This is a genomic window from Dyadobacter arcticus, from assembly GCF_011762185.1.
Lineage (GTDB): Bacteria > Bacteroidota > Bacteroidia > Cytophagales > Spirosomataceae > Dyadobacter > Dyadobacter arcticus.
Genome location: NZ_JAASQJ010000007.1, coordinates 115,344 through 173,014, shown reverse-complemented (window position 1 = coordinate 173,014; position 57,671 = coordinate 115,344). Strand labels below are relative to the sequence as shown.

Below are 57,671 nucleotides of genomic sequence, written 5' to 3'. Positions count from 1 at the left end.
ATGCTTTTTATCCGCAGAATTGATCATCGCCCCAATGCCATTGTATTTTCCGGTCGTCATTGTCATAAAATCCTCAATGTCGTCCTCGGCATAGTAAACCGTGTAAGGATCGAGCGACCGCAACATATTATCAATGCTGGTTTTAATTAGTTGGTTGGGATTGATCTCATCCACATAATATGCATTGAGCTCCTTGAACAACGTGGCGTAGATATCCAGGTTGCGCGCTATTTCAAACAGACGGTCATCCTGCCTGAACGAAAAGAAAACAAGACCGCCAACGACAGGAACAGCCAGCAAGATGGAGCGAAGATACTTTTTCATCTATAAAAAGGAATTAGATTGATTTTCTAGAATTCGCGGCAGGCAGTTTCTCGAGTCTTTTGAGCGATTGCTTTATAGCTGGTTCAATAACGTCATATGAAGTTATTTCTTTTGCAAGATATAAAAAAGCAATGTAGGATGGTCTTGAAGATGAGGGCAAAGAAAGCAGGGAGGCTTTATTGAGACGGTAGGCCTCTTTACTGCGCCGGCGGATCAAATTGCGGTCGACAGCTTTTTTAAACTGCTTCTTGGAAATAGAAAAAAGAACTTGGGGAAATGGGGCAGGAGACTGTAATTCATAAATATAAAGCAGCCTAAAAGGAAAAAGGTAGAACGTTTGGACCTCCGGGCTACCTCTCTTGAAAAGCCGGCCGATTATTCGGGGGCTGCACAAGCGTTCATCTTTGCCAAAAGTTTGTTTCAAGTTTTTGTAGAAAAAAATGTCTGATAAGTTTGAGTTTCCCGAAACTTATCAGACTATGAAAAGACTAGGCGTCCTCTACTCAAACTTTTCAAACAAGGATTATTGCTTATGACGTTTTTCGTCTGAAACAGTAAGTTTCCAACGACCTTTTTTGCGGCGGCCAGCAACTACCTTGCGACCGTTTGCCGTTGACATTCTCTCACGGAATCCGTGCTTATTTCTCCTCTTGCGATTCGATGGTTGAAAGGTACGTTTCATCTCAGTATCAAATTATTACAATATAAATATCTTTTAGCCTCAATTTTGGCTTGCAAAGGTAGGTAAAAAACAAAATATTCCAAATAAAAAGCCACTAACTTTCGATAGTGGCTTCTCCTAATGTAGCGGGAGCTGGACTCGAACCAGCGACCTTTGGGTTATGAGCCCAACGAGCTACCAACTGCTCCATCCCGCGGTGTTGTTGAAATGGAGTGCAAACATACTGAGCTTAATTTTAAAAAACAACCGTGAGACAGAAAATTTCTTGCCTATTTGGGAGTGAGATAGCTATTCATCTCATTATCAAATGCAATATCATGGCAGGAAAACCGTACTTTTGCAAAATTATGGAAGAACAACCGGAATCAAATCCACCATTTCGCAATCATCGTGCCGGTTTTGTCAGTATAATCGGTAAGCCCAATGTTGGCAAATCAACATTGATGAATGTGCTTGTAGGGGAAAGAATGTCAATCATTACCTCAAAAGCGCAGACCACCAGACATCGGATCCTGGGCATCCTGAACGGAAAGCACGAAGATATCCCGTTTCAACTCGTATATTCTGATACTCCGGGCGTGATCAAGCCGGCATATAAGCTGCATGATTCGATGATGACTTTTGTAAAGGGATCATTGGAGGATGCGGACGTTGTTTTGTTCGTGACAGAAGTAGGTGAAAAAGCAGCCGAACACGAAGTGCTGCCATTATTAAAGCGTACCGATTCACCCATTATATTGGTGCTTAATAAAATTGACCTTTCTAGTGATGAGGAAGTGACTGCGAAGATGGCAGAATGGGAAAATGAAATCCACCCGGCTGCTATAATTCCGATTTCAGCATTGGAACAGGCGAACATTGCTACGCTTTTTGACGGGGTAATCACAAGACTTCCATTTCATCCACCCTACTTTGATGAAGATGAACTTACCGACAAACCCGAGCGTTTCTTTGCTTCCGAAATAATCCGTGAGAAGATTTTCCTGAATTACCGCCAGGAAATTCCATACAGCTCCGAGGTAATGATCACGGAATTCAAAGAGCGTGACGACATGATTGTGATCCGGGCAGAAATCTTGGTCGAACGAAAAAGTCAGAAAGGGATCATTATAGGTGAAAAGGGAGAAATGTTAAAGAAAGTAGGTACGCAGGCCAGGTTGGATTTGGAAGAATTCTTTGGTAAGAAGGTTTTTCTTGAACAGCATGTTAAGGTAGAGCCGGACTGGAGAAGTAAGGAAAACAAATTGCGCCAGCTTGGGTACCAGGAATAGAGTAAATGATCAAGATTGAAAAACGGCTGTAAATCAGTCGTTTGGACCACAATTAATAAAATTAAAATGGCAAATATAGTATCAATAGTCGGTCGGCCTAATGTGGGCAAATCCACATTATTTAACAGACTGACTGAAAGCCGCAAGGCTATTATGGATAACCAGAGTGGAGTTACAAGAGACAGACATTATGGTTATGGAGAATGGACAGACCAGTATTTCACAATTATAGATACAGGCGGTTATGTAGTGGGCTCTGACGATATTTTTGAAGGAGCAATTCGTGAGCAGGTTGAGTTGGCGATTGAGGAGTCGACGGTTGTTTTATTTATGGTTGATACGATGACAGGTCTTACAGATCTGGATAAGGATTTTGCGAATGTGCTCAGGCGGTTTGACAAGCCCGTTTATCTGGTGGCTAATAAAGCTGAAACCACCGAACGATATCAATCCGCAGCAGAATTTTATGAGTTGGGGTTAGGTGATGAAATCTTCGCAATCTCTTCACAAACGGGTTTTGGCACAGGGGAATTACTAGATAAGGTGATTACGCATTTTGAAACGTCGGGTATAGAAAACCCGGAGGAAGGCATTCCCCGTATTGCCATCATGGGTAGGCCAAATGTGGGAAAATCATCATTTCTGAATGTATTAACAGGAACAGACCGAAGCATTGTGACCGATATTGCGGGCACCACCCGGGATGCAATACATACCCATTATAATGCTTTCGGAATGGAGTTTATTCTTACCGACACTGCGGGTATCAGGAGAAAATCACGTGTAAAAGAAGATATTGAGTTTTATTCGACATTGCGTTCGGTGAAAGCAATGGAAGAATCGGACGTTTGTATCATCCTGCTGGACGCAACATTGGGCCTTGAAGGACAGGATATGAACATCATTGGGCAGGCAGATAAAGCAAAAAAAGGTATTGTGATCATGGTTAACAAATGGGACCTTGTTGAAAAGGATTCCAAAACCGCAGATACTTATAAGAAAGCACTTTTAGAAAAGCTTGCGCCAATGAACTACATGCCGATCATTTTTGCATCGGTGGTAGAAAAGCAACGCATTCTTCAGGTAATGGAGAAGGCAATGGAAGTTTATCAAAACAAAACCAAGAAAATCACGACTTCGAAGTTCAATGAAGTGATGCAGGCTGAAATTGAGAAATATCCGCCGCCGGCGCACAGAGGGAAGTATATAAACATTAAGTATATGATCCAGCTGCCAACGCCTTCACCTACATTTGTGTTTTTTAGCAGTAATCCAAAACATGTCAAAGAACCTTATTTAAGGTATCTAGAAAACAGGATCAGGGAAAACTTCGATTTCTCGGGAGCACCAATTACTATTTTCTTCAGGGAAAAATAATTGAAAGGATAATCATTACTGAAATGCCGGGGATGTCAATCTCCGGCATTTTTCATTTTATCCGTCGGCAGCTACGTTTCAGCCGTGAAAAGCGTCGGTTCATCTCTTTTGATTCCGGAGGTGCAACCTTTTATATTAACTTTACATCTGTTAACCAATACATATTTGCCGCCTAAAACAGGTCTGTGAAAAAATTTCACAAATTTTGTTAAAAACAAGGTACTATGTATTGCAAACTACCTAGTAAAATATTTATATTTGCAGAGTCAATTAGTTAAAGCGATTTCAACCCCGGTTTCCGAACGACTGAAAAACATAAGCCATGAAAAAGATAAAATTTCTCCTATTAATACTAACGCTTTTCAGCCTTGAGGCTGGGGCAACAGGATATGCCCACAATATGTTTGTAGCTCACAGAAAGCTTCAAGCTGGCAAAGAGTGTGTTGTTGAAAAGATTGCGAGCAAAAAATCAAAACCTTCTGCTAAGCCAACAAAACAGGTTGTACAGGTAAAGGCCTCTTTTATTAACACACATTTGACCAATCAAATGTCAAATGCGGTAACATTGAATCAAAGAGTTTTAGAAGAAGGTCCGGCTTCCTTTTTTGGTAGTGAAAAAAACGAAGATAACGACGAATCGGTAGTAGCAAAACTGGTAACTATCGTACGCTGTGTCGTTTATGCTTTCATCGGATCACCTCAATTGCATAATTCGTAAACGATACTTTATCCATATTTGAAAAGCTGCAAGATCAACTCTTGCAGCTTTTTTTGTTTAACCCACTGTGTTCGTCAACGTACCTATGGGTTCGATGGTAATGTGGACGATATCATCTTTCCGGAGCGTAAAATCCGATGGAGGGATTATGCCGGTGCCCGTCATCAGATAACATCCCTGCGGAAACGACATTTCTCTGAAAAGATAGTGCAGCAATTCTTCAGGTTTTCGTTTCATTTGCGACAATGTTACCTGACCATTAAAGATCTCTTCGGCGCCACGGATAATCGTCAAATCGATAGCGGTTTCATCAACAAGCGGATATTCGGGAACATACAGACAAGGACCCAATGCGGCGCTGCCGGTGTAAGATTTTGCCTGCGGCAAGTAGAGCGGATTTTCTCCCTCAATACTGCGTGAGCTCATATCATTACCAATTGTGTAACCAACCAAAATTCCCGAAGAAGATGCGAAAAGTGTTAGTTCCGGCTCGGGAACATCCCAGGTCGAATCCCTGCGAATGCGTACTGTACCGTGGTTGCCAACCACCCGCCATGCTGTTGATTTGAAGAAAAGTTCGGGACGTTCGGCTTCATAAACCCTATCATAAAAATTTCCTCCACCGGCTTTTTCAGATTCTTCCATTCGGGCGGTGCGGCTTCTAAAATAAGTTACCCCCGAAGCCCACACCTCCTGCGACCCGATCGGCGCCAGAATTTCAGGCATTGGAATATCCTCGGTAAATGTAAGTGGAATTAAGCTTTCGATTTGTATTTCAAGCCACTCAAAAAGGTTATCGCGGTTTACGGCAAGATCCCAATCATTTTCATGCAAACGATAGAAAATGTCATCATTTTCAAGAATAATGCCATTTTCAGTTTTGTATAACTTCATTGGATTTGGATATTGGTTTAAGCTTCAATAAGTCTATTGTCGATTTTCTTTACTCAGCACAAATACTGCGTCCAAATGGATTTGGGCTATTTGACCCGCCATAATCTTGGATCAATAGGAATTCTTTCCTGCGCTCTGAGTGCTATTTCAGGAAAAAGCGGGTGACGCGGGTGAAGGATAATGTTTTGAGAAAAAGGCACAATTACAGAAGGAATTGCGACAGCAAGTTTGTCGGGTTTTGAAAGCCAGTCTTTAAGCCATTGCTGGGTTCGTTCGTAGGTCTTATCCTGCCAGTAATCAGGCATTTCCTCTCTGGAAAAGTAGCGGATATCGTCCGGAATTTGGATGGAGGCGAGCCAATAGGTTGGCAAATCCTCATAACGTATCCCGGGCGCGTGCGCCAGTGTTTCTACAAGGCCCAATTCCGGAGTAGAGGTAGTATACAGAACGCCGGTTCCTTTGGGGTTCCACCGGGCGCCATACAATCGGCTGCCTTCTGTAGAAAATGGTTGAATATGAAATTTTTCACTAATAATCCTGTAAACCATTGGCATAATGAATCGGCTAGGCAGGAAGACCATAATCCAGACGTCCCAAAACGTCATCTACCAGCCCGAAGCCAGTTATGGTATCCATTAATTGCAAAGGAGATTGATCATTCAGCTCACGCATTGGCGTTCTCAGCCAGTGGCGCACTGTATTGCCTCTTCCTTCAAAGGTATCCAATGCGTGAATCAGGATATTCCGAAGCAGTAATAATCTCTCAGAAGCCTCTGTACCTAGTTTCTTTTCGGGTAGTATCCGGTGAAGATTTCTGGGCGTCATGCCCAGGACGTAAGCAATCTCATTGTCAGTAAGTCCCACAAGTTTCGAAACGTCATCGGCAACGGAGCGCAAAACACCTTCTCTGGATGTTTGAATTACATTAAAGCCTAATGAAGGTTTTGAGCCATATTGAACAAAATCCTCCTGAAACATTTTCAAAGCCATAACCAAAGCTATAAGTGAACTATGTCACAAATATAAGTGACTTTTTTCGAAATCAAATCTTATCCTTCAAAAAGTCCGCAGTATAATTGCCTTCAATCTTCACCATGTCCTCAGGAATTCCGGCAAATGTAAGATAGCCTCCTTTTTCGCCGCCCTCGGGGCCAAGATCGATAATCCAGTCCGCACTTTTGATAACTTCCATATTATGCTCAATAATGATCACACTATCCCCTTGCTCTACCAATGCATTGATGGCTTTCAATAGCTTTTTGATATCATGAAAGTGTAATCCGGTAGTTGGTTCATCAAAGATGAAGAGCATTTTCCCTTTGTTGGAAGAACCTTTTCCGAGGAATGATGCAAGTTTCACACGCTGCGCTTCCCCGCCGGAAAGCGTGTTCGATGATTGCCCAAGCCCCACATATCCAAGCCCAACCTCCTGCAATGGAATTAACTTATCTGCCAATTTTGGCTCGTTTTCCCTGAAAAACTCAATCGCTTCATCCACAGTCAAATCCAATATTTCCGCAACATCCTTTTCCTGATACCTGACTTCCTGAATCTCCTGCTTAAATCGTTTTCCATTGCAGCCTTCACATTTAAGGTAAATGTCGGCCATGAACTGCATTTCAATTTTAACCTGACCTTCGCCCTGACAAATTTCACAGCGACCCCCATCAACATTGAATGAAAAGTGGGAAGGTTTATAGCCTCTCGCCTTTGAAAGTGGCAGATCTGCCATCATTTGCCGGATATAATCGTATGCTTTAATGTAAGTAACCGGATTAGAACGCGAAGATTTACCTATTGGATTTTGGTCGATCATTTCAACTGCTTCAATTCTGTCGACGCTTCCAGTTAACTCGTCAAACCTTCCAACTTCTTCACTGAATTCGCCTTTCAGACGCATTAGGGCGGGATAAAGTATTTTTCGGATCAATGTTGATTTCCCCGAGCCGCTTACTCCTGTCACCACGGTCAGGTTATTGAGAGGGATTTTAACATCCAGCTCTTTGAGGTTATTCTCTCTCGCCCCTTTGATTTCAAGATGATGGAGCGACTTCCTTCTTACTTTGGGCACCTCAATCGAATCATTACCTAATAGAAAATCTAATGTGTGCGATTTGGCTTCAAGCTCATCATTCCGATCTGCACCATTGTCTTTCAAATTAGCAATGTCCTCCTGGTTACCCTGAAAAACTACATGACCGCCGCCCGTACCAGCCTCGGGGCCGATATCAATGATCTGGTCGGCTGCGTGCATGACTTCTTCCTCATGTTCCACAACGATAACCGTATTTCCAAGATCACGAAGCGACTCCAAAACGCCTACCAGGCGCTGGGTATCTCTTGGGTGAAGACCAATGCTGGGCTCATCGAGTATGTACATCGAACCTACCAAAGCACTTCCCAATGAAGTGGCGAGTTTAATACGCTGGAATTCTCCGCCGGATAATGTGCTGGTTAATCTGTTTAAAGTAAGGTAACCAAGACCAACCCTGTTCATATAGTCCAGCCGTGTTTCTATTTCAGTATGTACCCGTCTGGCGATCTGGCGGTCGTGTTCACCTAATTCCAGATTTTTGAAAAATACAGACACATCTTCAATCGGCTTTAAAACAAGATCAGTAATAGAGGCACCGCCAATTTTGACAAAAGAAGCATCTTTCCTCAAACGCGAACCACGGCAATCCGGACAGGTGGTACGACCTCGAAAACGGGATAGCATAACCCGGTATTGGATTTTATAAGTTTGCGTTTCAAGCTCGGCAATAAAAGCATTGATTCCTTGAAAATATTGATTCCCAGTCCAGAGTAATTCTTTTTGCTCTGTTGTAAGGTCTTTATATGGTCTGTGAATTGGAAAGTCGAACTTAACGCCATTCCGAACGAGCGGGACAAGCCAGTCATTCATTTTCTCGGTACGCCAGGGAGCAATTGCACCTTCATACACGGAAAGACTTTTATCCGGAATAACCAGATCGGGATCAATCCCCAGAATTTTACCAAAACCTTCACAGCGTTTGCAAGCTCCGTAAGGATTATTGAAACTGAAAAGATTGACGCTAGGCTCCTCAAATATGATCCCGTCCAATTCGAATTTGTCGGAGAAAATCCTTTTTTCAATATCAACAACCTGAACAATGCAGATTCCTTCTCCTTCAAAGAAAGCAGTTTGTACAGAATCGGATAAACGGTACTGCGTATCCTCGTCATCATGCTTGATTCCGGCGCGATCTATTAGTATAAAAATCTGATTACCTGACTGTGAAAAGTCGTCCGGCCGTTCCAAAATGTCTTCTATCGAAACAACTTCCTCATTCAGCATGATCCGGTTGTAGCCTTTCGAGAGCAAAATGGTAAGCTCTTCCTGCTGAGAGCGTCCCTCTCGAACCAATAACGGAGCCAGTATCATTACCCGCGTTCCTTCGTCAAACGCGAGCATATAATTTACAACATCCGTTACCGAATCTTTTTTAACCAGATCCCCTGAAACAGGTGAAAAAGTATGTCCAATGCGTGCAAAAAGTAATTTGAGGTAATCATAAATTTCCGTGGAAGTACCTACTGTTGAGCGCGGATTACGCGTATTAACTTTCTGTTCAATCGCAATGGCAGGAGAAATGCCTTTAATGTACTCAACTTCCGGCTTCTCCATCCTGCCGAGGAATTGCCTGGCATAACTGCTCAAACTTTCCACATACATGCGTTGCCCTTCGGCAAACAGTGTATCGAAAGCCAATGATGACTTACCTGAACCCGAAAGTCCGGTAATCACAACCAGTTTATTGCGGGGAATTGCTACATCAATATTTTTAAGATTATTAACCCGGGCACCTTTGATCAGAATGTATTTTCTTGGATCCAGATCATCGAATTGGGAAGCCTCAATCCGAGGTACAGCTAAATGCATCATAGAAGAAATTCAAGTGGATATTCGGCAGAAGTTGGCAATGTACCGATCTTTATAGAAACCAAAAGTTAAGTTATTTAGTTTGGCGCTTCAAGGGGTAAAATAGCGCGCCAATTCTTGCATTTAACTATCGATTTGCTGCGGAAGATCAAGCTGGCGGGCGTACACTTTAGAACACAATGTGTAAACCGACACCAGCATCCGGTTCGTATCCTTGATGTAATCTACCCGATAATCTTCATCCAGTTTTTCAAGACCATTCAGTATCACGTGAGCTTTCTTGGCAATGTACAGCGCGCAGGTATCGGCGCGTGACGAATAGGTTTTCAGGATATTGGGATACTTATCCATAAAAGTATTGAGTAGGAAAAGGTTAAGTTCTAATCCCCCGATTTTGTCTTTGGTTACTTTGACATGATAGGCAATATCGCCGCTGAGATTGCGCATGTCCATCAAAATCCAGCCAGGTGTATTTTGGTTAAATGTCGAAGTCCGGACAATGTTCGCCATGAGATCTTCCCTGCGTTCCGGTATGGTAGAGCTCTCCTCAATCAGCTCGAATTGAAGCCTGTCTGCAAGCGTTTTGTCCCTGGTAATTAGCCTGAGGAGTAATTTATCCTTTTCTTTAACAGGCATCTGGACAATCGCCTTCTTAAGTAGATCTGGTAAGGCCATTCAAATGCATTTGGTAACTTTATTCTGAATTTCGGGAATCTGCAATGTAGCCTGATAGGTCATAAAAGGCAACGATTCTCTCCGAAAATCACCCGCACGTTTGCGAAACCGGTGGGGTTGGTGTTAAATTGCGATTTTGTAAAATTTAAATCCACATTATGGTTTCAGTAGCCATGTGCACTTACAACGGGGCCAAATACTTGCCCGAACAGTTGAAGAGCATTGCTGATCAGACAGTTTCAGTGGATGAGTTGGTGGTTTGCGACGATAAGTCAAAGGATAATACCATTGCAATCATCGAATCTTTTGCAGCTACAAGCAATTTTCCGGTCCGTATTTATATCAACGAGCAAAATCTGGGTTCGACCAAAAATTTTGAGAAATGTATGTCGCTATGCCAGGGAGATATCATTTTACTAACCGATCAGGACGACAGATGGCGTGAAGACAGGGTTCAAAAACAAGTTGACTATCTCCGATCCCATACCGATACAGACGCGATTTTTACGGATGCGTTGATGATGGATGACTTTTCTGAACCTACCGGACGCACGATCTGGCAGGAAATCAACTTTGACAAGCGCGAACAGGCCAAATGGAAAAACGGAAAGCCGTATGAGATTCTTTTCACTGGTTTTGTAGTTACCGGTGCCACCATGGCCCTCAGAAAATCTTGTCTGGAAAGGCTGTACCCATTCCCCACACATGTGCAAGATTTAATTCATGATGCATGGATTGCGATGGTTCTAAGCCTTCAAAACAAGATAGACTTCATTCCTGAAACGCTAATTTATTACCGGATGCATTCAACTCAGCAGGTAGGTTTTGGGAATAAAATTGATAAAGTCCAGCTAAAAGATCGGTTTGTGCGCGACCGTGAGATGAAGTTGGTGCCGCTAAAAGAAAAGGCCAATAAGTTGAATGAGATGTATCTGCTATTAAGATCCATTCCCTTCGTGCCCAGGGAAAAGCTGATCAAGCTGTATTTATCTCAAAAGCACTTCTACCACAGAGCATCGCTTCCTGTAAACCGGCTTCGACGATTAAATCCGGTTATAAGTAATTTGGTAAGAGGCTATTACCGGTTCAGCAGCAAAGATTGGTGGCTGCCAGCAATTGGGGATCTTCTTGAATAATTAATCAGCTCAATGTGAAAGATATAGGAGGAAATTCGTCAGTGGCTGTGGTGATACCCATATACCAATCCCACCTGACCAAAAATGAAGAAATTTCGCTGAGGCAATGCATGCGCGTGTTAGGGGCATACCCAGTGATAGTGGTAAAGCCAAAAAGCCTTAAGTTAGATTTCATTACCGGTAAATATCCTTCTATTGCATTGCTTTCAATGGATGATGCTCACTTCAAAAGCATTGACACCTATAATAAACTCCTAATTTCCATTGATTTTTACAGAACGTTTTCAACTTATCAATACATTCTGCTTTACCAATTGGATGCATACGTTTTCAGGGATGAACTGCTACATTGGTGTCAAAAAGGATATGACTATGTAGGGGCGCCTTCCTTTCACCAAACAGCGTTTGATGCGTTGCCTGCCGAATCAAAAGAGGTTTTTGCAAATGCATTGTCCAATCGTCGATATGTCCTCAATGGAGGCCTATCTCTGCGGAACGTGCCTGCATTTATACGTTACCTGAAAATTTTCAATGCTTTTTACCCAGCTTGGAAAGGGAATGAAGATATGTTGTTTTCGCAAGAAGCAACGCGGTTGATTCCCATGAAAATGTTTCTAAAACTTCCAGGCTGGCAGGAGGCATTGCAATTTTCTTTTGAGAAAAGCCCGGCAGCTATCTATGAGCTCACTAATCACCAGCTACCATTCGCATGCCATGCCTGGGAACGCTATGACCCGGGTTTCTGGTCCGAGTTTATCTCTGTAAATCAGTAGGTTACCTTCTTTAACAATTTTTAACAAACTATCAGGAATGTTCACGCGTTTTTGCAGTTATTTATAAAAAATTAACAGTTTAAGGTCATGACTTTTAAATTGCTTACGGCATTTTGCGGTGCCATTTTACTTTCCTTCAATGTTAGTTTTGGGCAAATTACTGAAAACCCGAAGGTAGACGAACAGTCGCAACCTTACGTGAAGATCAAGCGCGTCGAATTGAATGATCGTTATACGATCATTCATTTGCAGTTTATAGAAACACGGGCAAGTCAGAATCTTCCAAAGCAATTTCCCTTCCCCTTTCCTCAGGGCCCGGATCAAAAACAACAAAAATCAACAGGCAATCAGATCTGGCTTGATCCTGAAACCAGATTATATAAGCCGGGAGAAGTTGAAAAGAAGTTTAAGCTGATCAAAGCAGAGAATATTCCGACAGCCACTAAAAAGGAAGTGAATGCTGGAGAAACCGTCGATTTTGTAGCTTATTTTGAAAGGCTAACCCCTGGTATTGAAGAATTTGATTTTTACGAAGGCCGTAGTTCTCAAGGGTCTCAATCATGGAATTTTTATGGCATTCACATTAAAAACCCGCCTAAAAAGCAACCAGTAAAAACACCCAAAACAACTGCAAAAGCAGAAGAGCCTGTGCAAAAAGAAGTGCAGGAGTCAGTTGCAGAAATACCTCAATCCAACGCTAAACAGGACGGAACGATGGCTGTGATCAAAGGAACGGTTTATAATGCCAAGACTAAGAGTCCAGTTCCTGCCCAGATCTCCTATCTCGAAAAAGGCGATTCTTTACAAATTAAATCTTCCTCGGGCAAGTATAAAATAGGCCTCGATCTGTCTGAAAAGTACAATTTCAGTGTTATTGCAAAAGGTTATTACGGGGCTACATTGAGCGTTACCCCAGCTGATTCGTCCGAAAAAGGATCTTTTGATCAGGATTTTTACCTTACCCCGCTCGCAGTGGGCGAAACCATTACGCTCCCAAATATCTATTTCGAAACATCACAATTCACACTTTTGCCGGAATCGTACGACGAACTGAATCGCTTAGTCAAGATGATGCTTGAAAGTCCTGGGATTGGAATCAGGGTGGAAGGCCATACCGATAATGTTGGGGATTTTGATAAAAACCTTGAATTGTCTAAAAAGCGCGCTGAAGCAGTTAAAAATTATCTGGTTGAAAAAGGCATTAATTCCAATCGGATCGAAGCCAAAGGATATGGCGCAACCCGGCCAATTGCAAAAGGGGACGACCGCAAGAAAAATCGTAGGGTTGAATTTGTCGTCACGCAGGTGTAGGAATGGTCAGGGAATGCACAAAGGTCATTGATGGTCAGAGATGGTCATTAATTGTTGAGAATAGTCAGGGATTGTCATTCGTTGTGAACTATTGGATTGATACCATAATCATGACAACATATGACTACCCATGACCATCAATGACAATGCATTATCTCGCCTTAATAATATTTGTAAACTCCCTGGATTTCAAGGAAGCTCCACCTACCAGACCGCCGTCGATATCCGGTGAAGCGAATAATTCGGCAGCACTTGCAGCAGTAACACTTCCACCGTATAAAATAGAAATCTCATCCGCAACGTCGGCGCCGTATTTGGACGCAAAATGCTGGCGTAATGCAGCGTGCATTTCCTGAGCTTGTTCGGCGCTTGCAGTAAGGCCCGTTCCAATTGCCCAAATGGGCTCATATGCAATCACTACCGATAACAATTGATCCTTAGATAAATGGAATAAACTTTCGGTAATCTGATTTTTGACAAAGCCAATATAGTCTTCATTCTGCCGCTGGTCCAGCGATTCTCCGCAGCAAAAAATAGGGGATACGCCATTTGCCAGGGCCGTATTAACTTTCTCTGCAAGCAGTGCATTCGTTTCATTAAAATACTGCCGACGCTCGCTGTGGCCGATCAGTACATATTCTACACCGACAGCTTGCAACATTTGCGCAGAAATTTCACCAGTAAAAGCGCCTGAAACTTTATCAGAGCAATTTTGGGCAGCCAACGAAAAATTAGGGCTGTTTTCTATGTAATTTTTGATGGTGGTAAGGTAAATGGAAGGGGGGCAAAGTATAACTTTTGTATCGTTTTGAACCTCATCTTTGGCCATATTTACCAGTTCAGAAGTAAGCGCAACTGCCTCATCCAGAAGTTTGTTCATCTTCCAGTTACCGGCAACAATTTTTTTTCGCATGAGAAAATTTTTATTGTGAAAAAATGTCTTTTTACGCAACAAAATTAACTTAATTTCATCATTTGCATGATTTTACATAAATGATAACTTTAATATCAGAAAGTTTGTACTTATAAAGATTTATTTGTGTTTTATTGAGGTAAAATGCATTAATTTTACTTTATTAACCGATTGGGCGGAATTTGATACTTAGGTGTACACAAAAGATATAAAGACAGAGTTAAGCCATTTATAGCCAGTGTGTTTTAGTGTTGTTAACATATTAATTTGACATTTAGAATTTAAAGAAAGGAGGCCACGATGAAAACGTCTAAGTGGTTATTTTTAGCGATCATACTTTTTATAAGTAACACTTCATTAGCTAAAACAGAAGACATTCCACCCGTTTCTGAAGAGAGATACGGTTACTTTTTGGATAAAAACCATAAAACCGCACGCATCCCTTTTGAACTGCATTCAAATCTGATTTTACTCTACGCGAAAATCAATGATACTGATTCACTTCGCTTTATCCTCGACACAGGAGTAAGTTCAATTATTATAACAGATCCCAATATTTTAAAACCGGACAAGCTTCGTCTGACCAGAAAAGTCAGTCTGACGGGTGCTGGTGAAGGGAAATCTATTTCAGCACATGTAGCCATTGATAATCGCTTTTCGATGGGCCGACTGAAAGCTAATCACCAGAATATCGTGGTGCTTGAAGAGGATTTTCTTCGCCTTTCTGAGTATGTGGGCGTGCCCGTACACGGAATTTTTGGTTATGAGATCTTCAACAATTTTGTTGTTACCATCGATTTTTCTAAAAAAGAACTCATTTTGATGCGTAATGAAAGGTACCGTTACAAAACCAGCAAAGGTGACAAACATCCATTGATCATTGAAGACACCAAACCGTTTACGGATGCAGTTACGCTTTTTGCCGACGGCAGAGAACACCCCATCCGGGTTTTGATTGATACGGGTGCGGGTCATGCATTGCTTTTAAATAATACCCCGAAAGAATCTTTCCGTTTACCTGAAAAAGTGATCAGGGCGCAATTGGGCCGTGGGTTAAATGGCGTTATTAATGGAAATCTAGGCCGTATTGACAGACTCAGACTGGGCAGATTTGAGATGGATAATATTGTGGCATCTTTTCCGGATAGCCTGTCATTTGGCTCCAAGCTGCGGGCTGGCACCGAGCGGCAGGGAAACATTGGATGCGAATTGCTGCGCAGGTTTAAGGTTACCATGAATTATCAGGAAAGTTATATGGTCCTGAAACCCATCAAAAGCCGTATGCGTGAAAAATTCGAACACGATATGAGCGGGATGGAAATCAGGGCGGAAGGCAGGGACCTGCATACTTATTTTGTAAATCATATTTCCGACGACTCACCGGCTTCGCGTGCAGGCCTGATGGAAGGTGACCAGTTATTATTTATAGACGACCACTCGGCTTCGGAATTGAATGTAAGTGAAATCTATAAGCTGCTGCAACGCGGCGACGGCAAGAACATTGACTTACTTGTCAAACGCAAAGGGGATATTTTCTTTACCCAGGTTACACTGCGAAGAATGATTTAATTACATTTAAGCCAAACTAAAATCTGGTTTATTTGGAACGCCTTATCGTAACTGAAGACGGCTCGCATTCTTTGTTCAGTTCACAATTCAATCAACAATACCATTCGCTTCACGGTGCTCTCAACGAGGCAGAGCACATTTATATCAATCTAGGTTTACGACCAATCCTTGAAAATGCAAATGTTACAATCCAGGTTTTTGAAATGGGTTTTGGAACAGGCCTTAATGCCTTTTTAGCCTGGAAATTGGCTGACAAGTTGGAAAAACCAGTTTATTACACCTCTGTTGAAGCATTCCCGGTGAGTCTGGAAGATGCATTAAAATTAAATTACCAGTCATTGCTGAATGAGACCGGTTTCATGAAACTTCACGAAATCCCTTGGTCAACACAGAATCAAATTTCACCTTACTTTTCCTTTCGAAAGGAAGATACCCAGCTTCAAAACTTCACATCGGAAACATTATTCGATGTGATTTTTTATGATGCGTTTGATCCGCGCGCGCAGCCAGAATTATGGACAGCAGAAATATTTGGGAAAATTGCAGCCCAAACGTGCACCGGTGGCGTATTGGTAACATACTCTTCCAAGGGGATTGTAAAAAGAGCGCTAAGAGCAGCAGGCTTTGTAGTTCAAAGACACAGAGGCCCTGGCAAGAAAACACATGTACTTAAAGCGATCAAGGCCTGATTAACAACATTTATGTATATTGGTCAAACGGCCGCGAAATTTAGTATTAGATTAAAAAAATAACCAATATGAGTTACCAGGACATTATCAGTCAGGAGTTGAAGGAAGCACAAAGCGTTCTGGACCATTTTCTGAATGACCCTACACAAATTGAAAAAATAGAAAAGGCAGCCCGGCTTATGTCAGATGCGATCCTGCAGAATGGAAAAATACTTTCCTGCGGAAACGGCGGATCACATTGCGATGCCATGCATTTTGCAGAGGAATTGACAGGCAGGTACCGGGATAACCGACGTGCATTACCTGCGATAGCAATTTCAGATGTCAGCCATTTAAGCTGCGTAAGCAATGATTTTGGCTACGAATTTGTGTTTTCAAGATATCTGGAAGCACTTGGTCAACCGGGAGACGTTTTATTAGGATTAAGCACCAGTGGAAACTCTGCTAACATTATCAATGCGGTCGAGGCTGCAAAATCCAAAGGCATGAAGGTTGTGATTATGTCGGGCAAGGATGGTGGAAAGCTTGCTGGACTAGCAGATGTTGAAATTTGTGTCCCACATTTCGGCTACGCGGACAGAATTCAGGAAATTCATATCAAAGTCATCCACATTTTCATGCTGCTCATCGAAAAGACGGTTTTGCAGGAATAAGGCTGAGTAAAAAATCCACTAACCTGACTCGTGTAACATGAATGTTCGCCCTTCGGCCCTGATCATAAAACGTGATCGGATTTTAACCTTGCGATATAATTATGGGGACAAAGATGTTTATGCACTTCCGGGTGGAAATCCAGATGCAGGAGAGTGTCTACATGAGGCGCTCAAACGTGAACTTGATGAAGAATTGGGTGTAATAACTGATGTTAATGAAATGATAATCTGTGGTGAGGTGATATGGAAAGAGATTCAAAAAGAAACTTTTCATGTTGTTTTTGAAACTAAAATTTTTGGCACACCCGCCTTAAATCCGGCTCACACGACCGCTTTGGAAATAGTATGGCTTCCGATAGATGCATTGAATGGAAAAGTACTCTATCCAAACATTGGAAGACAGATAGAAGATTTTTGTGAACAGTTGTTCACTTTTGTCCACATCGGTGTCATTGAACAGCCCTACATCCGATAAGATTTTTTTGAGTGACCATATCTTCCTCGTGCGTTTCTATAAAAGAGAAACATACCGTACTTTTGCATTTTAAACGGCAGCGTGGTAAATGGAAAACGAAAAGAAGGAGAAATTATCCAACTTCTTAATAAGGCGGGCAGATAAGGACGTATTGTCAAGAGGGCGTTCCATTTATAGCAGTGGCGGCTTAAAAGTTTCCAAATTGGAATATAATGGTCCCGGTAATGCCGAATTTAAGGTCAAGAGCGACTACTCAATTCAGTTTTATCAGATTTACATCCGGGATTTCCTTACCCCGCAAATCATTACAGAATGTTCATGTCCCGATAAGAACGGCCTTTGTAAGCACCGTGTCGCGGCAATTTTGTACATTCTGGATAAAATGCCGACCATCAAGCAGGTTGTTTATGACATGAACAGCACTGTTGTCGATCTCCCCGAACTTAAGGAATTTCAACTGAGAAGCCTTGTCTTGGATGATACCTGGAAAAACAGGACGTCCATAGAAAAGGTGGAAATTGTATCAGCCAAAGAAGGAGAGGCGGCATGCGTTGTAACCGATGGCGGGAAAGGCTATCAGGTGGCATTCAAAAGAGTTAAGAATACAAGACAAATTCATACTTCCTGCGATTGTGACCAAAAGCTGTGGGTCCCTTTGTGTGAACATAAGCTGGCGGCATTTCTAAAACTTCGCGAGGAGCTTGGAGAAAAAGCATTCGAGGTAATGCGGGACCTGACCGCAGAAAAAAATAATCTGCTTGCAGAATACGGTTATTCTCTTCTGGATCAGTTTAAAGATAAATTTGATTTTCGGTTAGATGAAGAAGGTGGATTGCTGTTGCTCAAACTGGATCCAACCCTTCAAAAAATTGGCGCTTACCAGGATTGGCGAGCGTTGAGAAACAGAATTTTACCTGCTCAAAACGTTACCTTCAACATTTCTCCTGCTGAAAATGGGCAGGACGATGAGGATCGGATATCGATATTTGTTTTCTGGCCAAAAGGTAAGAACCACTTACTTGACATGGGCTTTGGCGTGTTTTCTGTAAAATACAGCGCCAAATCGGACAAATTGACCAATATCCGGAATATAGCCGGAGGGTCAAGTCACTATTATTCACCGGATGAAATCCCTGTCTTAAGTGAGTCGGACGCCAGGCTGGTCCGGTTGGCAAAGCATTGGGAAGAAGGGCTTCAAAAATTCATACGCAAACAGGGATGGGCTTACAATGCTTATCTGCATTTCGACGATGTGGGCGCCGAGCAGCGTTATGAGGCTAGAAATTACGTTGGAAAACAGCTTAATCGGGTCTTTAATGATCTTGATGCCGATAGATTGTATCTGGCGGAAGGAGATTATGTGACGAGTAATAATCAGCTTATCCAGCTGGAACTGCATCGAGAACCGGTTAAATTGTTTTTCGTACTTACTGAGGACAAAGAATTTATTACCCTGAATCCCTATGTGGAGCTGAAAGCCGGCACACCGCTGGAACTGCAAAAAGTTGTTTCTTTTGACAGCTTCTGGCTGGGTATCTACAATGAAAAATTGCTATTCCGCTGGGCTGGGATAAGCGAAGCTGAAATGGTCGCCTATTTAAGCCAGAACGGATATAAGGTAAGGGTTAAGAAGGAATTCGCTGAAAGCTTTCTGGCCGATTGGATTATTCCAGTTACAGAGCAATTTGATGTGCTGTTCCAAACCAGGCACCAGATAAGTTCAGGACAGCTAACTTTTAAAAAGCCTAAAATTTATCTGAAAGAGGATGATGCCAATCTGCTAATTGTCCCCGCTTATATCTACCAATCGCAGGACAGCGAAACAGGCGAAGTGGAATTTCTGCATGACAAGCGGCGTTCGAAAACCAGTTTTGAAAACAACCAGATCACGTTGCTGGAAAGGGATTTATCTGCTGAAAGTGAGGTTTGGGATTGGATTAAGTCGTTGCATCCTAGTTTCATTCAGCAATCCGGTCAGCCGTTTTTCTATATCCCATTTGATCACGTGATGAAAGAAGGCTGGCTTTTCAATTTTGTGGAAGCGGCCCGCAAAAAACATTATGATCTGCTTGGGTTTAAGGACCTGAAAAAAATGCGCTTCAATCCCAATCGAGGTACTGTAAAAGTGACCGCCTCTTCTGGTATCGATTGGTTTGACATGAAAGTAGAAATCACCTTTGGAGACCAGGTTGTTTCGCTTGCTGATGCCAAGAAGGCATTACTTAAAAAGCAAAATTATGTTCAGCTTTCTGATGGTTCATTAGGCGTGCTGCCGGATGAGTGGATCAGTAAATTGGAACCACTGTTGCAGTTTGGTCGGGTAAATGCTGATAAAATCATGCTATCCAAAATTCACTTCTCGTTAATTGATGAACTGGTTTCGGAAATTGACAACGAAGAGGTGTTTCGGGAGTTGTCGGAAAAGAAACAGAAACTGCTCAATTTCAAGCAAATACCTGATGTTCCACTTCCCGGCAATGTCAATGCTACTTTGAGGCAGTACCAGGAGGAGGGATATAAATGGATTCACTTCCTGGATGAGTTCGGCTGGGGAGGATGTCTGGCGGATGATATGGGGTTAGGGAAAACGCTGCAAATGCTTACTTTTTTGCAGCAGCAGAAAAATATGGATCCCGCAAACACCAATTTGGTTGTGGTACCTACCACATTGATTTTCAACTGGCAGGCTGAGGCAGCTAAATTTACGCCTGATCTTAAGTTATTTGTGCATCGGGGAATGGCAAGGAGAAAGGATATCGATTTTTTTAAAGAATATGACATTATCCTCACCACTTACGGGACGATGCGCAGCGATGTGGAGCTGTTGCGACTCTTTAATTTCAATTACATTGTCCTGGATGAAGCGCAGGCCATCAAAAATCCGGATTCTTTGACGTCAAAAGCTTCACGATTGCTGCATGCGAAAAATCGTCTGACGATGACTGGTACGCCCGTGGAGAACAATACATTCGATCTGTACTCTCAATTTGAATTTTTGAACCCTGGCATGTTAGGCCACGCGGATTTTTTCCGCACGGAATATGCGACACCCATTGATAAATACCAGGATAAGGAGAAGGCAGCCGAATTGAGAAAGCTGGTCTATCCTTTTATGCTGAAACGTACCAAAGAAGAAGTGGCATCAGACCTTCCTGATAAGACAGAAACCATTTTGTTCTGTGAAATGGGCAATAAGCAACGCAAGGTGTATGACACTTTTAGGGAAAGATATCGTCAGGAAATTGCAGAAAAGCTTGCTACCGACGGACTGAATAAAAGCAGCTTTCTGATCCTGGAAGCACTATTAAAACTCAGACAGATATGCGACTCTCCGGCAATACTGTCGGGCGATGAAGATTTTGGGAATGAATCGGCGAAGCTGGAAGAGATCACCCGTGAAATAGAGGAAAATGCGTCGAATCATAAGATCCTCATTTTCAGTCAGTTTTTGGGGATGCTTGACCTTATTCGCCAACATTTGGAAAAAATCAACATTCCGTACGAATACCTCGACGGACAAACTGTCGATCGTGCCGGACGGGTAAATCGCTTCCAAAGTGACAAGACATGCCGCGTATTTTTGATGAGCCTAAAAGCAGGTGGGGTAGGTTTAAATCTTACGGAGGCGGATTACGTATATCTTATTGATCCCTGGTGGAATCCGGCGGTGGAGCGTCAGGCGATTGACAGAACACACCGTATTGGGCAAACTCGGAAGGTATTTGCCTATAAAATGATTTGTAAGGATACGATTGAAGAAAAGATACTATTGCTGCAACAGCGTAAACAGGACTTGGCGGAAGATTTGGTAGGCGGGGAATCCGGATTTATTAAGAAGCTCAGTCAGGAAGATATTATGGGACTTTTCAGCTAATGCTATTAATAGTTAAGCATTTTGCTCCCGGAAGCGATATTCAATAAATTCTGTTTCACCAGTTTCATCTGACCAGTGTTGGAAATAGAATCAAGCGAAGTAAGTTCAAAGAGCGGCGCCGGATTGTACAAAGATTTAACGTCTTTTTCTCTGCCAAAATCCATTTGACTGGCTAATTGGTCATTGCCAAAATTTTTGTTTGGGAAATTGAACATATTCTCCACGTTCACATTCTTGACTGCCTTATCGCTTGCTTGCCTTTCAAGCACGCACAATATCAGTAAAAAAGAAGCTACTACCAGGGTAAGATGATTTTTCATAAAAAAGCGTGTTGTTTGCCCTCTCTTTGAGACAACTACTTCACAAAGAGCAATTTTCAAGCCAGACCGTTGTAAGGCTGTAAAAATAATTTAATTCAAAAATGGCCCTGACAACGCGGAACGAGCGTTTTTTCACTATTCCACTACAACGCTGAACTATTGCTGTAAATACCGGCTTCCACCACCTGTTAAGGAGTAACCGGCTTACTGATTTCGTAAATTTTGAAGACAAAGTTGTACTTTACTCCTTTCAAATTTCCAAACCCGTTCAGGACAAATTCTACAATATTTCCGATACGAGCCGCCCTACTTTACCCCAGTTTTTATCCCTATTTGGGGTCTGAGCTTATATTATGCCCTCGTATTTTTACATTACAAATATAATTATACAAATATAGCGTTTAATGTGACCTTTCTCGATTTTCCTCAAAAATAGCAAGTGCAAGGCGAATCTGCCCGTAATCGAACTGCTCGTTCAGTAATTCAAACAAAGGTTTCAAAGGATCGTTTTTCGTGATTTGCATTTCTTGTGCCGCCAACGTAATCGTTTTATAAGACTTATCGTCGATCAGGGTTTTGAGATCAATATCATTGCCTTCTTCTTTGAGTTTGATGAGGTGCGAAATAATGGTAACCACATTGAGATTTCGCTTTTCGGCAATGACCTTAACAGAATGTCCTTCTTTGTAAAGGTCGAGCGTTTCTACGAAAGTCATTCCCTTGATTACCCTGGTTCCGGGTTTGGTGTTTTCGCGGGCAAAATCCAGAATTTCTTTAATAAATGTTTCTCCATATTTCCGAAACCGCTCATCGGCAATACCTGAAATTGCTTTCATCTGAACCTCATTAATCGGTTTTTTCTGCGCCATTTCCGAAAGTGTCGCGTCGGTGAAGATGATATATGGCGGAATCCCGATTGCATCAGCCATTTGTTTTCTCAGTAATCGCAGGCGGTCAAACAAAGCGTCGCGGATAATTTCCTGTTTGGCTTTTTCCTTGGGCACCAGCTCTTCTTCTTTTGCTTTTCGCTCATTCAGCGGAATAAATTTGACAAGTTCCACTTTCCGTTCACCTTTCAGGATCTGGCGGCTAACTGGATTGAGCTTAAAGGTATGTGCCTCATCATAAGCAATATCCATGACGCCAGAGTTGAGCAATTGGCTTATATAGTCGCCCCATTCTTCGCCCCTAAGCTCTATTCCCGCCCCAAACGTTGGAAGCCGGTCGTAGCCAAATTGAAGCACATTGCGGTTGCGGCTACCTCGAAGAATATCGATCAGCATTCCCATCGCTACTTTTTGGTCGGTGCGGGCGATGCCTGACAGCGCTTTTTGTGCAATGATGGTTGCATCGAACCGGGTTCGTGGGTTTTGGCAAACATCACAGTTACCACAATCTTTTTCTACAGCCTCATTGAAATAACTTAGCAAAATCCTTCTCCTGCAAATATCCGCCTCTGCGTATTGCTTCATGCGGTTGAGTTTGGCATGAAGCAGCTCTTTTTGCTCAGCCGACTGATCTGAATTATTGATCATATCCTGCCGGGTAATGATATCCATGTAACTGTAAAACAAAACCGTATCCGAAGGAGTACCGTCGCGCCCGGCCCGCCCGATTTCCTGATAAAAACTTTCGACATTGGAAGGTAAATTGTAATGGATAATCCACCTTACATTGGACTTGTCGATGCCCATACCAAATGCAATCGTCGCTACAATGATCTGAATATCATCCTTCAAAAATTTCTCCTGGACCTTTGAACGCTTTTCCGATGCCAGGCCTGCATGGTAAAATTCGGCTTTGTAACCCGCATTTTGGAGGCTGGCGGCTACTGCTTCTGTTCCCTTCCTGCTTAGACAATAGATAATTCCCGCCTGGTTTTCGTGTTTGGCAATGAAGCTTTGGATTTGCTGAAGCCTTTTCCGGCCAGGCAAAACGTTCAGACTAAGATTTGGTCGGTCGAAGCTGGCAATGAACGTTTCGGAATGTTCAATGCGAAGTTGTTTCAGAATGTCCCTGCGTGTTACCCGGTCTGCGGTGGCGGTCAACGCAATGATTGGAACGTCGGGGAAACGCAGCTTTAATGTGTTAAGCTGGCGATATTCTGGTCGGAAGTCGTGGCCCCACGAAGAAATGCAATGCGATTCATCAATAGCGAAAAGTCCAACATTCCACTCTTTTAAAAATTCAAAGGTATTTCCGGAAAAAAGCCGCTCTGGGGCGATATAAAGCAATTTTAATTCACCCAGCTTGGCTTGCCAGATTATCTGATCCTGTTCAGCAGATGAAATGGAAGAATTTAAAAATGCGGCATTAACCCCATTTCCTCTTAGCGCCTCCACCTGGTCTTTCATCAAGGCGATCAGCGGGGAAATTACAACGGTAAGTCCAGGCCTTAAAATAGCGGGGATCTGAAAGCAAACGGATTTCCCGCCGCCCGTCGGCATCAATACAAGACAATCCTTGTCTGCCATTACGGTATCAATAATCTCAGCCTGCTGCGGACGAAAAAAATCGTATCCAAAATATTTTTTTAAAGCTTCCAGTTTTTGGTGTGTCATAATAATTCAATGTGCAGGGTTTGTTATTATATTTTTTTGTTGATAAATCAAAATTGGTACATGGCCTGGATCTTGATTTCACTGCGTTTACTTCCGTTTATCTCATTCAATCCCGAGCTAATCTTTTCAAGATCCCGATAACGTGTTTGAGACCAGCGAACCCATATTTTCATGTTTTTGGAGAGAGTATAGCGGGTCATCAGATAATGTCGTGTCCCAATGTCATAGTAAGCAGGTACTGAGAATGCGTAAAGCATGTCTTTTTCATAAACATATTGCCGACTATCGTAATTGTCGGTATTGAACCAGGCAATTCTCCCACTAAGTTCAATTTTTGAAAAATGCCAGGTGATATCCTGTAAAATGGTCAATCCTTTTGACTTTGAAATATCTCTGTAATTAAAATCGCCGCACTGTAAACGGGTACGGACGGAAAAGCGCAGTGGCTTCTCATACTCGAAATTAACCATGGCAGTGCGACGAACAGAAGTGACCAGCGGCGCAACGGCATCGTCGCTTTCCGGATCGTTTCGTTGCTTATGTTTCTCGTGAAACAGGATATATGCATTCAGCCGCTTATTGGGTTTCCAAAGAAGATGCAGGTAATAATCGTAGCCTTTCGAAGGGACATCCACCTGATATTTTAGCCACGGAAACCTGAAAAAATCAACATAACTGCTGAATTGCCAGCGTCGGCTTGGCGCATACCTTAATCCTCCATAAGCACCGGTTTCATTAATTGGCCTCGAAGATTCGCTGAACGAAGTGCCATAAAAAGTATGAAAATTGCGATCATAATGTCTGAAAAGCAATGAGATATCGAGCTTTTTACCCATTCCTACAATTACCCCACCAATTACGCCAATCCCGCCGCTTTTTGAAATGGATCCCTCTCCAAGGAAATGGAGATTTTGCCATCGATAATCCCCGTGTACACCAGCAACCAAATTTTGCTTACCCGAAAATTCATATCGATTGTAAGCAACATCCCGCTTTCGGAAAATGGTCCCATAAGTAGTGAAAAGTGTGGTCAGGCCAATTTGTCCCTTCTGATCTGCAAGCTTGTGAAGAATGTGAAAGCCAACATTTTCTTCGGGAAAGATGTTGTGCTTTTCCCGTTCCGTTGGCGTGCGGTGATAACCCGTAACGGGTAGTGAAGAAGTGATTTTCTCGTTTGAATCGTCGCGCAACAGCTCCTGGGTCGCATCCCTTTTCACCATTGAAAGAAACAACGTTACCTCTGTTCTTTTAATCGGTGCAAAAGTTGCAGCCACTCCCCGGAAAAAATTGGCTTCCATCACAGAGGTATAGGGTTTGAGTCCCAATGTACTGCGATAGGTTGTCTTGATAACTTCTGAACCTTTACCCAGAGAAAAACCAGCTCCGACAATCATTCCCTGGCCAGTCTGCATCTGAAAGTCACCAATAATCAGGTTTTTAAGTTTTCCCCGATTCATAATCTGGGCGTGAAAAGAAGTAAAATCAATGCCGTAGATCTGCCTTTTACCAAACCAGTTCCAAAACTTTTCCCCTGCATCCTTTTCCAACGTTAACCCAAAACTATAAGAACTGGTACGGGCATTTCGGTAACGCAGATAACCATTGAAAGCAGTTCCCTCATATCTTGTCGTGGAGTGAGAACCAGGTTCCAATGCACTGAAACCCTTCTGTTTTTCCAATATTCTCCCTGATCGGAACATTAAAAAATGCTGACTGGGATTTTTCAGGGATTGTTGCAGGGAAACGGCGGCAATATTGACAGTCACAAAAGGAAGTAAACGCTGGATGCTGGGGAGGTCAAAATGGGGAATGGCCTGCAATTCATAAAGAGACAAGAACGGGCCCAATGTTTCACGGTAAACGAAAAATGAATTCAGCTGGATTTCAGAGAGAATAAAGGTATTGGAAAGCTCGTCGCGGGTCGCGGTATTAAGGTCGAGCGGACTTGCATATAGCTGAAAAAGAGACTCGTATATTTCGGAATAATCGTTGTCCTCCGACGGAACCGGAAAAAGGTCGGAAATGAATTGGTTAATGTCTATTTCTTTGCGGGGAGGTGCCTGGGCAAGCGATAGTTTCACATGGAAGACGCAGAAAAGAATGATCAGCTTGCAGGATACCAAGCCGCATGGCTGATTTGAAGCGTATGTCATTTTTACAAATTTCTGCATACGCTCCGATATTTAGATGAGGGTTAGAAGGCTTTTAAACTTAAATCCAAACTTCTCGCCTGATGCGTCAATGCACCGCTGGAAATTCCATCGACGCCCGTTACGGCGACTGCTCGCAATGTCTTTTCAGTAATATTGCCGGAAGCCTCCGTTTCAAACCGTCCGCCAATCTTTCTCACAGCCTCACGCAAATTATCCAGGGAAAAATTGTCCATCATGATAATGTCCACGCCGCCAACCCGTAAAACTTCATCTACCTCGACCAGGTTACGTGTTTCAATTTCAATTTTCAGGTTTTTGCCTGTTTCTTCTAAATATTTCCTGGCCCTGGTAATCGCAGGTTCAATGCCGCCTGCATAATCGACGTGATTATCTTTTAACATAATCATATCGTAAAGCCCCATGCGGTGATTCACCGCGCCACCAATTTTTACCGCCAATTTTTCAAACAGGCGGAAATTGGGTGTTGTTTTACGGGTATCCAGCAACTTTACAGGCAAATCACTGATCAACGATGACATTTGTCTTGCATAAGTAGCGATCCCGCTCATGCGTTGCATGGTATTCAGCACCAACCTTTCGGCCCTTAGGATTAGCTGCGCATTTCCTTCTACCGTAAATACAACGTCTCCTACTTTGACGCTGGAACCATCAAATAGTAACACATCTATTTTTAAAAAAATATTTTTAAAAATAGTGGCGGTCTCTTCAAAGATAATTTGCGCAACTTCTACGCCCGCCAGAATACCATCCTGCTTAACCAGCAATTTGGCCCTTTTGGTAGCATCAGCGGGTACTGAAGAGAGAGAAGAGTGATCACCGTCACCAATATCTTCCAGCAAAGCAAGCCGGATCAGGCTGCGCAGATCATGTGGGTTGGTTTCCATTTTTTAAAAATTAGTTAGAACGTTGCTTTCAGAAGGTCCGCTGTCAGAAGGTCTGCTGTCAGAAGGTCTGCTGTCAGAAGGTCTGCTTTCAGAAGGTCTGCTGTCAGAAGGTCTGCTGGCGGTATGCCATGTTGTAGCGTATTGCGAATGTAAAAACATTTGAATTCGTCGCCACAATCATGTCCTCAGAAGTGATTTTGCGGATCTGATAGCGCCCGTCCAAAAACAGGTTGTGCGCAAGTGAGTAAGAGAGGCGCAGGTCCGTAAACAACGTGGAAGCTTTGATTCCCTGGCCGATTTTTTGGTTTAGATCTCCGTCGCGGTTAACACTTCTTTCATCGTAACTCTTCGAAATATCTCCCCCAAAGTTCATATAAGGTCTGGTCAAAGGATTTGGATCTTTTCCCTGGTTCGCTTTCATGACTGTACCATAAACAGACAACCGAGAATTGAGCTTGTATCTAATAATAGCCAGATATTCCCTGAAATTAGCGCCAAGCGGATGTGCCAGCGACTGCCCGTAATGCATGTAATTCCGTCCGCCGTCTTTATGCGAGTAAGTATATGGCCTTACCATATTGTATTCGGCCTGCAAATCCAGATTAGGAACCCCGAAAGCATCCACATATTTTCCACCCAACTGCAGGCTGTATTTATTGGTCCAGGATCCGCTTCCATTGAAAAGGAATTTGGTAAGAAACTCATCCAGCACAAATTGGCCATAAATGGATGCTTGTTTTCCTAAAAGCCACCGAAAATCGAAACCAAGCAACGCATTGTCCTGGCTGCCAATGTAAGATTCTACATATCTGTAAAAAATGATTGGGTTTAGATAGTTGAGGTCATATCCTCCACCGACCGAATCACGGTTAAACACTTCCGCCTCAAAAATGCCAAAATTGATGTTATCGGTAATGTTGACGCTCAAATGGTGAATGGCGGCAAACTTTTTCCTCCTTAAAAATTCAGCGAAAGAATCCTTACCGGCATTAATCATGCTGGTCCAAAGATTGGTGTATCGAAACCGTCCCAGCTGCGTATCAATTCTCAGGAAAAGATAGGGGCTGCTGTTGTCGGATAGGATAAGCGAACGGTAGCCACTTCCAAAAACATTGTAATCATGCCCGAATTTCACATTCACACTTTTCAAAGGACGAAAAGTGATGTATCCGCGAGCTGTAAGAAAATCGACGCTGCGATTGCGGAGGCTATACTTCGCCAGGCCTTCACCGGGAAAACTAAACTCGTGCCTGAACTTAGTGACATATCTGGGAAACCTTCCCTGATTGTCAGCTACATAGGTATAAAAGCCAAATTTATTATTGATCATACCCCTGATTTCGACTCCACGGCCCGTAGACCACAAGTTGTCGAAACGAGCTGTATCATTGCTGTTGTCCTTTCCAATGAAATTGGTAGTAACAAAGTTGAAATGAAGGTCAAAATCTTTATTGTGAATGCTGTATAAATCTGCCGGATGTTCCCAGAATCGCCTTCTTATTCCCGGTGGATTGGATTTGAACCAGCCCAAACGAGCCAGCTTATTGTATTGGGCAGAATCCGTAGAAATCATACCATTGGTCCATTCCCAGCTATCTTCCCGCAGGTAATCTATAATTTCCCAATCCCGATTGGTCAAGTTTACTGTACCTTCTTTCAATATCGAATCCGTGAGTGCTACAACTGCCTTTCTCTCAAATGGTTTTACATTGGAATGGAAACCTTCGGTGAACTTGCCCCGCTTGATTTCGAGGCGGTCGATCAAATGATAGTAATCGTCGTTGAAGGGGATAAATGAACTTTGTGCATGTGCATACGACAGAGATATCACGGCTAGAAGCAATATGTTGAGACACCGGATATTTCCTTTGTACATAGGCAAAAAGAATTTACTATTCACACAAACAGCGCTTTTGCAGATAATTTTTCGAATAACTCTTCCAAATTACGTCAATGAATTTGTATTATCTTGCATGAAGTAGGCTAAAAAACTGTCACTTCCATGTTTTTACTTTCCCAAAAACCTTCCATAGCGGACCATTATCTCGCAGAGTTACGCGACGTAAATTTTCAGAAAGACCGGATGAGATTTCGCCGGAATATGGAGCGAATTGGGGAGTTATTAGCCTACGAACTTTCAAAAACATTAACCTTCAAAACAGAAAAAGTAGAAACGCCCTTGGGTCTGGCTCCTTCACGATCTCTACTACAACCCGTCGTCCTCGCTACCATTCTAAGGGCAGGGTTACCAATGCATGAAGGTTTCCTTAATATGTTTGATAAAGCAGATAATGCATTTATCGGAGCCTATCGTGGCCATCATATCAACGATGAAGAGGAATTTACAGTCGAAATGGATTATATCACAAGCCCGGACCTAACCGGCAAGATCTTGATTCTCATTGATCCAATGCTGGCTACCGGCCGGTCGATGGAAAAGGTTTACCATGCCTTGTTACGCTTTGGGATCCCGTCCCAAACACATATTGCTTCTGTTATCGCCAGCCCGGAAGGAGTGGGATTTTTACAAAAAAGGATACCACAATGCCGGTTATGGCTGGGCGCTATCGATCAGAAACTGAATGAGCAATACTACATTGTGCCCGGCCTGGGCGATGCGGGCGACCTTGCTTTTGGAGAAAAGTAGTTTTTAGTTCAGCAATTCATCAAATGTAATGGACACATAATAGGTCGAGCCAATATTTGGACTTGCATAAGACTGTATGTACGATTTTCCAATCAAATTCGTGCCCCCCAGTTTGATAATCGATTTGATAGACGGCACTTTCAGGCTCACCTGCGCATCAAGTGTACTCACAGCCGGAACGGTTGTGTTTGAGAAAATAGGAACATCAGTGGATGTGGGAACGATGAAACTGGACTCCCACAAAAATGATTGCTGATGGCGGAAAACAACATTGAATCCCACTACATTGCTGCTGGTGATCCGCCTTCCAAAATTGAGGTTGTATCGGTATTTGGGTGTATTGAATTGCGAGTACTGAACTTCTGGCGATGGCTTGAAATCAACGATCACGTTATTGGAAACATTTCCACCCATATTAAAACCTTTTGGTAATGCATAATTTAACCCGATACCAAATCCCCTGGTTGTAATGGTCTCATTGGTATTCACTGTTCTGGCAAAGCCATTGAAGTTACCAACTCCAATCCCTGATTCAATAGGAAGGCCGGGCGCAGCAGCTGCTGTTGGAACGACAATAACAGTTCCCCCAATGAAATCTTTGTATTTACTCACATAATAGTATGCGTCAACAAAAAGCTTTTTGGCTATAATACCCTTATAGCCAATTTCATAGGAAGCAATGCGTTCGGGTTTGAGTTTAGTAGGCTTGTATTTCGGCAACTTTTCCAGCGCATAAGCCTTGGCCAGATTAGGAACAAGTCCGGGGACCTGCGCCGCAAGAATTCCGGGAAGCTGGGCTGCCAGTACGCCGGGCAACGCCTGACTTACGCCAGCACTAATGGCTGCCTGGATTGCAGCGGGTACATTTGGGATTTGTCCAGCAGCGACAGCCTGGTTGACACCTGAGGTAACTTGCGCGGTAACCGCCTGCGTGATCGCGGTTGTAGCCTGCTGGGTTACCGCAGCCTGTGCATAAGCGGTCGCTTTCTGAATAATGGTCGGGTCGCTGTTGATGACTTGCAGGATTGCTTCTTCGGATAAGTTCTGGCGGAGAATCCCGCTTGCCAGATTGTAGCGTGCATCAAATTCTGGTAATCCTCCCACCAATGTTCCTGATGGGGTTTTTAGGTCAATATATTGGTTTTGCGTAGTAGGAATTCGGAATCCGGTTTGATAAGATAGACGGATGTTATGTTCTCCAAATGATGTTACAGCCGAGATTCTGGGCGTGAATTGGCCATCAAAATTCTCATTTTTATCGTATCGAATAGACCCGGTCAGTTTCAGGTGATTTGCTAAAATGCTTTTTCCAGCCTGCACAAAAGCACCAAATTCGTTAATCGGAATCGTGCCGTTTCTGCCTTCCTTATTGTCGGCAAACAATGTTCCGTTGGACCTGAGCCTGTACTGACGATAATTGGCGCCTGCAAGCAACTCGATAAATGTGATTTGATTTTTAAAATTGTAAAAACCTTCTACATGATAAAGATTGGTTTTGTCAGCAAAACCGCCGCCACCATCCACAATCGGCATATTGCGGTATTTATCAAGAAGTTGGTCATATGTGGCACTACCGGGCATTGGCATGTCTTTGTCTGCAGTTTGCCTTGCCAAAAGGTGGGCCTCAGCTTCACCCAGGCCAGAGGCGCGTGCGGTTGCAAAAGCGCCGGTATATTGTCCAAACCAGGTAGCATGCGTTTTGAAATCATTTAACATAGAGACAGCGGCCAATCCGGCCAGGTACGTTTTGCCCGATTTTTCCTGCGTGGTATAAGCCCTTACCGTAAAGTTGTCGCTTCGCAATTCAAGTTTGGCTTGCACCAGACTGAAATTGCGCAGCGAATAACGGCCTGTTCCGGTGTAAACTGTGGTTCCGAAGCCATAGTTGACCTGCGCGATGGCTTCAATTTTTTCATTGATCCGGTAATGCAAAGCGCCGCCAGCCTTGAAACTCTTGGTATTGTAATCGACGAGGTCTTTTTCCTTATAGCCGGTGCGGCTGACAAAAGAGTTGGGAACAAGCGAAACGGCCTGCTGCGGGATCAAACCATTGGTGGCGAGGGTCTGTGCAACCGCATTGATGTTAGTTTGAACCTCATCTCCGTAAACATTGACCCCATCATAGTCGAGATCTGTTCCGGGTCCGCGGTTGGGATCTGCTGTTCCTCCCACATTCAGGTTTGTATAATTGGTTGCCTCCCAATCCTTCGCACTGATATACGAAAGGTTCGCTTTAAACGCAAATTTGTTATTAAATGCCTTTGCATACCTGATCGTAGCGTCGACAAACGGCGTTGTCGCGGTAGCGCGGTTCGATTCGTGCAGAACGCCACTTTTTAAACTTGCACTCAATCCCTGATATAAGAACGGGCTTTTGCTATTCATCAGGATCAGGCCATTGATTGCATTGGGTCCATACAATGCTGACGCCGCGCCAGGAAGTACCTCCACGCTTTCGACATCAAGCTCGGACATTCCGATAATGTTGTCCAGCGGGAAATTAAGTCCGGGTGCCTGGTTATCCATTCCGTCGATCATCTGGACGGTTCGTGGATTTCCTGTGGCACCAAACCCTCTCATATTGACGGATTTGAACAAAAATCCCTGTGTGGTCATATCAATGCCTTTCAAATTGATTAAGGCGTCGTAAAAATTGGCGGAAGGGGAATTCCTGATATCACGAATGTCCATTTTCTCAATGGCTACCGGCGATTTCAGAACACTTTCTTCAACCCGTGAGGCGGAAACTACGATTTCTCTGCCCAGAACCGCCTGTTCAATCAGGCTGATGTCCAATGCAGACATACCGCCTTCAACCTCAATTTCCTGGGTTTGGAAACCGACAGAAGAAACAACGATTGTAAATGGTGGATTTGCAATTGTACTTAGACTAAACTGTCCCTTGGAGTCTGTGATTGTACCAACCACTTTTCCTTTCACCTGGATACTTACGCCGGCCAGCGGTTCACGCGTAACAGACTCTGTTATTTTGCCTTGGAGATCGATTTGCGCAAATGCAGCACTACCCATCAGGCATAAGAATAACGGTAGATTTAGGATCGCAGAGTAACTTTTCATGTTCGTAACGAATGGATGCGTTAAGTAACTTAAGAGAATTTACGTTTTGAGGTAGAGTTTAGATGCAATTTTTTCTTGAAATTGTAAAAAAAGTGTGCCCGGCCTCTGGCTCCTGAAAATATCATTTCATCTAATTCAATTTGTAAGCAATTATGACCATTTGTATGATTAATAGTAAAAAATGCCCTAAGCTAAATTTATGCACCTTTTTGATTATCATCGCTTACCATAGTGAAGCTTTATCAGTAGTTTTGGGCAGTTTTTGTTAAATATTAAAGAAAATTACCTTCTACAATGCAGGATACATATGTAATTATCATGGCTGGCGGTGTCGGCACTAGATTTTGGCCTTTCAGCCGGACCGATTTTCCAAAACAGTTTCATGATGTTCTGGGCACAGGAAGAACACTTTTGCAGCAGACGGTTGACAGATTTGAAGGGGTTTGCCCGATTGAAAATATTTATATTGTAACAAGTCAGGAGTACAAGGAACTTGTGAAGGAACAACTGCCCGCCCTGGTTGATGATCAGATTTTGTTGGAACCAAACAGGAGGAACACCGCGCCCTGTATTGCGTACGCCTGCTATAAAATTGCTTCGAAAAATTCCAATGCGAATGTGGTAGTAGCACCAGCGGATCATATTATTCTCAAAGAAGAAGTATTTAAAGACACGATTAGGGTTGCGCTGGGAGCTACACGCAATGAGGATATTCTCATCACACTTGGAATCCAGCCAACCCGGCCCGATACGGGATATGGTTACATTCAATATGTTCCTGATAAGCTGACGGTAAAAAAGGTCAAATCATTTACGGAAAAGCCGCACCTGGAATTAGCATTGCAATTTCTGGACAGCGGGGATTTTGTCTGGAATGCAGGAATTTTTGTCTGGAATATCAATGCATTTAAAAAGGCACTTGCCCAGTTCCAACCCGACATTGCCGAAATATTTGAGGGTGGAGAACCACATTATTATGTAGAAACAGAGGATGCCTTCATCCAGCGCGCCTATCAGCATTGCGGCAGCATTTCTATTGATAATGCAATCATGGAAAAGGCCGGTAATGTGCACGTGGTACTCAGCAGCTTTGGCTGGTCGGATCTCGGAACCTGGAAATCGCTTTATGAAGTTTCCGAAAAGGATTCAAACTTGAACGTCGTCGATGGGAATCTGTTGCTTTACAACACTACGAATTCGATTATAAAAACCCCGAAGGATAAATTAACAGTAGTCAGTGGCCTGGACGGATACATTGTCGCAGAATATGATGGGGTTTTGCTTATTTGTAAAAAAGAAGAGGAGCAAAAAGTAAAACAATTTGTAGCCGACGCCAAGGAGATAAATTCGAAATTTGTTTAGAACACGCGTACAGAAAGCCAGGTAATCGCAGCCTGGCTTTTTTCAGCTCAATACTTTCTCAATCTCAAAAAACCTCACATCAGCTTTCACCCGTTCCAGTATTTTCTGAGAGCGTTCGGGCCGGGCGTCGGTGATGAAGACCTGGCCCAAAAAACCAGTATCGATTAGCTCAATGAGTTTGCTGATCCGGCGATCGTCAAGTTTGTCGAAAATGTCATCCAGGAGCAGGATAGGAGTTTTTTCTTTTTCTTCCTTCAACAGCTCGAACTGCGCCAGTTTCAAGGCAATCAGAAAAGACTTCTGCTGTCCTTGCGAGCCGAATTTTTTTAAGGTAACCCCATTGATTTCAAAAGTATATTCGTCTTTGTGGACGCCTTTGCCAGTTCGCTGGGCATACAAGTCCCGGCTTCTGTTCCTTCTGAATTCGGATGGAAAATCTTCGCTGGACACTTCACTTTCGTAAATCACATCTACCTCCTCATGTCCGCTGCTCAGAAAATCGTAGTATTTATAAAATAGCGGGACGTATCGGTTCATAAAAGAAACCCGGTGACCGTAGATTCTTTGCGATAAAATAATCAAAGGCTCATTGTAGGTTTCCAGCAGGTCTTCATCCAGATAATTGCGTTCGGCAAAAAGTTTGAGCAACCCGTTTCTCTGGTTCAGTATTTTATTGAAATGCAGAAAATCATTCAGATAACCCGGTGTTGCCTGCGCTAGTACGCCATCAAAAAAACGTCGGCGCTCCTCACTTCCATCCCGGATCAGATCGGTATCATTGGGAGCAATTAACACCAATGGAAACAATCCGATATGTTCGCTGAGCCGGTCATAGGGTTTTTTATCAGCCATAAATATCTTACGCTGACCACGTTGGAAACTGCATGTAATCTGTGTGTTTCGACCTGGATCTTTGAAAACCCCGTCAATGACAAAAAAGTCGTTTGCGTGACGGATACCAAGGGCGTCCTGGTTGTGGAAGGCACTTTTGGTCAGGGTAAGGAAATAAATAGCGTCGAGTAAATTGGTTTTCCCGCTGCCGTTTTCCCCGACCAGACAATTCACATGTTCACCGAATGTAAAGGCTTTCTCCTCATAACTTTTAAAGTAGGTAAGGTGGAGCTTTTCTAGCCACATGAACTTCTTTGTTATTTAGTTTATGCTTATTTTCGCAAATCATTGCGTGAGTACGGCAAAAAAACAGACTCTGTTCCAACCACTAACTTTAAGACAAAGTTCTGTCTTTATAAACGAGAACCAAATACATGGCCACCGTTACTGAAAAAAAGAAATCTTCAGCACCAAAGAAATTACAGCATACCACAGACCGCTATTTGTTCTGGTTTGAGAATATGCTTTTGCAACGTCGTTTTGAGGAAAAAGCCGGCCAGCTTTATGGCCAGCAAAAGATCCGAGGTTTCTGTCACCTTTACATTGGTCAGGAAGCATGTTCCTCAGGTGCGGTTACTGCGCTGAAACAAGGCGATAAATACATCACAGCTTACCGTGACCACGGTATCCCATTGGCTTTAGGCACTTCGCCGGACGCAGTCATGGCGGAGCTTTACGGTAAAAAAACAGGTACTACAAAAGGTAAGGGTGGTTCGATGCACATTTTCGACAAAGAGAAAGGCTTTGTGGGTGGTCACGGGATCGTGGGCGCTCAGATTCCTTTGGGTGCTGGAATTGCATTTGCTGAGAAATATAACAAAACAGATAATCTCTGCATTTGCTATTTCGGCGATGGCGCTATCCGTCAAGGTGCTTTCCACGAAGCATTAAATATGGCAATGAGCTGGAAGCTGCCGGTTATTTTTGTAGTAGAAAACAATGGTTACGCCATGGGTACCTCCGTAGCGCGCTCCTCTAATGTTACCGAGTTATATACACTTGGCGAAGCATACGATATTCCGTCCGAACCAGTGGATGGTATGAGCGTAGAGGCGATCCATGAAGCCGTTTCAAGAGCTGCCGAAAGGGCAAGAAAAGGAGAAGGTCCTACTTTCCTTGAATTCCGCACGTATCGCTACCGCGGACATTCGATGTCGGATCCACAGAAATATCGTTCGAAGGATGAAGTGGAGGAGTATAAGCACAGAGACCCAATTGAGCAGATACGTTCAGTTATCCTGACTAATAATCTGGCAACCGAAGAGGATCTGGAAAATATTGACAAAAAAATCAAGGATATCGTAGCAGCTTCCGTACAATTTGCGGAAGAATCGGAATTTCCGGATGCAAAAGAAGCCTACACTGATGTGTACGCGGAAAGTGATTATCCTTTTGTAATGGACTGAACTTATCATTGCCATTTAATAAAAAAACCCGCCGGACAAGTTCGACGGGTTTTTTGAGTAATTTCGGTTTTCGCAATCAGGTAATGATCCTGTTTTTGCATTTTCACGTAGATAGAATTTTTAGTAATACTTTACTCATATGCCCTTAGATCAGGAATTGGAAGACCAAGAAGGAGAAGTGGAAGGTAAAGAGATGTCGTTTATCGGGCATCTTGAAGAATTAAGATGGCACGTTATTCGTGCAGGCGGCTCAATTCTCGTGTTTGCTATCATTGCTTTTACATACATCGAAGAAATATACCATTACGTAATCATAGCTCCATCGCAGCCCGATTTCTGGACATATAAAATGTTATGCAGGTTGGCTGATATGGTGAATTACAAAGAGTTATGTATTAAGGCGCTTAACTTTAAATTACAGGCCATAGGGATGGGCGATCAGTTTACGATGAGTATGACGTCCTCCATCATAGCCGGATTGGTATTTGCATTCCCTTATGCTTTTTGGGAAATATGGCGTTTTATCAGGCCTGGCCTAAAGCCAGCTGAACGTAAATCAGCAAGAGGTGCAGTGTTTTATGTGACGTTTCTTTTCTTTTCGGGTGTTCTTTTCGGTTACTACATCGTTACGCCACTGGCAATCAACTTTTTAGCAAATTTTACGCTGGATCCGTCTATTATCAATGAATTCAGTATTGCATCATACATTTCGCTCGTAGCAACGCTTACACTGGCTTGCGGAGTTGCTTTTCAGCTTCCGATTGTCGTATATGTGCTTTCGAAAGTGGGAGTGCTTACGCCTGCATTCATGCGCGAGTATCGCAAGCATTCGATGATCGTGATTCTGATCGTTGCCGCTATCATTACACCGTCGCCTGACATTTACAGCCAGGTTTTGGTCGCAATTCCGTTATTCTTGCTTTATGAAGTCAGCATCCTCGTTTCTGCTAGGGTAGAAAGGGAAAAGTTAGCTGAGGAAACCTCATTGGCACGAGGAACGGGTGATTTGTAATTAAAAGAACTTCATAAAGACCTCGGCCAATTGGTTGAGGTCTTCTTTTTGATGGATCGAGCTGATTGCAAAGCGGGTAACTGCTGGGTCGGTAGGTGCGGGGTAGGAAAAGCAAGAGGTCATGATCATGTTTTTCAGCAGATGATCAAACAAGTCGAAATCCTGGCTGCAAAAAACGGGGTAATTCTTGATAGTTTGAAAATGATCTGCTTGTGGAAATTGTGTGGAGAAGTAATTCAGATTGTTTCTTAATTTTTGCAATTCCTTTTCATAAACACAGTCTTGCAATAACTTATTGAAGGCATACACATATGCGGGTGCAGGAGGTGAAGCGCCAGCAAACCATGGTGATTTCAGAATTTGATTTGTTATTGGACTATCCCCCCAGATTAGCCCCGCGGGAATCCCCAATGCTTTGTTTAGTGACGAGACAAAAACTGTTTTTGCTTTGACAGCCGCGGGGAAATATTCACCAATCCCATGTCCACTATTTCCCAACAGCCCAAGGCTATGAGATTCATCAATGATAAACCAGACATTGCGGTGGTTTTCAATTTCATAAAAAAGAGAAAAGTCGAACTGCTGTACCCAGGGCGACCCAACGGCATCAGAGCAAATGATATGTGCCCGGGCATCGGAACTTTCATTGACAGACTTTATGGTTTCTAATGCCCAATCCACCCAGGTTCCTCTAACAGGTTGATAGTTATCGCCCCAGATGGCGGGATGGACGCCCGGAGCATAATGATATTGAAATTTGCTATCATTGAAAGCTTGCCCAATAATCTTCTGAATTTCCTTCATTACCAGTTGCCCTGCCCACATTCCAGAAGAAACCAATAATGCTGACGACACATTAGCAATAGAAGCAAACAGAGATTCAGCTTCCTCATAAATTTCAAGACGGAGGCTGTTGTTTCTCGAACTTCCAAAGTGGGTCCCATAACGTGCCACACCTTCATTGAGAAGCCTGCGAAAATCATCGTTATTGCCCATTCCCAAATAATCCGTCCCGCTAAACCAGAGATATTCATCCCCGTTTCCAGTATGGACCGTTCGGCCGGGAAGTTGTTGGGTTAGGAAAATATTCACCTGAGGTTAGGATTTAAGAAAAGCCCCGCTGCCATTTGCATTCGGGTAAATTACTTTTCCGTAATCGAAGGTAACACCGGTAGCGGGATCGTTGCTGATCAGCAAAGAGCCGTCCATATCGACGTAATCCAGTAAGGGTAGCAGATGTGCGATGGCTGAAATTCCAACGCTAGTCTCCGTCATACACCCGATCATTGTCTTCATTCCCAATGTTTTAGCCTCGGCGATCATGCGTTTGGCAGCTGTGGGGCCACCGCATTTGGTGAGCTTCACATTGACGCCATGGAAAAGACCATGACATTTTTTAACATCTTCTTCGACAATACAGCTTTCGTCGGCGATAACGGGAAGGACGCTTTCAGCGAATACTCTTCGCATACCGTCGATATCATTAGCTGGTAAAGGTTGTTCGATGAATTCCACGCCCAGGTTTTTCAACTTGGGTGCCAGGTCAATGGTTTGATCGGCTGTCCACGCACAATTGGCATCAACCCTGAAAATTGCTTTTGTATTTTTGCGCAATTCCTGAACGATGCGAAGGTCATCGTCCGTCCCTAGCTTGATTTTATAAATTGGCCAGGGAAGTTCTTTCATTTTAGATACCATTTTCTCAACGGTATCAATGCCGATTGTAAAGTTGGTTAGCGGGTTTTTGTCAGTTGAAAGCCCCCAGCTTTGATAAAGCTTCTGCCCTTTCTTCTTGGCAAAAAAATCCTGCGCGGCTTCGTCAAGTGCGCATTGGGCAAAAGAATTGGATTCCAGAAAAGGATGTACTTGGCCCCAAAGCTCCTCCGCTGAACCGTATTTTACATTTTCCACAATGTCCCGGACGGCGTCCAGCGACTGGATCATATTATCGATCGTGATACCGTAGTAGGGATTGGAAGTTGCTTCGCCAAAACCTTGAAAATCTTCGTCGCTTAGTTCAACAATGAGTGTGGGCTGAATGTCACGCGAGTCGTGAGCAATAGTGAAGGTATGTCTGAGACGAAGATCAAAAGTGTGGTAAGTAAGTTTCATGGAAGGGGTTATGTAATTTAAATCTTATTCAAATGTCAGTTACGCATATCCAGGCCCCACGACAGCTTGCTTCTTAATGTATTTAAAAAGCTATCATCTTTCATTTTGATCAACCTCGCTGTAAAATCAGCTTTTCTGACGGTCAGCTGCGTGTTTTCATCTACTACCCTGGAACGAGCGTCCAGGGAAACCAGAAAATTATTGCTTCGGCTTTTGACTTCAAGTCTGATCACGGCTGTATCTTCCAAAACAAGTGGCCTAACATTCAGGTTATGCGGACTGATGGGGGTAATGATGAAATTTTGAGAATGTGGAACGAGCACCGGGCCACCGCAGCTTAATGAGTAACCAGTTGAACCCGTAGGGGTAGAAATGATCAGTCCGTCGGCCCAATAAGAATTAAGAAATTCCTGATTGAGATAGGTGTGAACTGTGATCATTGAAGAAGTATCCGTTTTGGTGATCGTGAAATCATTTAGTCCGAAATTCAATCCCTCAAACAAATCAATGTTAGATTCGATGGAGACGAGCGTCCTTTCGTCAATGCGGAATTGGCTGGTTTCCAATGCTGCAATCATGTCAGCAATACGGTCAGGTGAAACTGTCGCGAGGAACCCAAGCCGGCCAACGTTAATCCCAATCACGGGAATCTGCCTTCTTCCAACATGCGAGACCGTTTCAAGTAAGGTACCGTCACCACCCATGCTTACGACCAGGCGTGCATCGAACAATTCTTCGGGGACTTCATAAACCAGATCGGAGAAATGCGAGATGCCGGTTTGATCCAGAAAGGTGCGAAATGGCCTGGAAAGCTGAACTTCAATCTTCCTGCTATGCAGCTCATTGAACATGTTTTCAATAAACGGGCGGGCGGACTCATTAAAGTTGCGTCCATGAATTGCTATTTTCATCGAGGAAAATAAAAAACAGATGGTTTCGTCCGAAAGATACGTGACAAATATGCCGATTCAAAAGCCGCAGCGTATTTGCGAAAAGGTAGGAAACTAAGTGGCAAGGTATCTCAAAAGCATGTCAAGCCGCTCCTGATCCACACTTTCAATAGGATCATTGGCATGTGCTTCTTCAATCTCATAACCGAAACGCTCGAGCGTAGCGATGATTGGGGTTATGTGTGTCCGGTTTAACTTTAAAGTGAGCCGGGCCTCATTGGTAGGATTGTAAATTTCTCCGGAAGAATAATAGCTGCTTAGGATGCGGGTGCCATTGGATTCGATCAGGCGGCTGATTTCGGAAAGGGAGTAACTGCGCTCGGAGACTTTCAATACAATTACCGCGCCTTTTTCCTGAACGCCCAGCTCATTTACAAAATGCTCAACAAGGTCGTTAGAAAGTATGCTTCCGGCAAAACTGTGGTCATCGTGTAAAACAGGAATTATTTTTAGGCCAAACTGATTGACAAGCCGTAATAACTCATAAGGATGCTGATCCTCTGCCGCGAAAATGTCTTTATGCTGGATAATGATCCTGGCCAGCAGTTCGGAATTATCAACTATATCAAATAAAATATCTTCTGAAACAATACCTTGATACACTCCTAAATCAGCAACTACAAGCTGTTTAACACCATATTCCTCCATCCAGTCCAACGCCGTGCTCACCGAGTCACTCGGTTTGAGAAGGGGAATCATGGGATTAATAAGGGAAGCAGCAAGCATAAATTAAGAACGTCTTTTGTCTAAGCTATAAAAAAACTATATATGTGTCAACTTTCAGGCCAAAAGAAATTTCAGTTAACGGGCGTTAGGCCACTGGTACTGAAACATGTTTTTCCAGAAAGCTTTCCAGTATAACATTGAATTCGTGAGGTCGTTCCATCATGGGTGCATGGCAACATTTATCGATGAAATACAACTCCGAATTGACTATTAAACGGTTAAATTCATAGCCAACGTGTGGGGGAGTAATGGTATCATTCAGTCCCCAAACCAAAAGTGTCGGAACGGTGATCTCGTGAAGGTTTTTGGCTAGATTATGTCGCTGCGCTGATTTGGCGATGCCCACAATACTCATGCACTTGGGAATGCTTGATGTGGTTTCAAATACTTCATCAATAAGGTCTTTGGTTGCTACCTTCGGATCATAAAATGTGTATGCAACACGCTCTCTGATGTAGTCATAGCTTCCACGTTTCGGAAAAGAACCTCCCATTGAATTCTCAAATAGACCAGAGCTTCCCGTAAGTACCAGTTTGTGAACGTTATCCTGATTTTTAAGTGTGTAAAGCAGACCAATATGCCCGCCAAGCGAATTACCAATAGCAATCACATTTGTCAGGTTTTTGAAAGCAACAAAGTCTTCAAGGAACAGGAGTAATGCATCCAATCCAGCTTCACGGGGGGGCAATTCGTAGATTGGAAGCAGCGGGATAATTACCCGATAGCGATCTGAAAAATGATCAATGATCCCATCCCAGTTACTCAATGCGCCAAAAAGGCCATGCAAAAGCAGTAGTGTTTCGCCTTTTCCTTCATCTATAAATTGAAACCTGTCCTCTGTATGTATGGGATATTTCATTCTTTATTGTGGGATTATATAGATAAGGAAGTCACAAAGAGATAAAAGGGTTCAATAAACCATCATAACCAATCAGAGAAAGTAATGCATGTTTTGGGTATCACGCAAAACTAATGGTTTTTTTTATTCAAATCCGATGTAAAGTAACAAAGCAGATTTAATTTTCTTGTAAATATTATATTATTAATAAAAGAAATAATCGATTAGCACGGAAAGATACAATTCCATTTCACCGGCTGCCAGATTCGGCGGGATGCTGCAAAAGGTAAATAATTCAACTGGGTGACTTACTCCGATATGCGCTTTGTAACCGAAATTTAGTTAGAAAATGCTTTTAAACAGATTAGAAAAACATTAAAAGGAAAGATCCTCATGGCGATAACCGGTATATACGTTACACGAAGAAAACTTGAATTTATGAAGCTGCTGGTTTTCCTGAATATTTCGCTCAGCGCTGGCGCACAAACGGAAATGCCTTTATACCCTAATCAAATTCCCAATTCGCTGGAAGCTGATGACCAGGAAACCAATAAGGATAATGTGGTTAGAAATGTTTCAAAACCAACATTAACCGTATTCCTCCCGCCCGCTGATATCGCCAACGGCACTTCGGTTATCGTTTGCCCTGGCGGTGGTTACGGCGCTTTGGTGATCGACCGTGAGGGTTATCAGGTAGCGAAGGAATTGAACAAAATGGGTATTGCTGCATTTGTGCTTAAATATCGGCTGCCAAGCGATAGGATTATGAAAGATAAGTCCTTAGGCCCGTTACAGGATGCCCAACAGGCGATCAAGACATTAAGGGAAAAATCGGTTGAGTGGAAAATTGATCCTGAAAAGATCGGGATTATGGGATTTTCGGCTGGCGGACATCTGGCTGCCACTGCCGGAACGCATTACGACAGCAGCTTTGTTGAAAATCCAGGAAAAATAAGTCTTCGCCCCAATTTTATGATCCTGGTTTATCCGGTGATCACTTTTCAGGGTAAAGAAGGTCATAAGGGCTCTTCGGCGAACCTGCTGGGTTCTTCGCCAACACAGGAAAAAGTGAAATACTTTTCAAACGAACTACAGGTAACGTCATCCACCCCACCAGCCTTTCTGACGCATGCAGGAGACGATACGGTTGTCCCTGTCTCAAATAGCATTCAGTTTTACGAAGCTTTAAATGCGCAGAAAATTCCTTCTGATTTGCATATCTATTCCAAAGGAGAGCACGGATATTTGAAAGAGCCCTCCTTCCAGGAATGGTATGGCAGATGCCTGCTTTGGATGCGAACCAATGGTCTTTTGACTACCAAATAAAAAGGAGTTCACGTATTTGCGAGCCGGGCAACATCCAACTTTTCGAAAACGGAATTGGCGCTGATGTATTCTGGAACAGCCATTTTTAATGCTGCCACCATTTGCTCAGGTCGGCCGGAATCCAATGCTTTAAGGACCAAAGACATACTTTTCTTAACGCAGACATCTAAGTTCACATCGAAGGGTATGCTTCTTATTTTTGGATGGTGACTTTTGCATTGCATCGTATCTTCAATCAGATCTTCATGCAGTTTCTCTCCCGGACGCATACCCATATACTCGATCCGTATGTCAACGTCCGGACGAAGGCCCGCAAGCTCAATCATTCGCCGGGCAATGTCAGCAATGCGCAAAGGCCCGCCCATGTCAAAGAAAAGGATTTCATGGCTTTTACTCATGGCACTGGCTTCCAGTACAAGCTGGCAAGCTTCGGAAACAGTCATTACATACCGCTGCACGTCGGGATGGGTAAGGGTTATGGGTCCGCCTTCCTGGATTTGTCTTTCAAAAGTGCGTAGAAATGAGCCATTCGAGCCGAGTACATTGCCGAACCTGGTGATTACAAATTGCGTGGATGAATGATAATCCTGGCAAAGGGATTGCAGATAAATCTCGGCCAGCCGTTTCGTAGCGCCCATGACACTCGATGGCCTGATCGCTTTGTCGGTAGAAATAAAAACAAATTTCCGGACTTGAAATGTAATAGCCAGGTCGGCTAAAATACCCGTTCCGAGTACATTGGTTTTAATGGCTTCGTACGGATGCTTTTCCATGACAGGGACGTGCTTATAAGCGGCCGCATGAAAAACAATCTGTACTTGGGAATGCGAGAATATTTCGGACATCCGCGAAACGTCGGTAACATTCGCCACATAAGAATGAAGCTCCAAGTTTTGAAATCTCTGCCTGAGCAGCATATCCAGATCATTCAGCAATGTTTCCGACTGGTCAATGAGGATGAGCACTTTCGGGGCATACCCACTTATTTGCAAAGCCAGCTCACTTCCTATGGACCCTGCTGCGCCCGTAATGAGCACAATGCTGTGAAATACTGCGCCCGCAATGTTTTTTGGATCCAGGACAATCGGCTCGCGATTAAGTAAATCTTCCGGATTGCATTTGAAATTCTTATGAGAGAAAAGGGGATTAGTTTGGGATCGCATAGTTAGATATATCGGATAGATATATCTAATACGGGGTGTGAGATAGGAAGTAACAGGAAGAGAGTAAAAATTATAAAGTACTTACATTAATTTCTCAAAAATCCCTGGTGCAAGACCAAAAAGAATGGTGAGGAAGGTAGCGAGGACTAATATGACTTTGTAAAAAGGGGCAACGCGGATTTGCATGAGGTCGCCGTCTTTTAGATAAGAAGAAATAATGACCCTGAAATAATAGTATATACCGACGGTCGACATAAGTACTGCGATGACAGTAATCCAAATAATTCCTCTTTCTGCCGCACTCGTAAAAATGAAAAATTTACCCCAGAAACCTGCTGTCAATGGTATACCCGCAAGCGACAACATGGAAACAGCTAATATGAATGCAAGCAATGGATTTTGTTTGGAAAGTCCGTTGAATGCTTCGTAACGCTCATTGGGTTGTCCTTCAAAGGTTTTCTCTTTTGAAACCAACATTAATACGCCAAATGCGGCAATGGTGGATAATGAATAAGCCAGAGAATAGAAAATGATGGCGTTTTCGGAAGGCTTGGTAAGCGAAGTAAGCGCGATAAGCAGGTAACCGGCGTGAGATATACCCGAGTAGGCGAGCATTCTTTTAAAGCTGTTCTGACTGGTTGCCCCGATGTTTCCAACGAGCAAGGTAAGTACCGCAATTACCGCGATGACAATCCACCAGAAACCATAAATTCCTGTAAAAGAATGGCTTAGTAACCGATATAATGCTGCAAACCCAGCTGTTTTTACAATTGTCGACATGAAAGTCGTGAAAATGGTCGGTGCGCCTTCGTAAACATCGGGTGTCCAGAAGTGGAAGGGAGCTGCCGATACTTTAAATAGCATCCCGATCAGCAACAACAATAAGCCGGCGTAAAGAAGATATGATTGGGTTCCCGCCGGAATATTGGATGAAAATCCTTGGATCTGAGTAAGGTTAAATGACCCGGTTGCGCCATAAAGTAATGTTATTCCAAACAACATAAATCCTGTCGCAAACGCGCCCATCAGAAAGTATTTCAAAGCCGCTTCATTGGAACGCAAATTGCGTTTGTTGCTTCCAGTCAGGACATACATGGCGACAGACAGGATTTCAACCCCAATAAAAAGCATGATCAGATGCTCGAAACCGACCATCATGATGGCGCCTACCAACGAAAAAAGCATTAATCCATAATATTCGGCAGGTTCAGCATCGGGATTATCCTGGAAACCTCCTGAAATGGCTACGATCATAAAAGCGGAAAGCAGAATGATTGCATTAAAGGAAAGGGTGACATTATCAACCCGGAACATGTCGTAGAAATATAGCACAGGTCCCTGGTTCCATTCCAGAAAATTGCTCACCAATGCAATGATCAGGAATAAAAGGGTCGCTGGAAGCAAAATGTTCTTTGATTTCGAAAAGCCCAGAAAGAGCGTTACGATTCCAAAAAACGACAATAATATAATGGGATACATAGGGTCTTAGTTATTTACCAGTTGTAAAAGTTGACTTACAGCAGGTTCGGTTAATTTCAAAAATGTGTTTGGGTAAATGCCAATCCAGAAAACCATAATGACCAATGGAAGGAGTACAGCCCGTTCGCTTGCAGTAATGTCCTGAAAGTCTTCCACCCATTTGGATCTTGGCCCGAACATTGATTTCTGGAACATTCTGAGCATATATACTGAGCCGAGAATGATGGTAAGCCCAGCCACCGCGCCCAGCCAGCCATCATATTGGAATACACTGGATAAAAGCAGGAATTCGCCTACAAAACCGTTGGTCAGCGGAAGCGCCACGCTTCCAAGCAGCAATACCATAAAATACACGCTCAGATGCGGCGTACTTTGCGTGATACCTCCCAATTGATCCAGATACCGCGTTTTTGTGCGGCTATAAATGATATCAATGATGAAAAACAAACCGATCACATTGATACCGTGTGCCAGCATTTGGATTAATGCCCCTTGCAATCCATTGACCGAAGAAGAAAAAACACCAGCTGCCATCAACCCAACGTGCGCAAACGAAGAATACGCGATTAGACGTTTCATATCGCTTTGCTGAATGGCGATGATGGAGCCATAAATGATCCCAATTACCGACAAAACCATCGCCAATGTGCCCCAGGTTTGCATTCCGGCTGGAACAATCGGAAGCAGAAGCCTTATTAATCCGTAAACCCCCATTTTCAGCATGATACCTGACAACAGCATAGTAGCTGGTGTTGGCGATTCGGTGTAAGTATCTGGCTGCCAGGTATGGAAAGGGAATAATGGCATTTTGATAGAAAAAGCAACAAAGAATGCCCAGAAGATAAAGCCTTGTACTTGTGGGCTAAGTTGAAGCTGATAGAATGCGGTTATCTCGGAAGTATGTGCGCCGGGTGTTTGATAATACAAATAAACCAGCGCGACCATCATGAACAAACTACCAAATATGGTATAAATGAAGAACTTGAACGTTACTTTCAAACGGTTTTCACCGCCCCAGATGGCTGCTAGGAAATAAACGGGAATTAATGCTGCTTCGAAGAAAAGATAGAATAAAAATGCGTCTGTTGCTGTGAAAACGCCTATTAAGGCAGCTTCCATAAAAAGGATCAGTGAATAGAATGATGCTGTCCCTTTATAGTCGTGCTTGAATGCGGAAAGGATAATCAGGGGCGTAAGAAAGGTGGTCAATAAAACCAATACCAGACTAATGCCGTCAATTCCTGCTGCAAATGAAATACCTCCCGACGCTAACCATGCATATTTGAAACCAAACTGACTTCCCGCTGCCGGATCAAATTGCAGCCAGGTGGCAATGGCAACTCCAAGAGAAGCCAGGCCGCCGATCAATGCAACTTGTTTGGCCAGTCGCTCACCGGATAAAAAGGTGGCGATACCTGCTGCAATCGGTAAAAGAATTAAAAGAAGAGTAAGCATATTTTCAAGTCAACGGTCAGCAATAGAATGGTGAACGGATGTATATATCAGAGTAAAAGCTTCCAGAATAATAATGCGACAATGCCTAAAACCATTGCGAAGACGTAGTCGCCGGTTGACCCGGATTGGGTTTTCCTCAACTGGCCCGCCAGGAAGCTTGTTAATCTTACGAATGCATTTACAAAAAGGTCAATGAAAAATTCCCCGAAACTGTACAGGATGTTGGATAATGTCTTAACAGGTTTTACAAATACGGCGTCGTAAAGCTCGTCTACATAGTATTTGTTATAAACCAATTTCTGCAATGCGCTTTTCTCAGTAGTGTCTGGCGCAGGAACAGATGCTTTTTGAACATACATAACATAAGCAACGATGCCTGAAACAGCCGCAACTGCCACGGAAACGCCCATTAAGAGATATTCTTCGGAATGTGATAAGGTTGTTGCTTCGAATGCGAGTGGGTTAGCCTGCCTCGCTGCATCATACAATGGACTCATGAATTCGGCGAGATAATGTGTGCCGTGCAATGCTTCGGGAACACCAATAAAACCGCCAACGGCTGAAAGTACCGCGAGGATAATTAGCGGAATAGTCATGGAGGCAGGCGACTCATGCAAGTGATGCTCTTGCTCATGCGTGCCGCGGAATTTTCCAAAAAAGGTCAGGAAAAGCAGACGGAACATGTAAAAAGAGGTCATTAACGAACCTAAAATCCCTATTACCCAAAGTACCTTGTTGTGCTCAAAGACATTTGCAAGTATTTCATCCTTTGAGAAGAACCCGGAGAAAGGTGGCAAACCGGCAATAGCCCAGGTTGCGATGAAGAATGTGATAAAGGTTATTGGTAGTTTTTTCCTCAAACCGCCCATCGAACGAATATCCTGCTCATTGGACATAGCGTGAATGACACTCCCTGCGCCAAGAAAAAGTAATGCTTTGAAAAAAGCGTGGGTAATTACATGGAACATCGAGGCCGAATATGCCATTGCGCCCAAACCCATGAACATATAACCCAGCTGACTTACGGTGGAATAGGCAAGTACCTTTTTAATGTCGTTTTGTAAAATACCAATTGAAGCGGCAAAAAGTGCAGTGGCCCCGCCAATGATACCGACAATTTCCAATGTGGAAGGCGCCAGGGAATACAACACATTGGAGCGGATCACCATATAAATGCCCGCAGTCACCATCGTCGCCGCGTGGATTAATGCCGAAACGGGTGTAGGACCAGCCATCGCATCGGGTAACCAGGTATATAGTGGAATCTGGGCCGACTTACCCATTGCTCCAATGAACAAAAATAAGGTAATGGTGATGATCACGGGATCGCCAACCTGAAAGCTGGCTGCCTTGCTAAAAACCTCTGAATACTCGACCGACCCGAATGTGGTGATGATGGTAAAAATCCCAAGCAGAAAGCCCAGATCACCCACGCGGTTCATTATAAATGCTTTACGGGCAGCATCGTTGTAATTGGTATTCTTATTCCAAAAACCGATAAGCAGGTAAGAGCACAAACCAACTCCTTCCCAACCTATAAACATGATCACATAATTGGAGCCCAAAACGAGCAATAACATGAAAAACAAAAAGAGGTTCAGATAAGCAAAAAACTTACCAAAACCTGAATCGTGATGCATGTAGCCAATGGAGTAAATATGGATCAACGAGCCAACTCCGGTAATGATCATCAACATGAGCAGCGAAAGCTGATCTATCTGAAACGAAAAAGGAATGTTCAATTCGCCAACTGTGATCCAATCAAACAACGGAACGATCATGGGCTGACTTCCTGCCGCAAGAAATGCATTAAAAGCCATGACAGAGAGTACGAAACTTGCCATAACGGTCAGTGTTCCGATGATTCCGACAGCGCCTTTCGGTATATGGGTAAATCCGAGTCCGTTGATCAGAAAACCAAGCAGGGGTAATAGCGGAATCAGTATGAGTAGGGATGCAGACATATTCAATTTAAACTTTAATAAGGCAAGTCAGTTTACCATTTCAACTTGTTGAGAAAACCGACGTCTGTATTTCTGGTATTCCGGTATATCATTACAATAATCGCCAGACCGACAGCCACTTCCGCGGCTGCAACGGCCATTATAAAGAATACGAAAACTTGTCCGGAAGGATCTGACCTGTAAGATGAAAAAGCGATAAGCAGCAAATTCGCAGCATTAAGCATTAATTCCACAGACATGAAAATGATAATGGCGTTTCTGCGGGTTAGAACACCAATGATACCAATCACAAAAAGTAAGGTGCTGAGAATTAAATAGCTTTGAAGAGGGATGTTCTGAATAACCGATGGAATGTGGACCTCTGGCAAATTGGGATTTGGAATCATAGCAGATTTACCTTATTGGATATTCGGTTAAAATAGTCAAAAATAGATTTCCGGCAAAAATAGACATAAATACCACTTACTCAAACCAGTTGAAAAAGGATTATGTCAGCGTTGGGTTAATCCCCTTAATTTAATCTCCGTCAACTTTCTTTTGGTGTCCAGCGGGAACTCGCCTTTCATCATCCAGTCGAAGAATGAAGGTTCATTCTTTAAGATATCCGCCACTTTTTTACCATTATGTTTTCCAAAATTGAAAACCTCTTCACCTTTATCATTATAGACCATCCTGCCCGCGAAGTCAATGAGTTTGGAGGCGGTTAATTCGTGCAGGACTGCCATATCATTTTTGATGGGTTCCGATTCTTTTCCATGACTGTCGACAACGATAACTCCCTCGTAGCGAGCGATTTGACCTTGCAAAACTTCGAATGTTGCAATGGTATCAGCTTCGGCGCTGTGTGCATTGAGCAGGGTTTTACCGCAATAAAATTTGTAGGCGGCTGCGAGGTTACGCGGCTCCATCATATGGAAAATACGCTGCGCATCTACCATACGCCGGTTTTTAATGTCGAATTCGACGCCGACGCGAAGAAATTCTTCGACGAGCATGGGAATGTCAAAACGATTGCTGTTGAAACCTGCGAGATCGCAGCCTTCGAGGAAAGTGGCAAGGTTGCGGGCGATACCTTTGAAAGTGGCTGCATCCTTGATATCCTCGTCGTAAATGCCGTGTATCAGGCTGCTTTCCAGTGGAATAGGCATTTCTGGATTAATCCTCCGGGTGCGAATTTCAGTCTCTCCATTCACCAAAGCCTTGACAACCGAAATCTCAACAATCCGGTCGCGCACAATGTTGACTCCGGTCGTTTCAAGATCAAAAAAAGCGAGGGGCTTTTTCAGACGCAGGGTATGCATAAGGCTACTCTAATTTGATTTTCGCGCCTCGAAGTTACGCCTAAACGCCAGACAGCGCAAGGGAGCGGGTAGTTTATATGCATTATAAGTGAAACGAGGGGCCGGGGGGTGTTCGAAATGGTTCGGGATTGTTCGGTATGGTTCGGGGTTGTTCGAAATGGTTCGGGGGTTTATATGTTGTCATTTATGGTCATGGGTTGTCATTCATTGTCACTTTTGGTTGGGGAGTGTGACGCATTATTTTGGTTAAGGCATTCAGTAGCAGATGATTTTTCAAGATCATGAAACAATAAATGACCATCCCTGACCAACAATTACAAACCCGAACCACTTCGACCAATCCCGAACCACCCCTGACCTCCTCAGTCAACCCACTCATAAGACTTGGTAACCGCCTTTTTCCAGCCTTTGTACAATCTGGAACGGCGTTCTTCTTCCATATTGGGGTTCCAGGTATGTGCGATTGCCCAGTTCTTTTTGAGTTCGTCTGTGTTCTGCCAATAACCTACTGCGAGCCCCGCTGCGTAGGCCGCTCCTAATGCCGTGGTTTCAGCAACAGCGGGTGCTACTACCTGCGTATTTAGGATATCTGATTGGAATTGCATCAGCAATTGGTTGGAAACCATACCACCATCGACCCTCAGCGAAGCGAGTTCAATACCCGAGTCCTGTTCCATGGCGCGGACGACGTCAACGGTTTGATACGCAGTTGCTTCCAATACTGCCCTGGCAATGTGACCTTTGTTAACGTAACGGGTTAAGCCTGCAATCACGCCGCGGGCATCATTGCGCCAATAAGGTGCATAAAGTCCTGAAAAAGCCGGAACGAAGTAGGCGCCGCCATTATCCTCGACTGTTTTAGCCAGACTTTCAATATCGCTGCTGTTCTGGATCAGGCCAAGATTGTCCCTAACCCATTGCACTAATGCGCCAGTTACAGCTACACTTCCTTCTAATGCATACTTAACAGGCTCATTTCCAAATTTGTAGGAGATTGTGGTCAACATTCCATTCTCGGAAGTTTTGAGCTCATTTCCTGTATTCATGACCAGAAAGCAACCCGTACCATATGTATTTTTCGCCATACCAGGCTCGTAGCAGGTTTGTCCTACCAATGCCGCGTGCTGGTCGCCCAGGTCGCCTGCAACAGGTACACCAGGAAGTATTTCGTTGTTTACATGTCCGTAGATTTCACTGCTGCTTTTGATTGCGGGCAGCATTTTTTCCGGAATGTTGTATGCGGTGAGCATTGCCTGGTCCCATTGCAATGTTTTCAGGTTCATCAGCTGCGTGCGGCTTGCATTAGTCACATCGGTTACGTGGATGCCGCCATCTCCATGCGCGCCACCTGTGAGGTGCCATATCAGGAATGTGTCGATATTGCCGAAAAGCGCTTCGCCTTTTTCAGCATCTTCACGGATACCTTCTACATTTTCGAGAAGCCATTTCAATTTAAGACCGCTGAAATAAGTGGAAACGGGAAGGCCTGTAATTTCGCGGAACTGGTTGAGCCCGCCTTCTTTTTCGTATTTGGCAACCAGATCGGTTGTCCTGGTATCTTGCCAAACCAATGCATTGTAATAGGGTTTTCCGGTCCGTTTGTTCCAAACAACCGTTGTTTCCCTCTGATTGGTAATGCCAATTGCCGCTATGTCCGCAGCAGTAGCAGATGCATTGATCCGCGCAATAGCGATAACTTCAAGCGTATTTTTCCAGATTTCCGTCGGATTATGTTCAACCCAGCCCGGTTGCGGGTAAATCTGTTCGTGCTCTTTTTGTCCGACAGACACGATGTTTCCCTGATGATTGAAAAGAATGCAACGGGTGCTTGTAGTTCCCTGATCAATAGCGGCAATGTATTTTGACATAATGGGATTATGATTGGCTTTATTTGCAATAAAGTCAGTAAGTAGGGAAAATTAACTAAGCGGGACAATATAGCGGCGAGATTTTATTATTTAGAAATTATGAAATTGAAAAGGACCGGAAAAATACTGCTGTACGTCGCCGCAACCGTTTCGGTGTTTTTGTTGGTTGATCTGACCTTCCCATTCCGGCCAGTTATTCCGTACGCAACCCAAATTACCGATAGCAAAGGAATTGTCATTCACGCATTTTTGAGTAAGGATGATAAATGGCGGTTATATTCGAATGTTTCAGACATTACCCCATTACTTCGTAAAACATTGATATACAAGGAGGACCAATATTTCTATTACCATCCGGGCGTCAATCCGGTCGCGATTGTGAGGGCTGCGGTTCGCAATGTGTTTTCAGGTAAAAGGACGTCGGGTGCGTCCACTATTACCATGCAGGTTATCAGACTGGTGGAGCCCAGAAAACGGACTTATTATAACAAGATCATTGAGATTGTCAGGGCATTGCAAATGGAACTGCACTATTCCAAAGATGAGATACTGCAATTATATGTCAACTTAGTTCCTTATGGTGGCAACATTGAAGGGATCAAAGCTGCCTCGCTGTTATATTTCGGAAAACCGCCCCAATTGCTCAGTTTGGCAGAAATAACAGCGTTAACCATTGTCCCAAACCGCCCGTCAAGTCTTCGTCCCGGAACCAGGAATGAGGCATTAAGACAAGCCCGCAATGAATGGTTGACCCGATTTGAAAAAGAGGGGTTATTTGAACAAAATATCATTCGAGATGCATTGGACGAGCCGTTGACGGTCAAGCGATTACAGGTACCGAGGCAGGCACCTCACCTATCTCTGCGGTTAAAGAAACAATTTCCTGATCAGCCGATTATCCAAACACCCATCAAAAGTCAGGTTCAAAGCCAGATTGAGGAACAGGTAAAGAATTATATCAACCGCAGGAAACTGATGAATATCCACAATGCATCGGTGCTGGTGGTGAACAATGAAACCATGGAAGTAGAGGCCTACATTGGCTCGGCCGATTTTAACAATCCATTTGATGGTGGACAAGTCGATGGAGTGCGGGCGGTGCGTTCGCCTGGGAGTACATTGAAGCCACTCTTGTATGCAGCTGCATTTGATAAAGGGATAACCACACCCAAAAAGGTTTTGAATGACGTTCCGAGCAATTTCAGCGGGTATGAACCTGAAAATTTTGATAAACATTTCAATGGAGCAATTACTGCTGAATTTGCTTTGGCCAACTCCCTGAACATTCCGGCGGTTAAGGTTTTAAAGGAAATCGGAACGCCCGCGCTCGTTGAAAAACTGAGGAAAGCTGGTTTTAAAACCATTGATAAACAGGCAAAAGGGCTGGGATTATCCATGATCCTGGGCGGTTGCGGGGTTACTCTGGAAGAGCTTACCAGACTTTTCACCGCTTTTTCGAACGAAGGGAAATTAAAAAAACTGAGCTATAATTCAGATGATTCTCAGGACAAAAAGGGAACGGCAATTGTGTCGGCAGAGGCAGCTTATCTTGTAACCAATATCCTGACGCAAATTACCCGGCCCGATTTGCCGACCAATTTTGATAATACCTACCATTTGCCCAAAATCGCCTGGAAAACGGGTACTTCTTATGGAAAGCGGGATGCGTGGAGCATTGGTTACAACAAACGGTACACGGTCGGTGTTTGGGTAGGGAATTTTTCGGGAGAAGGCGTCCCCGAATTAAGTGGCGCGAATACGGCTACTCCTTTGCTTTTCTCCATTTTCAATGCGCTGGATTATAATTCCCCAAAAGGCTGGTACAAATCGCCCGCTAACATTTCTTTCAGGCAAGTGTGTGCGGCAAGCGGAGATATTCCATCGGAGTTTTGTGACCATCAGATCCCGGACCAATACATTGTCGGCGTTTCAGCTTATACCAAATGCCAGCACCTTCGCTGGGTTTTCACAGATCCGTCGGGCAAAATGTCATATTGTACTTACTGCCTTCCCGAAAGGGGATTTGAAAAAGAATCCTATCCGAATATTGCTCCGGAGCTGATCGCATTTTATGAGCTGCAAAAAATCCCATATCAGAAAATACCGCCTCATAATCCGACCTGTGAGCGTGTTTTCCACGAAAGCGCACCGCTGATTGTGAGTCCAAATGATGGTAGCGAGTATTTTATCCGGAAAAATGAGCCGTCACAAATTCAGCTGGCTTGCCAGGCCGCCAATGATGTGCAGGAAGTTTTTTGGTATGTCAATGACAAGCTTAGCAAAAAGGCACACCCCAATGAAGCGGTTTTTATCAATCCACCATTTGGAAGGGTCAAGATCTCGTGCAGCGACGATAAGGGAAGGAATTCGGATGTTTGGATTGTGGTTCGCAGGATGTAGGAATGGAAATGGTTCGGGGTTGTTCGGAATGGTTCGGAGTTGTCAGAAGTAGTCAGAAGTAGTCATTTATGGTCATTTGTTGTCACTCATAGTCAGGAAAGCTTTAATAACATATGACTAATAAATAATAACTCCGAACAATCCCGACCGACAAGTGACTATAAATGACAATAAATGACCAAACATGACAATCCCAAACAACATCGAACTATACCTAACAATCCCGAACAACACCTGACTTCCATGTCAAAGCGCCTGCCCCGCTGCTTCCTGATAAAGTACCTGAAGAAGTGTTTGGCCGACTGCTTTAAGTGTCTGGGAATCAATGTGTTCCATTGTATCGTCGGCGGTGTGCCACTGATCGAAGAATGTGTGGGCCAGGTTATTTTGACGGGTGTGAATAATGTCGATCATGGGGATATGAGCGACTTTGTTGACTGGTAAATGATCATCGGTGATAGCGGAACCTCTTTCGTCAATGAAATAATTACTGTATCCGAGCCTGCTTGCAGTAGTCCAGACCTGCCGCACAACTTCCTCCGCCATTTGCACTGAATACCCTTCTTTAAAAAATGTAGCCCCTTTTGCGCCAGCCATATCCAGCAAAATCCCAAAGTAAGCGGTGTAGTTTGGGACATGTTTATTGGCTGCCCAATGTTGCGAACCGAGGCAGAAACCACTGTATTCAAGACTTGTTTCCTCTCCCGAGCTTCCCCAATCTTCCGCATCAAAAAAGATAATGTCTACGCCGATATCAGGTTTAGGGGTTTGTAACGAAAGCACGCGTGCTACTTCCAGCAAAATTCCGATACCACTTGCACCATCATTTGCAGCGATCACAGGTTTTGTCTTGATAGTAGAATCCTGATCGGAAAATGGACGGGAATCCCAATGGGAGGTAAGTAGTATCCTTTTGGCAGCAGTTGGATTAAAACTTCCGATGATATTACGGGCATTCAGTTTTTTTCCATCAAATGTGGTCGCCGTGAAGGGTTGTTCAATGACCTGAAAACTGTATTTCTTTAAAGTAGCAACCAGATAATCACCGCAGGCTTTGTGAGCAGGCGTATTAGGAACGCGCGGCCCAAAATTGACCTGTTTTTGAACAAATTGATATGCAGAATCGGAGCTGAATTCGGGGCTATTGACCAGTTTGGTAGCATTTTGCTCACTGGTTTGCTCAGAGCTATCTTTGGAATTGCAGCCGTAAATAAGAAATGAGAAAAATAGAATTGGTAAGAATTTCAAACAGAAGTTATTAGAAAGAAATAGCATCTCCGGATTTTATAATGTTACGTCCTGTGAAACCTGCATTAACTATTCTTCATAAGCCCAGTCAATCCTAACTTTCGTGTCGCGGATTACCAGACCCTGATTTTTGAAGTAAGAACGGATTTCGTCGACTTTTTCGTAGTTCTGCGAAATTTTAAATTCGCGGTACAATTTCAGCATACCATCCAAAATGGCGTGTCCTTCGCTCAGTTCCTCTTTCAAACCCAATACCTCTTCGAAAAAAACGATAAAGTTGTCTTTTAGTGAAGTAAAAACAGCCACTCCCAATGCGGCAGATTTCAGCTGCCCCATGGTCAGCATATTAATGTATTTGAGTAAATTAAACATATTGGCGAATGCAACTGCGGTATTCAGATCGTCATTCATTGCGCCATAAAAACCTTCAATAGACTTTTCAATATCTTCTTTCTTAGCTTCATCAGGGCTTATTCCTTCCTCGTCTGCATAATTGAGCAGCTTTGCATTTCTTAATCCGTTCGCAAGTTTTTTATAACCCTTTTGAGCTGCTTTCAATGCGTCATTTGAAAAGTCCAGGGTGCTGCGGTACTGGCTTTGGAGCATAAAAAAGCGGACCGTCATTGGACTGTAAGCCTGTTCAAGCAAATCGTGATTTCCTGAAAAGAGCTGAGCGGGAAGAAAAGAGTTGTTTAATGACTTGGACATCTTCTGCCCATTGACGGTCAGCATATTGGTATGCATCCAGTACCGGACCGGCTCCACATTGGTCAGTGATTTTCCTTGCGCAATCTCACATTCATGGTGTGGGAACTTCAAATCCATTCCGCCGCCGTGAATGTCAAATTGTTTACCCAAATACTTGGAACTCATGCAGGTGCATTCCAGGTGCCAGCCCGGAAAACCCATACTCCATGGCGAATCCCATTGCATAATGTGTTCGGGGCTTGCTTTTTTCCAAAGCGCGAAATCCAATGGGTTTCGCTTTTCAGATTGTCCGTCCAATTCGCGGGTCTCATTTAACAAATCTTCAATAATGCGGCCGGAAAGTTTCCCATATTCATTTCCTTCTTCCTGGTATTTGTTAATATCAAAGTATACGGACCCATTGGATTCATAAGCTGCTCCTTTTTCAATCAGATTTTCAACAGCTTCGATCTGCTCAATCAAGTGACCGGTTGCAGTAGGCTCAATGCTGGGCGGCAGTAGATTAAACATGGCAGAAACATCATGAAAATCATTGGTATAGCGCTGCACAATTTCCATCG

General features: G+C 43.5%; 47 protein-coding genes and 1 tRNA gene (2 of these 48 cut by a window edge). 17 read left to right on the top strand and 31 right to left on the bottom strand.

Translation table 11 applies throughout. The features are described from left to right. From FHS68_RS25615 to FHS68_RS25600, 4 genes are all read right to left on the bottom strand, one after another. On the bottom strand, positions 1-324 hold the start of the coding sequence (locus FHS68_RS25615) for a S41 family peptidase (protein ID WP_167276929.1). 1,329 nt of this gene lie to the left of the window's left edge; 324 of the gene's 1,653 nt are visible here — the first part of the coding sequence; it begins with the start codon at positions 322-324; its stop codon lies off the left edge, out of view. A gap of 13 nt (positions 325-337) precedes the next feature. Continuing rightward, positions 338-718, bottom strand: a complete 381-nt coding sequence (locus FHS68_RS25610) for a ribonuclease P protein component (protein ID WP_229212067.1) — start codon at positions 716-718, stop codon at positions 338-340. A 129-nt stretch (positions 719-847) separates the two neighbouring features. Beyond that, positions 848-1,006 (bottom strand): 50S ribosomal protein L34, encoded by a 159-nt coding sequence (gene rpmH / locus FHS68_RS25605; protein ID WP_015813300.1) that lies wholly within the window; start codon positions 1,004-1,006, stop codon positions 848-850. A gap of 123 nt (positions 1,007-1,129) precedes the next feature. Continuing rightward, a tRNA-Met gene (locus FHS68_RS25600) sits at positions 1,130-1,202 on the bottom strand. Between the two features lie 151 nt (positions 1,203-1,353). On the opposite strand from FHS68_RS25600, the gene era reads away from it, so the two are divergent. From era to FHS68_RS25585, 3 genes are all read left to right on the top strand, one after another. Beyond that, positions 1,354-2,277, top strand: coding sequence for a GTPase Era (era, locus tag FHS68_RS25595; protein ID WP_167277046.1), 924 nt, complete (start codon positions 1,354-1,356; stop codon positions 2,275-2,277). Positions 2,278-2,343: 66 nt separating this feature from the next. Then, a complete protein-coding gene (der, locus tag FHS68_RS25590) occupies positions 2,344-3,654 on the top strand; it encodes a ribosome biogenesis GTPase Der (RefSeq protein WP_167276923.1) in 1,311 nt (436 codons plus the stop codon). A 322-nt stretch (positions 3,655-3,976) separates the two neighbouring features. After that, a complete protein-coding gene (locus tag FHS68_RS25585; protein ID WP_167276921.1) occupies positions 3,977-4,372 on the top strand; it encodes a hypothetical protein in 396 nt (131 codons plus the stop codon). Positions 4,373-4,429: 57 nt separating this feature from the next. Here FHS68_RS25585 and FHS68_RS25580 read toward each other — a convergent pair whose 3' ends face one another. From FHS68_RS25580 to FHS68_RS25560, 5 genes are all read right to left on the bottom strand, one after another. Continuing rightward, positions 4,430-5,266, bottom strand: coding sequence for a fumarylacetoacetate hydrolase family protein (locus FHS68_RS25580; RefSeq protein ID WP_167276918.1), 837 nt, complete (start codon positions 5,264-5,266; stop codon positions 4,430-4,432). A gap of 86 nt (positions 5,267-5,352) precedes the next feature. After that, positions 5,353-5,814: an RES family NAD+ phosphorylase gene (locus FHS68_RS25575; protein WP_229212061.1), complete on the bottom strand. Its 462-nt coding sequence runs from the start codon at positions 5,812-5,814 to the stop codon at positions 5,353-5,355. Positions 5,815-5,830: 16 nt separating this feature from the next. After that, a complete protein-coding gene (locus tag FHS68_RS25570; protein WP_167276911.1) occupies positions 5,831-6,256 on the bottom strand; it encodes an Xre family toxin-antitoxin system antitoxin in 426 nt (141 codons plus the stop codon). 52 nt (positions 6,257-6,308) lie between these two features. Continuing rightward, positions 6,309-9,173, bottom strand: coding sequence for an excinuclease ABC subunit UvrA (gene uvrA / locus FHS68_RS25565; RefSeq protein WP_167276908.1), 2,865 nt, complete (start codon positions 9,171-9,173; stop codon positions 6,309-6,311). Between the two features lie 120 nt (positions 9,174-9,293). Continuing rightward, positions 9,294-9,845: a hypothetical protein gene (locus tag FHS68_RS25560; RefSeq protein WP_167276907.1), complete on the bottom strand. Its 552-nt coding sequence runs from the start codon at positions 9,843-9,845 to the stop codon at positions 9,294-9,296. A 158-nt stretch (positions 9,846-10,003) separates the two neighbouring features. Here FHS68_RS25560 and FHS68_RS25555 point away from each other — a divergent pair, with 158 nt between their 5' ends. The 3 genes from FHS68_RS25555 to FHS68_RS25545 all read left to right on the top strand — a co-directional run bounded on the left by FHS68_RS25555 (position 10,004) and on the right by FHS68_RS25545 (position 13,065). Next, entirely contained in the window at positions 10,004-10,981 is a 978-nt protein-coding gene (locus tag FHS68_RS25555; protein ID WP_167276904.1) for a glycosyltransferase family 2 protein, read from the top strand. A gap of 14 nt (positions 10,982-10,995) precedes the next feature. Next, positions 10,996-11,754, top strand: coding sequence for a DUF5672 family protein (locus tag FHS68_RS25550; protein ID WP_310588647.1), 759 nt, complete (start codon positions 10,996-10,998; stop codon positions 11,752-11,754). Between the two features lie 87 nt (positions 11,755-11,841). Next, positions 11,842-13,065 (top strand): OmpA family protein, encoded by a 1,224-nt coding sequence (locus FHS68_RS25545; RefSeq protein WP_167276901.1) that lies wholly within the window; start codon positions 11,842-11,844, stop codon positions 13,063-13,065. A 151-nt stretch (positions 13,066-13,216) separates the two neighbouring features. Here FHS68_RS25545 and tpiA read toward each other — a convergent pair whose 3' ends face one another. Continuing rightward, positions 13,217-13,978, bottom strand: coding sequence for a triose-phosphate isomerase (tpiA, locus tag FHS68_RS25540; RefSeq protein ID WP_167276898.1), 762 nt, complete (start codon positions 13,976-13,978; stop codon positions 13,217-13,219). Positions 13,979-14,278: 300 nt separating this feature from the next. Between tpiA and FHS68_RS25535 the strand changes: the two genes are divergently transcribed. The 5 genes from FHS68_RS25535 (at position 14,279) to FHS68_RS25515 (ending at position 21,238) form a co-directional block, all read left to right on the top strand. Next, positions 14,279-15,547 (top strand): aspartyl protease family protein, encoded by a 1,269-nt coding sequence (locus FHS68_RS25535; RefSeq protein ID WP_167276895.1) that lies wholly within the window; start codon positions 14,279-14,281, stop codon positions 15,545-15,547. A 32-nt stretch (positions 15,548-15,579) separates the two neighbouring features. Then, on the top strand, positions 15,580-16,236 hold the full coding sequence (mnmC2, locus tag FHS68_RS25530; RefSeq protein ID WP_167276893.1) for a tRNA (5-methylaminomethyl-2-thiouridine)(34)-methyltransferase MnmC2: 657 nt from the start codon (positions 15,580-15,582) through the stop codon (positions 16,234-16,236). A 68-nt stretch (positions 16,237-16,304) separates the two neighbouring features. Next, the gene (gene lpcA / locus FHS68_RS25525; RefSeq protein ID WP_167276890.1) at positions 16,305-16,889 is read left to right on the top strand and encodes a D-sedoheptulose 7-phosphate isomerase; all 585 of its coding nucleotides are present in this window, start codon (positions 16,305-16,307) and stop codon (positions 16,887-16,889) included. 37 nt (positions 16,890-16,926) lie between these two features. After that, entirely contained in the window at positions 16,927-17,364 is a 438-nt protein-coding gene (locus tag FHS68_RS25520; RefSeq protein ID WP_167276887.1) for an NUDIX domain-containing protein, read from the top strand. 88 nt (positions 17,365-17,452) lie between these two features. Beyond that, a complete protein-coding gene (locus FHS68_RS25515; protein ID WP_167276885.1) occupies positions 17,453-21,238 on the top strand; it encodes a DEAD/DEAH box helicase in 3,786 nt (1,261 codons plus the stop codon). A gap of 5 nt (positions 21,239-21,243) precedes the next feature. Here FHS68_RS25515 and FHS68_RS25510 read toward each other — a convergent pair whose 3' ends face one another. From FHS68_RS25510 to FHS68_RS25490, 5 genes are all read right to left on the bottom strand, one after another. Beyond that, complete coding sequence (locus FHS68_RS25510; RefSeq protein WP_167276882.1) at positions 21,244-21,558, bottom strand: hypothetical protein; 315 nt, start codon at positions 21,556-21,558, stop codon at positions 21,244-21,246. A 401-nt stretch (positions 21,559-21,959) separates the two neighbouring features. Then, positions 21,960-24,119 carry a DNA helicase RecQ gene (recQ, locus tag FHS68_RS25505; RefSeq protein WP_167276880.1) on the bottom strand — a complete coding sequence of 720 codons (2,160 nt, stop codon included), beginning with the start codon at positions 24,117-24,119 and terminating at the stop codon, positions 21,960-21,962. A 47-nt stretch (positions 24,120-24,166) separates the two neighbouring features. Beyond that, a complete protein-coding gene (locus tag FHS68_RS25500) occupies positions 24,167-26,290 on the bottom strand; it encodes a ComEA family DNA-binding protein (protein WP_167276877.1) in 2,124 nt (707 codons plus the stop codon). 23 nt (positions 26,291-26,313) lie between these two features. After that, the gene (gene nadC / locus FHS68_RS25495) at positions 26,314-27,177 is read right to left on the bottom strand and encodes a carboxylating nicotinate-nucleotide diphosphorylase (RefSeq protein WP_167276874.1); all 864 of its coding nucleotides are present in this window, start codon (positions 27,175-27,177) and stop codon (positions 26,314-26,316) included. Positions 27,178-27,280: 103 nt separating this feature from the next. Further along, positions 27,281-29,053: a capsule assembly Wzi family protein gene (locus FHS68_RS25490; protein ID WP_167276870.1), complete on the bottom strand. Its 1,773-nt coding sequence runs from the start codon at positions 29,051-29,053 to the stop codon at positions 27,281-27,283. Between the two features lie 126 nt (positions 29,054-29,179). Between FHS68_RS25490 and upp the strand changes: the two genes are divergently transcribed. After that, complete coding sequence (gene upp / locus FHS68_RS25485) at positions 29,180-29,824, top strand: uracil phosphoribosyltransferase (RefSeq protein WP_167276868.1); 645 nt, start codon at positions 29,180-29,182, stop codon at positions 29,822-29,824. Between the two features lie 3 nt (positions 29,825-29,827). Here the strand turns inward: upp and FHS68_RS25480 are convergent, their stop codons facing one another. After that, a complete protein-coding gene (locus tag FHS68_RS25480; protein WP_167276865.1) occupies positions 29,828-32,902 on the bottom strand; it encodes a carboxypeptidase-like regulatory domain-containing protein in 3,075 nt (1,024 codons plus the stop codon). A gap of 294 nt (positions 32,903-33,196) precedes the next feature. On the opposite strand from FHS68_RS25480, the gene FHS68_RS25475 reads away from it, so the two are divergent. Beyond that, on the top strand, positions 33,197-34,264 hold the full coding sequence (locus tag FHS68_RS25475; RefSeq protein ID WP_167276862.1) for a mannose-1-phosphate guanylyltransferase: 1,068 nt from the start codon (positions 33,197-33,199) through the stop codon (positions 34,262-34,264). 42 nt (positions 34,265-34,306) lie between these two features. On the opposite strand, the gene recF is transcribed toward FHS68_RS25475, so the two are convergent. After that, complete coding sequence (gene recF, locus FHS68_RS25470) at positions 34,307-35,401, bottom strand: DNA replication/repair protein RecF (protein WP_167276860.1); 1,095 nt, start codon at positions 35,399-35,401, stop codon at positions 34,307-34,309. A gap of 128 nt (positions 35,402-35,529) precedes the next feature. On the opposite strand from recF, the gene pdhA reads away from it, so the two are divergent. Together pdhA and tatC are read left to right on the top strand one after the other, a co-directional pair. Beyond that, positions 35,530-36,561: a pyruvate dehydrogenase (acetyl-transferring) E1 component subunit alpha gene (gene pdhA / locus FHS68_RS25465; RefSeq protein WP_167276857.1), complete on the top strand. Its 1,032-nt coding sequence runs from the start codon at positions 35,530-35,532 to the stop codon at positions 36,559-36,561. Positions 36,562-36,700: 139 nt separating this feature from the next. Then, complete coding sequence (gene tatC / locus FHS68_RS25460) at positions 36,701-37,573, top strand: twin-arginine translocase subunit TatC (protein WP_167276855.1); 873 nt, start codon at positions 36,701-36,703, stop codon at positions 37,571-37,573. On the opposite strand, the gene FHS68_RS25455 is transcribed toward tatC, so the two are convergent. The 5 genes from FHS68_RS25455 to FHS68_RS25435 all read right to left on the bottom strand — a co-directional run bounded on the left by FHS68_RS25455 (position 37,574) and on the right by FHS68_RS25435 (position 42,220). After that, entirely contained in the window at positions 37,574-38,665 is a 1,092-nt protein-coding gene (locus FHS68_RS25455; RefSeq protein ID WP_167276852.1) for a pyridoxal phosphate-dependent aminotransferase family protein, read from the bottom strand. Between the two features lie 6 nt (positions 38,666-38,671). Next, positions 38,672-39,685, bottom strand: coding sequence for a dipeptide epimerase (locus FHS68_RS25450; protein ID WP_167276849.1), 1,014 nt, complete (start codon positions 39,683-39,685; stop codon positions 38,672-38,674). Positions 39,686-39,720: 35 nt separating this feature from the next. Next, a complete protein-coding gene (locus FHS68_RS25445; RefSeq protein WP_167276846.1) occupies positions 39,721-40,596 on the bottom strand; it encodes an NAD kinase in 876 nt (291 codons plus the stop codon). Between the two features lie 93 nt (positions 40,597-40,689). Beyond that, a complete protein-coding gene (locus tag FHS68_RS25440; protein WP_167276843.1) occupies positions 40,690-41,361 on the bottom strand; it encodes a CBS domain-containing protein in 672 nt (223 codons plus the stop codon). Between the two features lie 85 nt (positions 41,362-41,446). Next, a complete protein-coding gene (locus FHS68_RS25435) occupies positions 41,447-42,220 on the bottom strand; it encodes an alpha/beta fold hydrolase (RefSeq protein ID WP_167276840.1) in 774 nt (257 codons plus the stop codon). A 417-nt stretch (positions 42,221-42,637) separates the two neighbouring features. On the opposite strand from FHS68_RS25435, the gene FHS68_RS25430 reads away from it, so the two are divergent. Beyond that, entirely contained in the window at positions 42,638-43,525 is an 888-nt protein-coding gene (locus FHS68_RS25430) for an alpha/beta hydrolase (protein ID WP_167276837.1), read from the top strand. Positions 43,526-43,533: 8 nt separating this feature from the next. On the opposite strand, the gene FHS68_RS25425 is transcribed toward FHS68_RS25430, so the two are convergent. The 7 genes from FHS68_RS25425 to glpK form a co-directional block, all read right to left on the bottom strand. Further along, positions 43,534-44,688 carry a polysaccharide biosynthesis protein gene (locus FHS68_RS25425; protein WP_167276834.1) on the bottom strand — a complete coding sequence of 385 codons (1,155 nt, stop codon included), beginning with the start codon at positions 44,686-44,688 and terminating at the stop codon, positions 43,534-43,536. Between the two features lie 81 nt (positions 44,689-44,769). Next, entirely contained in the window at positions 44,770-46,167 is a 1,398-nt protein-coding gene (locus FHS68_RS25420; protein ID WP_167276831.1) for an NADH-quinone oxidoreductase subunit N, read from the bottom strand. A gap of 6 nt (positions 46,168-46,173) precedes the next feature. Further along, positions 46,174-47,622 (bottom strand): complex I subunit 4 family protein, encoded by a 1,449-nt coding sequence (locus FHS68_RS25415; protein WP_167276828.1) that lies wholly within the window; start codon positions 47,620-47,622, stop codon positions 46,174-46,176. Positions 47,623-47,669: 47 nt separating this feature from the next. Continuing rightward, a complete protein-coding gene (gene nuoL / locus FHS68_RS25410; protein WP_167276826.1) occupies positions 47,670-49,586 on the bottom strand; it encodes an NADH-quinone oxidoreductase subunit L in 1,917 nt (638 codons plus the stop codon). A gap of 32 nt (positions 49,587-49,618) precedes the next feature. After that, a complete protein-coding gene (gene nuoK, locus FHS68_RS25405) occupies positions 49,619-49,972 on the bottom strand; it encodes an NADH-quinone oxidoreductase subunit NuoK (protein WP_167276823.1) in 354 nt (117 codons plus the stop codon). A gap of 105 nt (positions 49,973-50,077) precedes the next feature. Next, entirely contained in the window at positions 50,078-50,887 is an 810-nt protein-coding gene (locus FHS68_RS25400; protein ID WP_167276820.1) for a 3'-5' exonuclease, read from the bottom strand. A gap of 362 nt (positions 50,888-51,249) precedes the next feature. Further along, entirely contained in the window at positions 51,250-52,755 is a 1,506-nt protein-coding gene (glpK, locus tag FHS68_RS25395; protein ID WP_167276817.1) for a glycerol kinase GlpK, read from the bottom strand. 99 nt (positions 52,756-52,854) lie between these two features. On the opposite strand from glpK, the gene pbpC reads away from it, so the two are divergent. Then, entirely contained in the window at positions 52,855-55,155 is a 2,301-nt protein-coding gene (pbpC, locus tag FHS68_RS25390; protein ID WP_167276814.1) for a penicillin-binding protein 1C, read from the top strand. Positions 55,156-55,401: 246 nt separating this feature from the next. Here pbpC and FHS68_RS25385 read toward each other — a convergent pair whose 3' ends face one another. Continuing rightward, positions 55,402-56,430: a M28 family peptidase gene (locus FHS68_RS25385; protein WP_167276811.1), complete on the bottom strand. Its 1,029-nt coding sequence runs from the start codon at positions 56,428-56,430 to the stop codon at positions 55,402-55,404. Positions 56,431-56,472: 42 nt separating this feature from the next. Continuing rightward, positions 56,473-57,671, bottom strand: partial view of a cysteine--tRNA ligase gene (gene cysS, locus FHS68_RS25380; RefSeq protein WP_167276808.1) — the 3' portion only. 304 nt of this gene lie beyond the right edge of the window; the window shows 1,199 of its 1,503 coding nt (coding positions 305-1,503); the start codon falls outside the window, past its right edge; it ends in the stop codon at positions 56,473-56,475.

Coding starts and splice junctions, on each gene's coding strand:
- rpmH (WP_015813300.1), bottom strand. CDS start 1,006: ATGAAACGTACCTTTCAACCATCGAATCGCAAGAGGAGAAATAAGCAC.
- era (WP_167277046.1), top strand. CDS start 1,354: ATGGAAGAACAACCGGAATCAAATCCACCATTTCGCAATCATCGTGCC.
- der (WP_167276923.1), top strand. CDS start 2,344: ATGGCAAATATAGTATCAATAGTCGGTCGGCCTAATGTGGGCAAATCC.
- FHS68_RS25585 (WP_167276921.1), top strand. CDS start 3,977: ATGAAAAAGATAAAATTTCTCCTATTAATACTAACGCTTTTCAGCCTT.
- FHS68_RS25580 (WP_167276918.1), bottom strand. CDS start 5,266: ATGAAGTTATACAAAACTGAAAATGGCATTATTCTTGAAAATGATGAC.
- FHS68_RS25575 (WP_229212061.1), bottom strand. CDS start 5,814: ATGGTTTACAGGATTATTAGTGAAAAATTTCATATTCAACCATTTTCT.
- FHS68_RS25570 (WP_167276911.1), bottom strand. CDS start 6,256: ATGGCTTTGAAAATGTTTCAGGAGGATTTTGTTCAATATGGCTCAAAA.
- uvrA (WP_167276908.1), bottom strand. CDS start 9,173: ATGATGCATTTAGCTGTACCTCGGATTGAGGCTTCCCAATTCGATGAT.
- FHS68_RS25560 (WP_167276907.1), bottom strand. CDS start 9,845: ATGGCCTTACCAGATCTACTTAAGAAGGCGATTGTCCAGATGCCTGTT.
- FHS68_RS25555 (WP_167276904.1), top strand. CDS start 10,004: ATGGTTTCAGTAGCCATGTGCACTTACAACGGGGCCAAATACTTGCCC.
- FHS68_RS25545 (WP_167276901.1), top strand. CDS start 11,842: ATGACTTTTAAATTGCTTACGGCATTTTGCGGTGCCATTTTACTTTCC.
- tpiA (WP_167276898.1), bottom strand. CDS start 13,978: ATGCGAAAAAAAATTGTTGCCGGTAACTGGAAGATGAACAAACTTCTG.
- FHS68_RS25535 (WP_167276895.1), top strand. CDS start 14,279: ATGAAAACGTCTAAGTGGTTATTTTTAGCGATCATACTTTTTATAAGT.
- lpcA (WP_167276890.1), top strand. CDS start 16,305: ATGAGTTACCAGGACATTATCAGTCAGGAGTTGAAGGAAGCACAAAGC.
- FHS68_RS25520 (WP_167276887.1), top strand. CDS start 16,927: ATGAATGTTCGCCCTTCGGCCCTGATCATAAAACGTGATCGGATTTTA.
- FHS68_RS25515 (WP_167276885.1), top strand. CDS start 17,453: ATGGAAAACGAAAAGAAGGAGAAATTATCCAACTTCTTAATAAGGCGG.
- FHS68_RS25510 (WP_167276882.1), bottom strand. CDS start 21,558: ATGAAAAATCATCTTACCCTGGTAGTAGCTTCTTTTTTACTGATATTG.
- recQ (WP_167276880.1), bottom strand. CDS start 24,119: ATGACACACCAAAAACTGGAAGCTTTAAAAAAATATTTTGGATACGAT.
- FHS68_RS25500 (WP_167276877.1), bottom strand. CDS start 26,290: ATGCAGAAATTTGTAAAAATGACATACGCTTCAAATCAGCCATGCGGC.
- nadC (WP_167276874.1), bottom strand. CDS start 27,177: ATGGAAACCAACCCACATGATCTGCGCAGCCTGATCCGGCTTGCTTTG.
- FHS68_RS25490 (WP_167276870.1), bottom strand. CDS start 29,053: ATGTACAAAGGAAATATCCGGTGTCTCAACATATTGCTTCTAGCCGTG.
- upp (WP_167276868.1), top strand. CDS start 29,180: ATGTTTTTACTTTCCCAAAAACCTTCCATAGCGGACCATTATCTCGCA.
- FHS68_RS25480 (WP_167276865.1), bottom strand. CDS start 32,902: ATGAAAAGTTACTCTGCGATCCTAAATCTACCGTTATTCTTATGCCTG.
- FHS68_RS25475 (WP_167276862.1), top strand. CDS start 33,197: ATGCAGGATACATATGTAATTATCATGGCTGGCGGTGTCGGCACTAGA.
- recF (WP_167276860.1), bottom strand. CDS start 35,401: ATGTGGCTAGAAAAGCTCCACCTTACCTACTTTAAAAGTTATGAGGAG.
- pdhA (WP_167276857.1), top strand. CDS start 35,530: ATGGCCACCGTTACTGAAAAAAAGAAATCTTCAGCACCAAAGAAATTA.
- tatC (WP_167276855.1), top strand. CDS start 36,701: ATGCCCTTAGATCAGGAATTGGAAGACCAAGAAGGAGAAGTGGAAGGT.
- FHS68_RS25450 (WP_167276849.1), bottom strand. CDS start 39,685: ATGAAACTTACTTACCACACTTTTGATCTTCGTCTCAGACATACCTTC.
- FHS68_RS25445 (WP_167276846.1), bottom strand. CDS start 40,596: ATGAAAATAGCAATTCATGGACGCAACTTTAATGAGTCCGCCCGCCCG.
- FHS68_RS25440 (WP_167276843.1), bottom strand. CDS start 41,361: ATGCTTGCTGCTTCCCTTATTAATCCCATGATTCCCCTTCTCAAACCG.
- FHS68_RS25435 (WP_167276840.1), bottom strand. CDS start 42,220: ATGAAATATCCCATACATACAGAGGACAGGTTTCAATTTATAGATGAA.
- FHS68_RS25430 (WP_167276837.1), top strand. CDS start 42,638: ATGAAGCTGCTGGTTTTCCTGAATATTTCGCTCAGCGCTGGCGCACAA.
- FHS68_RS25425 (WP_167276834.1), bottom strand. CDS start 44,688: ATGCGATCCCAAACTAATCCCCTTTTCTCTCATAAGAATTTCAAATGC.
- FHS68_RS25420 (WP_167276831.1), bottom strand. CDS start 46,167: ATGTATCCCATTATATTATTGTCGTTTTTTGGAATCGTAACGCTCTTT.
- FHS68_RS25415 (WP_167276828.1), bottom strand. CDS start 47,622: ATGCTTACTCTTCTTTTAATTCTTTTACCGATTGCAGCAGGTATCGCC.
- nuoL (WP_167276826.1), bottom strand. CDS start 49,586: ATGTCTGCATCCCTACTCATACTGATTCCGCTATTACCCCTGCTTGGT.
- nuoK (WP_167276823.1), bottom strand. CDS start 49,972: ATGATTCCAAATCCCAATTTGCCAGAGGTCCACATTCCATCGGTTATT.
- FHS68_RS25400 (WP_167276820.1), bottom strand. CDS start 50,887: ATGCATACCCTGCGTCTGAAAAAGCCCCTCGCTTTTTTTGATCTTGAA.
- glpK (WP_167276817.1), bottom strand. CDS start 52,755: ATGTCAAAATACATTGCCGCTATTGATCAGGGAACTACAAGCACCCGT.
- pbpC (WP_167276814.1), top strand. CDS start 52,855: ATGAAATTGAAAAGGACCGGAAAAATACTGCTGTACGTCGCCGCAACC.
- FHS68_RS25385 (WP_167276811.1), bottom strand. CDS start 56,430: ATGCTATTTCTTTCTAATAACTTCTGTTTGAAATTCTTACCAATTCTA.